The organism is Streptomyces sp. NPDC058308 (assembly GCF_042880275.1).
Taxonomy (GTDB): Bacteria; Actinomycetota; Actinomycetes; order Streptomycetales; family Streptomycetaceae; genus Streptomyces.
This window is the reverse complement of the sequence record NZ_JBHVZA010000028.1, coordinates 1-57,671: the sequence shown is the minus strand read 5'-3', so window position 1 is coordinate 57,671 and position 57,671 is coordinate 1. Positions and strand designations below refer to the sequence as shown.

38 protein-coding genes and 1 pseudogene (1 of these 39 running past the window's edge) are annotated in these 57,671 nt (G+C 71.4%); 28 read left to right on the top strand and 11 right to left on the bottom strand.

The window, feature by feature from the left end; translation table 11 throughout:
• Nucleotides 1–218, bottom strand: partial view of a TerD family protein gene (locus tag ACFVYL_RS30530; RefSeq protein WP_389721627.1) — the 5' portion only. Its footprint begins 310 nt before the window's first position; the window shows 218 of its 528 coding nt (coding positions 1–218); its start codon is at nucleotides 216–218; its stop codon lies off the left edge, out of view.
• A gap of 193 nt (nucleotides 219–411) precedes the next feature.
• Here ACFVYL_RS30530 and ACFVYL_RS30525 point away from each other — a divergent pair, with 193 nt between their 5' ends.
• Nucleotides 412–1,233: an arylamine N-acetyltransferase gene (locus tag ACFVYL_RS30525; protein ID WP_389721625.1), complete on the top strand. Its 822-nt coding sequence runs from the start codon at nucleotides 412–414 to the stop codon at nucleotides 1,231–1,233.
• A 33-nt stretch (nucleotides 1,234–1,266) separates the two neighbouring features.
• Nucleotides 1,267–1,872 (top strand): YdbC family protein, encoded by a 606-nt coding sequence (locus ACFVYL_RS30520; RefSeq protein WP_389721623.1) that lies wholly within the window; start codon nucleotides 1,267–1,269, stop codon nucleotides 1,870–1,872.
• 155 nt (nucleotides 1,873–2,027) lie between these two features.
• Here ACFVYL_RS30520 and ACFVYL_RS30515 read toward each other — a convergent pair whose 3' ends face one another.
• A complete protein-coding gene (locus ACFVYL_RS30515) occupies nucleotides 2,028–2,738 on the bottom strand; it encodes a TetR/AcrR family transcriptional regulator C-terminal ligand-binding domain-containing protein (protein WP_389721621.1) in 711 nt (236 codons plus the stop codon).
• 197 nt (nucleotides 2,739–2,935) lie between these two features.
• Here ACFVYL_RS30515 and ACFVYL_RS30510 point away from each other — a divergent pair, with 197 nt between their 5' ends.
• The 4 genes and pseudogenes from ACFVYL_RS30510 to ACFVYL_RS30495 all read left to right on the top strand — a co-directional run.
• Nucleotides 2,936–4,495 (top strand): ABC-F family ATP-binding cassette domain-containing protein, encoded by a 1,560-nt coding sequence (locus ACFVYL_RS30510; RefSeq protein ID WP_389721678.1) that lies wholly within the window; start codon nucleotides 2,936–2,938, stop codon nucleotides 4,493–4,495.
• A gap of 34 nt (nucleotides 4,496–4,529) precedes the next feature.
• The gene (locus ACFVYL_RS30505) at nucleotides 4,530–5,189 is read left to right on the top strand and encodes a histidine phosphatase family protein (RefSeq protein ID WP_389721619.1); all 660 of its coding nucleotides are present in this window, start codon (nucleotides 4,530–4,532) and stop codon (nucleotides 5,187–5,189) included.
• Nucleotides 5,190–5,201: 12 nt separating this feature from the next.
• Nucleotides 5,202–6,110 carry an ADP-ribosylglycohydrolase family protein gene (locus ACFVYL_RS30500; RefSeq protein WP_389721617.1) on the top strand — a complete coding sequence of 303 codons (909 nt, stop codon included), beginning with the start codon at nucleotides 5,202–5,204 and terminating at the stop codon, nucleotides 6,108–6,110.
• Nucleotides 6,111–6,415: 305 nt separating this feature from the next.
• Nucleotides 6,416–6,616, top strand: a pseudogene (locus ACFVYL_RS30495) (DUF4153 domain-containing protein); the annotation flags it as partial.
• Between the two features lie 263 nt (nucleotides 6,617–6,879).
• On the opposite strand, the gene ACFVYL_RS30490 reads toward ACFVYL_RS30495, so the two are convergent.
• Nucleotides 6,880–8,439 carry an MFS transporter gene (locus ACFVYL_RS30490; RefSeq protein WP_389721615.1) on the bottom strand — a complete coding sequence of 520 codons (1,560 nt, stop codon included), beginning with the start codon at nucleotides 8,437–8,439 and terminating at the stop codon, nucleotides 6,880–6,882.
• Nucleotides 8,440–8,573: 134 nt separating this feature from the next.
• Between ACFVYL_RS30490 and ACFVYL_RS30485 the strand changes: the two genes are divergently transcribed.
• The 3 genes from ACFVYL_RS30485 to ACFVYL_RS30475 all read left to right on the top strand — a co-directional run bounded on the left by ACFVYL_RS30485 (nucleotide 8,574) and on the right by ACFVYL_RS30475 (nucleotide 10,746).
• On the top strand, nucleotides 8,574–9,188 hold the full coding sequence (locus ACFVYL_RS30485; protein ID WP_389721613.1) for a TetR/AcrR family transcriptional regulator: 615 nt from the start codon (nucleotides 8,574–8,576) through the stop codon (nucleotides 9,186–9,188).
• Nucleotides 9,189–9,281: 93 nt separating this feature from the next.
• Entirely contained in the window at nucleotides 9,282–9,983 is a 702-nt protein-coding gene (locus tag ACFVYL_RS30480) for a ribonuclease HII (protein WP_389721611.1), read from the top strand.
• 79 nt (nucleotides 9,984–10,062) lie between these two features.
• The gene (locus ACFVYL_RS30475) at nucleotides 10,063–10,746 is read left to right on the top strand and encodes a hypothetical protein (RefSeq protein WP_389721609.1); all 684 of its coding nucleotides are present in this window, start codon (nucleotides 10,063–10,065) and stop codon (nucleotides 10,744–10,746) included.
• Between the two features lie 211 nt (nucleotides 10,747–10,957).
• Here the strand turns inward: ACFVYL_RS30475 and ACFVYL_RS30470 are convergent, their stop codons facing one another.
• The gene (locus ACFVYL_RS30470) at nucleotides 10,958–11,596 is read right to left on the bottom strand and encodes a hypothetical protein (protein WP_389721607.1); all 639 of its coding nucleotides are present in this window, start codon (nucleotides 11,594–11,596) and stop codon (nucleotides 10,958–10,960) included.
• A 289-nt stretch (nucleotides 11,597–11,885) separates the two neighbouring features.
• Between ACFVYL_RS30470 and ACFVYL_RS30465 the strand changes: the two genes are divergently transcribed.
• On the top strand, nucleotides 11,886–14,045 hold the full coding sequence (locus ACFVYL_RS30465; RefSeq protein ID WP_389721605.1) for a RecQ family ATP-dependent DNA helicase: 2,160 nt from the start codon (nucleotides 11,886–11,888) through the stop codon (nucleotides 14,043–14,045).
• A 99-nt stretch (nucleotides 14,046–14,144) separates the two neighbouring features.
• Here ACFVYL_RS30465 and ACFVYL_RS30460 read toward each other — a convergent pair whose 3' ends face one another.
• Nucleotides 14,145–15,092, bottom strand: a complete 948-nt coding sequence (locus tag ACFVYL_RS30460; RefSeq protein WP_389721603.1) for a methionyl-tRNA formyltransferase — start codon at nucleotides 15,090–15,092, stop codon at nucleotides 14,145–14,147.
• Nucleotides 15,093–15,326: 234 nt separating this feature from the next.
• Between ACFVYL_RS30460 and ACFVYL_RS30455 the strand changes: the two genes are divergently transcribed.
• The 8 genes from ACFVYL_RS30455 to ACFVYL_RS30420 all read left to right on the top strand — a co-directional run bounded on the left by ACFVYL_RS30455 (nucleotide 15,327) and on the right by ACFVYL_RS30420 (nucleotide 35,522).
• Nucleotides 15,327–16,682 carry a lysine N(6)-hydroxylase/L-ornithine N(5)-oxygenase family protein gene (locus ACFVYL_RS30455; protein ID WP_389721601.1) on the top strand — a complete coding sequence of 452 codons (1,356 nt, stop codon included), beginning with the start codon at nucleotides 15,327–15,329 and terminating at the stop codon, nucleotides 16,680–16,682.
• A gap of 71 nt (nucleotides 16,683–16,753) precedes the next feature.
• Nucleotides 16,754–17,812, top strand: coding sequence for a FecCD family ABC transporter permease (locus ACFVYL_RS30450; protein WP_389721599.1), 1,059 nt, complete (start codon nucleotides 16,754–16,756; stop codon nucleotides 17,810–17,812).
• On the top strand, nucleotides 17,809–18,870 hold the full coding sequence (locus tag ACFVYL_RS30445) for a FecCD family ABC transporter permease (protein WP_389721597.1): 1,062 nt from the start codon (nucleotides 17,809–17,811) through the stop codon (nucleotides 18,868–18,870). Before ACFVYL_RS30450 ends, ACFVYL_RS30445 begins: the two co-directional genes overlap by 4 nt.
• Nucleotides 18,871–18,928: 58 nt before the next feature.
• Nucleotides 18,929–19,768, top strand: coding sequence for an ABC transporter ATP-binding protein (locus ACFVYL_RS30440; protein WP_389721596.1), 840 nt, complete (start codon nucleotides 18,929–18,931; stop codon nucleotides 19,766–19,768).
• A gap of 111 nt (nucleotides 19,769–19,879) precedes the next feature.
• Complete coding sequence (locus ACFVYL_RS30435; RefSeq protein ID WP_389721594.1) at nucleotides 19,880–20,929, top strand: ABC transporter substrate-binding protein; 1,050 nt, start codon at nucleotides 19,880–19,882, stop codon at nucleotides 20,927–20,929.
• A 46-nt stretch (nucleotides 20,930–20,975) separates the two neighbouring features.
• Nucleotides 20,976–22,778 (top strand): ABC transporter ATP-binding protein, encoded by a 1,803-nt coding sequence (locus ACFVYL_RS30430; protein ID WP_389721592.1) that lies wholly within the window; start codon nucleotides 20,976–20,978, stop codon nucleotides 22,776–22,778.
• Between the two features lie 56 nt (nucleotides 22,779–22,834).
• Entirely contained in the window at nucleotides 22,835–33,820 is a 10,986-nt protein-coding gene (locus tag ACFVYL_RS30425; protein ID WP_389721590.1) for an amino acid adenylation domain-containing protein, read from the top strand.
• Nucleotides 33,807–35,522, top strand: a complete 1,716-nt coding sequence (locus tag ACFVYL_RS30420; protein ID WP_389721588.1) for an ABC transporter ATP-binding protein — start codon at nucleotides 33,807–33,809, stop codon at nucleotides 35,520–35,522. Before ACFVYL_RS30425 ends, ACFVYL_RS30420 begins: the two co-directional genes overlap by 14 nt.
• A gap of 54 nt (nucleotides 35,523–35,576) precedes the next feature.
• On the opposite strand, the gene ACFVYL_RS30415 is transcribed toward ACFVYL_RS30420, so the two are convergent.
• Nucleotides 35,577–36,683, bottom strand: coding sequence for an alpha/beta hydrolase-fold protein (locus ACFVYL_RS30415; protein WP_389721586.1), 1,107 nt, complete (start codon nucleotides 36,681–36,683; stop codon nucleotides 35,577–35,579).
• 170 nt (nucleotides 36,684–36,853) lie between these two features.
• On the opposite strand from ACFVYL_RS30415, the gene ACFVYL_RS30410 reads away from it, so the two are divergent.
• The gene (locus ACFVYL_RS30410; RefSeq protein ID WP_389721584.1) at nucleotides 36,854–37,066 is read left to right on the top strand and encodes an MbtH family protein; all 213 of its coding nucleotides are present in this window, start codon (nucleotides 36,854–36,856) and stop codon (nucleotides 37,064–37,066) included.
• Nucleotides 37,067–37,176: 110 nt separating this feature from the next.
• On the opposite strand, the gene helR is transcribed toward ACFVYL_RS30410, so the two are convergent.
• Nucleotides 37,177–39,360: an RNA polymerase recycling motor ATPase HelR gene (gene helR, locus ACFVYL_RS30405; protein WP_389721582.1), complete on the bottom strand. Its 2,184-nt coding sequence runs from the start codon at nucleotides 39,358–39,360 to the stop codon at nucleotides 37,177–37,179.
• A gap of 381 nt (nucleotides 39,361–39,741) precedes the next feature.
• Between helR and ACFVYL_RS30400 the strand changes: the two genes are divergently transcribed.
• The gene (locus tag ACFVYL_RS30400; RefSeq protein WP_389721580.1) at nucleotides 39,742–40,311 is read left to right on the top strand and encodes an amino acid acetyltransferase; all 570 of its coding nucleotides are present in this window, start codon (nucleotides 39,742–39,744) and stop codon (nucleotides 40,309–40,311) included.
• Between the two features lie 66 nt (nucleotides 40,312–40,377).
• Here ACFVYL_RS30400 and ACFVYL_RS30395 read toward each other — a convergent pair whose 3' ends face one another.
• From ACFVYL_RS30395 to argC, 4 genes are all read right to left on the bottom strand, one after another.
• On the bottom strand, nucleotides 40,378–41,868 hold the full coding sequence (locus tag ACFVYL_RS30395; RefSeq protein WP_389721578.1) for a helix-turn-helix domain-containing protein: 1,491 nt from the start codon (nucleotides 41,866–41,868) through the stop codon (nucleotides 40,378–40,380).
• A 173-nt stretch (nucleotides 41,869–42,041) separates the two neighbouring features.
• Nucleotides 42,042–43,043 (bottom strand): acetylglutamate kinase, encoded by a 1,002-nt coding sequence (argB, locus tag ACFVYL_RS30390; protein WP_389721676.1) that lies wholly within the window; start codon nucleotides 43,041–43,043, stop codon nucleotides 42,042–42,044.
• Between the two features lie 134 nt (nucleotides 43,044–43,177).
• On the bottom strand, nucleotides 43,178–44,329 hold the full coding sequence (gene argJ / locus ACFVYL_RS30385) for a bifunctional glutamate N-acetyltransferase/amino-acid acetyltransferase ArgJ (protein ID WP_389721576.1): 1,152 nt from the start codon (nucleotides 44,327–44,329) through the stop codon (nucleotides 43,178–43,180).
• Complete coding sequence (argC, locus tag ACFVYL_RS30380; protein WP_389721574.1) at nucleotides 44,326–45,366, bottom strand: N-acetyl-gamma-glutamyl-phosphate reductase; 1,041 nt, start codon at nucleotides 45,364–45,366, stop codon at nucleotides 44,326–44,328. The genes argJ and argC overlap by 4 nt, the downstream gene beginning before the upstream one ends.
• Here argC and ACFVYL_RS30375 point away from each other — a divergent pair.
• From ACFVYL_RS30375 to ACFVYL_RS30340, 8 genes are all read left to right on the top strand, one after another.
• Nucleotides 45,365–45,784, top strand: coding sequence for a hypothetical protein (locus ACFVYL_RS30375; protein WP_389721572.1), 420 nt, complete (start codon nucleotides 45,365–45,367; stop codon nucleotides 45,782–45,784). The genes argC and ACFVYL_RS30375 overlap by 2 nt on opposite strands.
• A 337-nt stretch (nucleotides 45,785–46,121) precedes the next feature.
• The gene (locus ACFVYL_RS30370; protein WP_389721570.1) at nucleotides 46,122–47,741 is read left to right on the top strand and encodes a DUF4192 domain-containing protein; all 1,620 of its coding nucleotides are present in this window, start codon (nucleotides 46,122–46,124) and stop codon (nucleotides 47,739–47,741) included.
• 240 nt (nucleotides 47,742–47,981) lie between these two features.
• Nucleotides 47,982–50,129: a glycogen debranching N-terminal domain-containing protein gene (locus tag ACFVYL_RS30365; RefSeq protein ID WP_389721568.1), complete on the top strand. Its 2,148-nt coding sequence runs from the start codon at nucleotides 47,982–47,984 to the stop codon at nucleotides 50,127–50,129.
• Between the two features lie 221 nt (nucleotides 50,130–50,350).
• A complete protein-coding gene (locus ACFVYL_RS30360; protein ID WP_389721566.1) occupies nucleotides 50,351–51,112 on the top strand; it encodes an NUDIX domain-containing protein in 762 nt (253 codons plus the stop codon).
• 205 nt (nucleotides 51,113–51,317) lie between these two features.
• Nucleotides 51,318–53,444, top strand: coding sequence for an ATP-binding cassette domain-containing protein (locus ACFVYL_RS30355; protein ID WP_389721564.1), 2,127 nt, complete (start codon nucleotides 51,318–51,320; stop codon nucleotides 53,442–53,444).
• Between the two features lie 162 nt (nucleotides 53,445–53,606).
• A complete protein-coding gene (locus tag ACFVYL_RS30350) occupies nucleotides 53,607–54,494 on the top strand; it encodes a FadR/GntR family transcriptional regulator (RefSeq protein WP_389721562.1) in 888 nt (295 codons plus the stop codon).
• 479 nt (nucleotides 54,495–54,973) lie between these two features.
• Complete coding sequence (locus tag ACFVYL_RS30345; RefSeq protein WP_389721560.1) at nucleotides 54,974–56,518, top strand: RNA polymerase sigma factor; 1,545 nt, start codon at nucleotides 54,974–54,976, stop codon at nucleotides 56,516–56,518.
• A gap of 143 nt (nucleotides 56,519–56,661) precedes the next feature.
• Nucleotides 56,662–57,489: a S1 family peptidase gene (locus ACFVYL_RS30340; protein WP_389721558.1), complete on the top strand. Its 828-nt coding sequence runs from the start codon at nucleotides 56,662–56,664 to the stop codon at nucleotides 57,487–57,489.
• Nucleotides 57,490–57,671 lie beyond the last annotated feature (182 nt).

The following is a 57,671-nucleotide window of genomic DNA, read 5'->3' as shown; positions in this document are numbered from 1 at the left end:
CCGAACCCCTGGCCCGTCCTGCTGTCCCGGTTGAGGTTGATCGTGCCGTCGGGGGACCGGCTGTCGAAGTGCACGAGGTACACGGGGCTGCCGTACGGAGCGTCCGCCGCATACGTCGCGGCGATGATGTCGAGGTCGTTGGGCGGCTCCCCGGCCGGGCTCGGATCCCACTTGAGCCCCACTTCGACCTTCTCGATTCCCTTGCTGACACTGCCCATTGGTCCCTTGCTGACACTGCCCACTGGACTTCCCCCTCCTCGTGACCTGGCCACTGCTGATTCACCAGGCATGTCCGACACCCACGCTACGGCGTACCCCTGACAACGCCGTGGCACCCCTGCTCAGGGCGGAGACAAGGGGCCGTATGCGCCGCGGGTTGGCGCGTCGCGCGGCCGAGGGGATCATGGACTCATGACATGGAGCGGGGAAGAACTCGATCTCAAGGCCTACTTGGCGAGACTCGGGCACACGGGCGCGACGAAGCCGGATCTGGACACTCTGCGCACGCTCCACAGGGAGCATGTGGCGGCGATCCCCTTCGAGAACCTCGAGATGATGCTCGGCCGCCCCGTCCCGCTGGACCTGCCCGCACTGCGGGAGAAGATGCTGCACAAGCGGAGGGGCGGGTACTGCTACGAACAGAACCTGCTCTTCGCCGCCGCCCTCGAGCGCCTCGGCTTCGCCGTCACCGGACTCGGGGCCCGCGTCAGGGGCGGGGCGTCCGTCACGCGCGCGGTGACGCACATGCTCCTGAAGGTCGAGGTGGACGGCGAGGCCTTCCACTGCGACGCGGGCTTCGGCGCCGACGGGCTGCTCGAGCCCATCCCGCTGCGTGCCGGGGCGGAAACGCAACAAGGAGAGTGGCGTTACCGGATCCAGCAGGAGGCCGATGGGGTTCTGGTGCTGCAGACGGAGGGCTCCGACGGATGGTTCGACCTCTACGCGTACACCCTGGAGCGGCGCCTTCCCGTCGACTACGTAGTGATGAACCACTACACCTCGACCCACCCCAGATCGTCGTTCATCCGGCGCCCGGTGGTGCAGAAGGCGGCTCCTGAGGTGCGCCGCAGGTTGGTGGGCGATCAGTTGACGGTGGCCCGCCCGGGCCGGGCGGCGGACGAACGAAGCGTTCCTGTGGGCGAATTGATGGACGTTCTCGACCGGGAGTTCGGTATTGAACTCGATGCCGATGACTCGGCCGAGCTGATCCGGGTGCACTACGCCGGAGCGTGACCCGGGCCGCGCTCCGCGCCGTACGATGGCGCGGTGCTGGTCAAGTGGATTCGCTGCACCGTGGTGGACCGTCGGGGGTTCGAACGGGGACAGCGAAAGTGGGCGGGGCTTTTGGGGGAGCCGGGGTTCCGGGGACAGGGCGGGGGGTGGAGCCGGGGCCGGCAGGGCGTCGCTCATGTCTTCGCCTTCTGGGAGAGCCGTGCCTTCTACGACTCCTTCATGGCCCGCTCGCACGACCGCCTCGCGACAGCGCAGTCCGGCACCTTCAAGAACCTCCAGGCCAAGCTCTTCGACCACCGGTTCGACGTGAAGACGGGGTTCGAGCCACGCTTCACGGACGCGGACGTGCTGCGCGTCGCGCACTGCCGGGTCCGGGAGGCGCGGGTCGAGCACTTCGCTCTCATGCAGGAGAAGGTCTGGAACCCCGCGATGGCAGGATCGCCGGGAATGGTGCGCGGACTCTTCGGCGAAGCGCCCGGACACGAGTTCATGGTGCTGTCCATGTGGCAGTCGGCAGCCGAACACGGCAAGTACCGCGCCGAGCGGGTGGAGCGGCTGTCCCTCCGGGCCCAGACGGAGGCCGATGTCTCGGCGCTCGCAGGAGACATCGTGCAGTTGGAGCCTTCATGGACGGTGTGATCCGGTATGGCCCTTTTCCGGTTCGGGCTGCTCGGAGCCTCGCGGCTGTGGCTGCGATGACCGTGAGCTGTTGATCGCCCCGGTCAGCCTCTCGAACGCGGATGGAGTGAGCCTCTGCTCATCGCGCTCGCTGTGTACGGCCGCGGCGGGCACCGTCATGGCCGGGTGAACGCGCCCTCGCGGGTGGCGGCGATGGCGGCCGCCGCGGACTGGTCGGCGAGCGCCACGTCGATCGGCTCGCGTGTGATGAACACGCGGAACAGCAGCGGAGCGGAAACGGCGCGGACGAGCGCGGGGGCGTCGGTGTCCGGGGGCGCTTCACCGCGCGCCATGGCACGGGTCACGACCGCCTCGCAGCGGGCGAACCGCTCGGCGTAGAAGCTGTGCAGGGCATCGGCGGCCCGCTTCGACTGGAAGGCGGCCGCGACGAAGGCGGTCGGCGCCGCGGACGCCGCGTCGTCGGAGAAGGAGGCGACCACCTCGCGAGCGAGCTCGCGCAGGTCACCCTCCAGGCTGCCGGTGTCCGGCGGCGTCCACGTGTCCTCGCCCGCCATGTCCAGAGCGTCGGCGACCATCCCTTCGAGACCGCCCCATCGGCGGTACAACGTGGTCTTGTGCACGCCCGAGTGGTCGGCTACGTACTCGACGGTGAGCCCGGGGTAGCCGTGGTCGGCCAGGCCGCTCAGCACGGCGTCCCGGACGGCGGCGCGGGTGCGGGCGGTGCGGCCGCCGGGGCGGCGGGTGCCGGGGGCGGGGGGCGTCGAGTCGGCTGCTGCGGGCTGCGGGGGTGTGCGCCGCTCCGATCCCGCTCGGCGCTGCTGATGACCAGCGTCCCCGCCTGGAGTCGCAACGCCCTTGTTCACCATCGCTTTGTCCCTTCTCGATCCTTCTCGGCAATCCGCGCCTCAGCAATTTACCGCAACTCGTGTTGCATTAGCTCGAGGGGCGTGCCACACTCGTCGTAACGCGACAACAGTTGCGTTTGATTGTGGGCGTGAAACCGGGGGTGACTGTGCCTACTCAGATTTCTCTGCATGGCGTGACCAAGACTCGTGGGGACCGGATGCTCTTCGACGGGGTGTCTCTGGCGATCCGTCCGGGCGAACGCATAGGGGTCGTGGGGGAGAACGGCGCGGGCAAGTCCACGCTGCTGCGCTTGATGTCCGGCGACGAGCGGCCCGATGAGGGCGAGGTGGTGACCGTCGCCGAGCAGGGGGCAGGGCTCCTTGCGCAGACGCCCCAACTGCCGGCGGACCGTCTCGTCGCGGACGCGATCGACGCCGCACTGGCCGAGCTGCGCGCGATGGAGAGGCAGTTGCGCAACCTCGAAGCGGGCCTCGGTTCCGCGACCGAGCGGGAGCTGAGCGCTTACGGCGACCTGCTCACGGCGTTCGAACTGCGGGGCGGCTACGAGGCGGACGCGCGTGTGGACAAAGCGATGCACGGACTGGGACTCGGTCACATCGGCCGGGACAGGGTCCTCGGCAGCCTGTCCGGAGGTGAACAGGCCCGGCTCGGCCTTGCCTGTCTCATCGCGGCAGCACCCGAGGTGATGCTTCTGGACGAGCCGACCAATCACCTGGACGAGAGCGCGCTGGACTGGCTGGAGAGTGTCCTGCCGACGCATCGCGGGACCGTGGTCGCGGTCTCTCATGACCGTACGTTCCTGGAGCGGGTCGCCACCGCCATTCTGGAAGTGGACGCCGATCGCCGGTCGGTGGTGCGGCACGGCGGTGGGTACCAAGGACTCATCGCGGAGCGGGCGGCCGCCCGGCAGCGCTGGGAGCAGGAGTACGCGCAGTGGTGCGAGGAGGCGAACCGTCTCCAGGAGTTCATGGAGACGACCGCTCACTCCGTCGCCGGTGGCCGCGGAATGAAGGACAACAACAAAATGGCTTACGACCGGGCCGGCGGACGCGTCCAGGCCTCGGTCTCGGGACGCGTGCGCAACGCGCAGGAGCGACTCCGCAGGCTGCGGGAACAACCCGTGCCGAAGCCTCCTGAACCGCTGGGCTTCGCGGCACGCCCCGTGGCGGGGGCGACCGAAGGGGCGCTGGTGACCCTGCGGGACGTGCGGGTGGGGGAGCGACTCGCCGTGGACGCGCTCACCGTCTCGGCCGGCGAACGCCTGCTGATCCACGGAGGCAACGGCGCGGGGAAGTCCACTCTGCTGCGGACCATGGCGGGCGTGCTCGAACCCGATGCGGGCACGGTCGTCCGCAGAGGCCGGATCGGCTACCTCGCCCAGGAAATACCGGTACGGCGTCCCGCCGAGCGTGTCCTCGAAGTGTTCGGCAAGGGCCTGGGGCTCGCCGAGGACGAGCAGCGGGAACTGCTCCTTTCGTACGGGCTGTTCCGACCCCGTGATCTGCACGTGCCGGTGGGGTCCCTGTCCGCGGGGCAGCACCGGAGGCTGGCTCTCGCGCGGTTGCTCGCCAGACCCGCAGACCTGCTCCTGCTCGATGAGCCCGCCAACCACTTGGCGCTCGGCCTGGTCGAGGAACTGGAAGCGGCCCTTGACCAGTGGACAGGTGCCCTGGTCGTGGTCTCGCACGACCGGTTGCTGCGCCGGCGCTTCACGGGCCGAATACGCCGGATGGAGGCCGGACGGCTACCCGACTGAGCGGCCCGCCGGAGACCCGATCTAGGGTTTCGGTATGGCACGCCCGCGGCGCATCCTCCTGGTCCGGCACGGCGAGTCGGCCGGCAACGCCGACGACACCGTGTACGAGCGCGAACCCGATCACGCGCTCGCGCTCACCGAGGCGGGGTGGTCGCAGGCGGCGGACAGGGGCAAGAACCTGAGAGAGCTGCTCGGCCGTGAACGGGTGAGCGTGTACGTCTCGCCGTACCGCCGTACCCACGAGACCCTCCAGGCCTTCCGGCTCGACCCTGAGCTGGTGCGCGTGCGCGAGGAACCGAGGCTGCGGGAGCAGGACTGGGGGAACTGGCAGGACAGGGACGACGTGCGCCTGCAGAAGGCATACCGCGACGCGTACGGACATTTCTTCTACCGCTTCGCGCAAGGGGAGTCGGGGGCCGACGTCTACGACCGGGTGGGGTCCTTCCTGGAAAGCCTCTACCGGAGCTTCGAGGCGCCGGACCATCCGCCGAACGTCCTGCTGGTGACCCACGGACTGACCATGCGGTTGTTCTGTATGCGCTGGTTCCACTGGTCGGTGGCCGAGTTCGAGTCGCTGTCCAATCCGGGCAACGGCGAGATGAGGATGCTGGTGCTCGGCGAGGACGGCAAGTACACGCTGGACCGGCCGTTCGAACGCTGGCGGGAACCCGAGCCGTACGGTGTCACCGGATAGAGTGGCAGGGCGATGACCGCTGACTCCTCTCCCGACCGGCGCCTCGAGCGCGCCCTGGCCAGCCTGCGCGGGCTGGCGGTGGGGGATGCGCTGGGCTCCCAGTTCTTCGTGCCCGCGCACTACCCACTGCTCAAGCGCCGACAGCTGCCCGACGCCCCCTGGCAGTGGACCGACGACACGGAAATGGCCTGCTCCGTGCTGGCCGTCCTCACCAAGCACCGCAGGATCGACCAGGACGCACTCGCCCGGTCGTTCGCCGAGCACCATGACTTCGACCGTGGCTACGGGCCTGCTGTGAACCGGCTGCTCAGGCAGGTTCGGGAGGGCGACGACTGGCGAGAGCTGGCCTCCGCGCTCTTCAAGGGGCAGGGGTCCTGGGGGAACGGCGCCGCCATGCGGATCGCTCCCCTCGGGGCTTGGTACGCGGACGACCCGGAGCAGGCGACGCACCAGGCGGAGATCTCCGCGTACCCCACCCATCAGCACCGTGAGGCAGTGGTGGGGGCCATGGCGGTGGCGGCGGCCGCAGCGCTCGTGGCCGATCCCGCGGGGCCGCCGACGCCACAGAAGCTGCTCGACGGCGTCATCGAGCTGGTGCCGCGCAGCGCGGTGGGCGCGGGCCTGCGCCGGGCGCGGGACATGCTCGACTACGGCGACCCCGGGACGGTCGCGGCGGTTCTGGGATGCGGTCGGCGTACGACGGCTCATGACACGGTGCCGTTCGCGTTGTGGTCCGCGGCTCGTGGGCTCGGGGCGTACGAGCGGGCCATATGGGATACCGCGCAGGTAGGCGGGGACATGGACACGACCTGCGCCATCGTGGGCGGCGTGGTGGCGTCCGGCGAGGGAGGTGCGCCTCCCGCGGAGTGGCTCGAGCGCACGGAGGCGTTGCCCGACTGGGTGCCTTGCGGCGTGGTCTGAAGCGCGAGCTGTTTCGGAGGGCTCGCGGAGGGCCGCGCGGCTCGCGGGGCCCTAAAGCTCCGTGTCCCGGACTCCCGACGTACCGGGCGCGTGATGCCTCGGGCCCTCAGCACCCCGGGTTCTCGGCACTATCTCGGGCTCCCGCCCCGGGTCCCCCAATACCCGGAGGTGCCCACCGCCCGAGGAGGCTCACTGTGCCGGAGGAGGTCCACTGCCATGGTCATGACACAAGCCGATGTCGGCCGGGGCTGAGAGTGAGGGGTCCGGCTACGCTGGGACGGGCTGGTGGTGAAGCCGGGCCGGGCCTCACATTGCTGGTCATCGTGTTCGCCCAGCGCTGGGCTCCTCCGCGACGGGGCCCGGGATCGCACGCTGGTGCGCGGGGTGCTCGGCACTTTCTGTGCGATGACTCTCGTTGTGGTGGGTCGGCGGTGCGGTGCATGGACCTGTACGTGAAGGTGTACGGACTGACCGGGCTGCGGGTCTCGGTTGGCGCCGTGGAGCTCGGCACCGAGCGCGGTCCGTGGTACGCGACCAGCCTGGGGGAGTCGCGGGCGCGGCGGATCTTCGCGGTGCGCCCGCTCTCGCCACAACCCGTGGGGGCCACGGTCCGTGGCGAGAGCGGAGTCGACCCGTACTCCTCGTGCCGATGACACGACACCTCGTACCGACGACGCCGGACCTCGTGGCGAGGGCGCCAGGCCTCGTACGGACGGCACCGGCACCGGCTGCCCTGCATGATGCAGCGGGTGTGCGGGGCGTCGGCCGGTCAGCCGGCCGAAGGGCCCGCCGCGCTCGCCGTGCCGGCCAGCGCGTCCAGGTCGCTCTTGCGTACGCGGATCACCAGCGCGGCGGTGGCCAGGGCGAGGACGGCCATGGCGACGGCCGGTATGAAGGCGGTCGAGATGCCCTCGGACAGCACCTCGTGGCTCCAGGGCGCGGGGAGCTGGTGGGTCTTGGCGAACTCGGCCTTCTGTTCCGGTGTGGCGTGGGCCATGAAGTCCGTCATCTGTTCCTTGCCCTCCTCGCGGCTGGCCGTGCCGAAGACCGTGGTGAGGATGGAGAGGCCGAGCGAACCGCCCACCTGCTGCGTGGTGTTGAGCAGGCCGGATGCCGCGCCCGCTTCGTGGAGGGCCACTCCGGAGACCGCCGTCAGCGTCAGCGTCACGAAGTTCAGCCCCATGCCGAAGCCGAAGAGGAGCATCGGGCCGAGCACTCCGCCGAGGTACGAACTGTCCGGGCCGAGCAGCGTCTGCCAGCCGAGGCCGAGGGCGACGATGACCGAGCCCGTCACCATGAACGGCTTGGGGCCGAGCACGGGGAGGAACTTCTGCGACAGCCCCGCGCCGACCGCGATGACGACGGTGACCGGCAGGAAGGCCAGGCCGGCCTCGATCGGCGTGTAGTTCAGGATGTTCTGGACGAAGAGAACGATGAAGAAGAACATGCCGAACATCGCGGCGGCCAGGCTGAGCATGATCACGTACGTGCCCGAGCGGTTGCGGTCGGCGAACATCCGCAGTGGAGTGATCGGTTCCTTTGCCCGCTTCTCCACGAACACGAAGGCTGCAAGCAGGACGACCGCAGCGCCGAAGGACCCCAGCGTGATGCCGTCGCGCCAGCCCTCCTCGGCGGAGCGGATGAAGCCGTAGACCAGGGAGGCCATGCCGAGGGTGGACGTCAGTGCGCCCATGATGTCGAAGCGGCCGGGGTGGCGTTCGGATTCGTTGATGTAGAGCGGGGTCAGGACGGCGATCAGGACGCCGATCGGCACGTTCACGAAGAGGACCCAGCGCCAGTCGAGCCACTCGGTGAGCATGCCGCCCGCCAGCAGGCCGATGGCGCCGCCACCTGCGGAGACGGCGGCGAAAACACCGAAGGCACGGTTCCGTGCGGGGCCTTCGGGGAAGGTCGTCGTGATGAGTGCCAGCGAGGTCGGCGAGGCTATCGCGCCGCCGACGCCCTGCAGGGCCCTCGCGGCCAGCAACTGCCAGGGTTCCTGGGCGAATCCGCCGAGGAGCGAGGCGAGGGTGAAGAGGAGGATGCCGGTCAGGAAGACGCGACGGCGTCCCAGGATGTCCCCGGCGCGGCCGCCGAGGAGCAGCAGTCCGCCGAAGGTGAGGGTGTACGCGCTGACGACCCAAGTGAGGTCGGTCGTCGAGAAGTTCAGGGCCCCCTGGATGTGCGGAAGCGCGATGTTCACAATCGTCGCGTCGAGGACCACCATGAGTTGGCAGGCTGCGATGACGCTGAGTGCCAGGCCGGGGTGTCCCTCTCGGCGGGCGGCCCCGGGCTTGTGGTTTTTGGTCAGCTGAGAGGTCGTCGTCATGATCCCCCGCAAGTTCCTTAGTGAACGGTCCCGTTCACTGTTCACTACGACGGTAGTGACTCCACTTGAGTGAACGCAAGCGTTCACTCACCTTTGTTCCCGGACCCGCCTGCACGCCCAACGGAGAGAAACAGATGGCTACTTCGCGCTGGACGGCCGTTCCCGCCCGGACGTTTTCCCCGCGTCGCCGGGGGCCGGTCCTGGAGCGGGCGATCCTCGATGCCGCCCTTGATCAGCTCAGCACGGTCGGCTGGAGCGGGCTGACGATGGAGGGGGTGGCCGCGGGCGCGCAGACCGGCAAGGCCGCCGTGTACCGCCGCTGGCCGTCCAAGGAGGACCTCGTCGTGCAGGCGCTGCGGGACGGCCTGCCGCGCCTGGACGGCGTCCCGGATCTCGGCGGCGTCCGGGAGGATCTGTTGCAGCTGTGCAGACAGATGCGGGTGACGATGTTCTCGCGCCCCGGGTTCGCCCTGCGCGCGGTGCTTCACGAGTGCGACGCGACGACGGCCGAGCGCTTCCACGAGGTGATCTTCGAGGGCGTCATCGAGCCGAGCGTGAAACTGATCAAGGAGGTCCTGCGCCGCGGGATCGAGCGCGGAGAGGTCCGTTCCGGTGGGACGGAGGCCTTTGTGTGCGATGTGATTCCGGCGATGTTCATGTACCGCACGAAGGTGTGCGGGAGCGAATGGCGGGACGAGGAATTCGAGGCGCTCATCGACCAGGTGATGGTCCCGCTGCTGCGTCCGTGAGGGGCAGCGCCGGGTCGGTATCCGGGCCGGTGAGCCGTCACGGGGTGCCTGGGTGTCGCGGGCCGTCCCGGGCGGCGTAGGCTGATGAGCGCCATGCCGTACGAAGCACCCACCCACACCGTCGAGCGCTCCCTGCGCGCCACCACCGGAGCGAAGATCGTCGCCGGTGTCGACGAGGTCGGGCGCGGCGCGTGGGCGGGACCGGTCACCGTATGCGCGGCGATCACGGGACTGCGCAGGCCGCCCGAAGGGCTCACCGACTCCAAGCTGATCAGCCCCAAGCGGCGCACCGCGCTCGCGCTGGAGCTGGAGGGCTGGGTCACGGCACACGCCCTCGGCCACTCCTCGCACGAGGAGATCGACGAACTGGGGATGACGGCCGCGCTGCGGCTCGCCGCGGTGCGTGCTCTGGAGGGGCTGCCGGTCCGTCCGGACGCGGTCATCCTCGACGGGAAGCACAACTACCTCGGCGCTCCCTGGCAGGTTCGTACGGTGATCAAGGGGGACCAGTCCTGTGTGGCCGTCGCCGCGGCTTCCGTGATCGCGAAAGTGCGGCGCGACAAAATGATGGCCGAACTGGGCATCGAACATGCAGACTTCGGTTTTGCGGCCAACGCCGGTTATCCGTCGCCGGTGCACAAGGCCGCGCTGGCGGAGCGGGGGCCCACCCCGTACCACCGGCTCACGTGGGCGTATCTTGATGCGCTGCCCCAGTGGCGGCACCTCAAGAAGGCCCGCAGCTGGGCGGACGGAAATGTTCCGGAAATCGAGGGTCAGCTCGGCTTTGAGTTCTGACGCTTTTCCGGCACTTCCGATCGCACTCATGTGCCACCCGCCGACGCGCGTCGCATCGGCGTTTGATAGACAACACTTCATGCCTCTCATTCCCGAGGAGCCTCAGATTCACGAGAGTGCCCAGGGTCCCCGCGCCACGCAGGCCAGTGGCCGCACCGCGCCGACCCCCCGCCCCGTACCCGGCCCGCGTCCCGCGGCTCCGCCGCGCCCCGGCCGTCCGGGTCCTGCCCGGCCGATGCCGCCCGCGCAGCGAACGCCGCACGATGCGGCAGCCAAGCCCGGGCCGTCCGCCCCGGCTGCCCCCGGCCCCTCCGCCGCGGCCCCCGCTCCTTCCGGAGCGGCCGTCGGTGGAGCCACCGCCACGGTGGCCCCGGTTCCGCAGATCCAGCTCATCCCGGCTTCGGCCGAGGGCGCGCTGGACGCGGCCGAGGAGGCCGTCGACCTCCTTCTCGACACCGGGCGTGCCCCGGGTGACGTCCTGGTGATCACCACCGGCGACCCCCACCCGTGGGCCACGCACGAGCTGTCCTTCGGTGAGACCGCCTACTGGGCCCAGCACGACGCGGGCGACGACGTCTTCTATGCCGACGCCGCCGCGCTGACCCGTGCCTCGGCCCGGCCCGTGGTCGTCGTCGCCGTCAACGGCGGCGACGAAGCGACCGCGGTCGCGGCCCTGCCGACGGCGCTCACCCGCGCGAGCACCCTGCTGATCGTCTGCGGTGACCCGCAGCGCATCAACTCGATGCTGGGCGCGGGCGTCTGACACCGTCAGTCCGGCAGTCGGCGGCGTCCGGCGCCGACCGTGCGGTGGTGCCGTGAGGCATCGACCGTGCGGTGGTGCCGCGCGGCCCGGGCCGTGCGGTAGTGCCCTGAGGCACCCGGCTGCGCGGAAGCACGGTGCGGGGGCCGGCGGCGTGTGCCGTGCGCGTACCGTGTGTGCGCGTACGGCCCCGTACGAGCAGCTGTAGCGGCGATCAGCGTGCCGCCGCGCGGCGCAGTACGTCGGAGGCGGCGCCTCCGGTGCGGGGCGCCGGAGGATCGGTCCCGGCGAAGGCCTCGGGCGATGCGCCGGCGTTCGGCCGACGGCCGCCGCGGCCCTCGCCGAGCACGTGCCAGCCGTCGCGCGTCAGTGTGATGTACGCGCCGCAGCGCAACCCGTGCAGGGTGCAGGCGTCCCGCAGGCCCCACATCCAGGCCCCGTCCTCCTGCGTCCAACGGGCGTCCCCGGCACGGCAGTAGAGCAGTACGGCGGTGCGCACCGGAGTGCGGCGGCGCAGGTCGTGCGGGATGATCCGGCGCAACTGCGCGAGCAGCGCGTTGCGCAGGACCCAGCCGTCCGTCGGGGTCGTCCGCCCGCTGAACGAGGCGCTCGCCCGCAGCCGTCCGTCCGGATCCAGCACGGCCACGACCGCCGTCGCGGGGGCCGGCCGGTGGCGCGTGTGCAGGTCGCTGACGACCTCACGAGGGTTGCGCAGCAGGGGAATTCCCGCGGCCGACCACTCGGCGGGCTCCAGCGTCCGGGCCAGCCGGTGGGCGGAGTCGGCGGACAGCTCGACGGATGCCGGGGGCTCCGGCACCGGCGCCGCGGCGGACGTGGCGGATCCGAAGGTCACGGTCCTCCCTTCGGCTGTACGCCCCTGGAGGGCGTGGTCGGACTGGGGGAGCGCACCGCGGCAGGGCCCTGCCGGTTCACGGGGAGCCCACGGGCCGGAGTCAATTCTTCCCGTCGTGGTCGCTCGCGGCAATGCGCCGGGGGCGATGCGCACCGCGGTCCCGGAGTAAACGATGCACTGTCCATATTCCTGCCCCGGCCGTTGACCTCCGACGCTTGCGTCCGGCCGTGGCGGATTGGCGGCCGTGGCGGATTGGGCGATTGTCAGTGGCATCGGGTTGCATGGGGGCATGGACAACCTGGAGCTCCGCACCGAAGCCGACGCCATCCTCGCCGAGCTCGTCGGTGACCCGGGGGGTTCGGCGCGGCTGCGCGAGGACCAGTGGCAGGCGGTGGCGGCGCTGGTCGAGGAGCGGCGGCGCGCCCTGGTGGTGCAGCGCACCGGCTGGGGCAAGTCGGCGGTGTACTTCGTGGCCACCGCCCTGCTGCGGCGGCGCGGCGCGGGGCCCACGGTGATCATCTCCCCGCTGCTGGCCCTGATGCGCAACCAGGTCGAGTCGGCGGCCCGCGCCGGAATCCAGGCCCGCACCATCAACTCGGCCAACCCGGAGGAGTGGGACGCCATCTACGGCGAGGTCGAGCGCGGCGAGACCGACGTCCTCCTCGTCAGCCCCGAGCGGCTCAATTCCGTGGACTTCCGCGATCAGGTGCTGCCCAAGCTCGCGGCCACGACCGGACTCCTCGTGGTGGACGAGGCGCACTGCATCTCCGACTGGGGGCACGACTTCCGGCCGGACTACCGGCGGTTGCGGGCGATGCTGACCGAGCTTCCGGCCGGTGTGCCGGTCCTCGCCACCACCGCGACGGCGAACGCACGGGTCACCGCGGACGTCGCCGAGCAGCTGGGCACCGGCGCGGGCGAGGCCCTCGTGCTGCGCGGCCCCCTGGACAGGGAGAGCCTGCGGCTCGGCGCGGTCCGGCTGCCGGACGCCGCGCACCGGCTGGCCTGGCTCGCCGAGCACCTGGACGAGCTCCAGGGTTCCGGCATCATCTACGCCCTGACCGTCGCCGCGGCCGAGGAGGCCACCGCCTTCCTGCGGCAGCGCGGTTTCACGGTGGCCTCCTACACGGGGCGCACGGAGAACGCCGACCGGCTGCAGGCCGAGACCGATCTGCAGGAGAACCGCGTCAAGGCGCTGGTCGCCACGTCGGCGCTCGGCATGGGCTTCGACAAGCCGGACCTGGGCTTCGTGGTCCACCTCGGTTCGCCGTCCTCGCCGATCGCGTACTACCAGCAGGTGGGCCGTGCGGGCCGCGGCGTGGAGCACGCCGACGTGCTGCTGCTTCCGGGCAAGGAGGACGAGGCGATCTGGCGGTACTTCGCGGACACCGCGTTCCCGCCCGAGGCGCTGGTCCGCCAGACGCTCACGGCCCTCGCCGACGCGGGCCGGCCGCTCTCCGTACCGGCCCTTGAGGCCCTCGTCGAGCTCCGCCGCACCCGCCTTGAGACCATGCTCAAGGTGCTCGACGTGGACGGCGCGGTCAAGCGGGTCAAGGGCGGCTGGATCTCCACCGGCCGGCCGTGGGAGTACGACGCCGAGCGGTACGCCTGGGTGGCCAAGCAGCGGCAGGCGGAGCAGCAGGCCATGCGGGACTACGTGAGCACCACCCAGTGCCGGATGGAGTTCCTGCGGCGGCAACTGGACGACGAGGGTGCGGTCCCGTGCGGCCGCTGCGACAACTGCGCGGGTGCCTGGACCGATTCCACCGTCTCCACGGAGGCGCTCACGGGCGCGACGAAGGAACTGGACCGTCCCGGGGCGGAGATCGAGCCGCGCCGCATGTGGCCCACCGGCATGCCCGCGCTCGGCGTGGACCTCAAAGGCCGCATCCCGGCCAAGGAGCAGTGCTCCACCGGGCGCGCCCTGGGGCGTCTCTCGGACATCGGCTGGGGCAACCGGCTCCGTCCGCTCCTTGCGGAGAACGCGCCGGACGGGCCGGTCCCCGACGACGTGCTGCGGGCCGCGGTGGCGGTCCTCGCCGACTGGGCGCGCTCGCCGGGGGGCTGGGCGCCGGGCGTCCCGGACGCCTCGGCCCGTCCGGTGGGAGTCGTCGCCCTGCCGTCGCAGACCCGCCCGCAGCTGGTGGGCTCCCTCGCCGAGGGGATCGCGACCGTCGGCCGCCTCCCGTTGCTCGGCACCCTGGCGTACACCGGGCCGGACGGCGCGCACGCGGCGCGCCGCAGCAACTCCGCCCAGCGCCTTCGGGCGTTGTCGGGTGCCTTCGCCGTCCCCGACGATCTGGCCGCGGCGCTGGCCGGGTCGCCGGGTCCCGTCCTGCTCGTGGACGACTTCACCGACTCGGGGTGGACCCTCGCGGTCGCCGCCCGGCTGCTGCGCAGGGCGGGCAGCGATCAGGTCCTGCCCCTGGTCCTCGCCGCGGCGGGCTGAGAGCCTGTCTTTGAACCCCCGTCGTTCGCGCGCTGCGCAGGCGGGGGTTCAAAGACAGGCTCTGAGGGCCTGTGTCACGTCCCCGGTCGGCGTCGGCGGTCAGGGGCGGCTGGTCAGGTAGCCGCCCATGGAGGTGAAGTACTCCGTGGCGGGCAACTCCCGGCCGTCCTCGGTCCGTACGCGTGTGATGGCCAGGCCGTGGTTGCGGCCGGTGCGGGCGTCGGCGCCCGCGACGATCACCACGCCCTCGCCCTCGCGGTAGAAGATGCGGCCGGGCGTGCCGCCGTAGCGCCCCTCGGACACGAACGCGGTGACGACCTCCAGACGCTTGCCCTTGTGGAAGCAGAACGCGCTGGGGTACGGCGCGGACTGGGCGCGGACCAGGCGTTCGAGGTCCTCCGCCGGCCAGGTCCAGTCGATGCGGATGTCCTCGGCGGAGCGCTTGTGGAAGAAGCTCGCCTGAGAGCGGTCCTGCTTGGTGAACTCCGTCTGGCCGGCGGCGATGAGGTCGAGCGCGCCGATGGTGACCGGGGCGATGAGGTCCACGGTCTTGTGGAAGAGGTCGGTGGCGGTGTCCTTCGGACCGACCGCGACCGCCTCCTGCCGGACGATGTCGCCGGCGTCGAGCTCGCCGTCCATCATGTGCGCGGTGACGCCCACTTCGGACTCGCCGTTGATCATCGCCCAGATGATGGGGGAGAAGCCCGCGTACTTCGGCAGCAGCGAGTCGTGGACGTTCAGGGTGCCGTGGCGCGGCAGGTCGAAGATGCGCGGGGGGATCCACGTACGCCAGTTGTTGGCCACGATGATGTCCGCGTCGGCCGCCTTGAGGCGCTCGAACAGCTCCTCGTCGTCAGGGCGGTTGCGGATCAGCACGGGGACGCCGTGCTCCTCGGCGAGGTCGGCGACGGAGTCGCTCCAGATCTTCTCGTACGCGTGCTCGCTCTTGGGGTGCGTCACGACCATCACCACGTCGTGCTCGGAGTCCAGGAGGGCTTGCAGGGTGCGGTGCCCCCAGGTCTGGTAACCGAACATGACGACCCGCATGGGGTTCCTCCTCAGAGCAGGGAATAGCCGACGACAAGTAAAGCAAGCCTTACCTTATTAGGCAACGCGTTGTCTTTATGCCCCAGTTGAAAGGCGGCTCCACCCCGGCGGGTCGACAGCTCCGCCGGATTAGCTTAGGCTCACCTAAGTTCGGTGCGCTGCTGTGTCGACGTGCCCACTATCTGTACCTTCCCCCACGCCTGACAGGCGGCTTCCCCGCACGATGGGAGTGACATGTCACAGGTTCTTCCTGGCGACGCACCACTGGTCCACGACCTCATTGGCATCGGCTTCGGCCCGTCCAATGTGGCGATGGCGATCGCGCTCAGCGAGCACAACGCAAGCGTCGGCAGGCAGGAGACGGTCACCGCTCACTTCTTCGAGCAGCAGCCGCGCTTCGGCTGGCACCGCGGCATGCTGATCGACGACGCGACCATGCAGGTGTCCTTCCTCAAGGACCTGGTGACACAGCGGAACCCCACCAGTGAGTTCAGCTTCCTCTGCTACCTGAAGAGCAAGGGGCGCCTGACCGACTTCATCAACCACAAGAACCTCTTCCCGCTGCGGGTCGAGTTCCACGAGTACCTCGAGTGGGCCGCGGCCAAGGTCGACGACCAGGTCTCCTACGGCCACGAGGTCGTGGGCGTCACGCCGTTCGTACGCGACGGGATCGTGGAGTACCTGGACGTGACGGTCCGGTCGGCAGAGGGACTCGCGGTCCACCGCGCCCGCAACCTCGTCGTCGGCACCGGTCTGCGCCCCCTCTTGCCGGAGGGCGTCGAGCGAGGCGACCGCGTCTGGCACAACTCCGAACTGCTGACGAAGGTGGACGGGTTGGAGGGCACATCGCCCTCCCGGTTCGTCGTCGTGGGCGCCGGGCAGAGCGCCGCGGAGAACGTCGCGTACCTGCACCGCCGCTTCCCCGAGGCCGAGGTCTGCGCCGTCTTCTCCCGCTACGGCTACAGCCCCGCCGACGACAGCAGCTTCGCCAACCGGATCTTCGATCCCGAGGCGGTCGACGAGTACTTCGACGCGCCCGAGGACGTCAAGCGGCGGCTGATGGGCTACCACGGCAACACCAATTACTCCGTGGTGGACATCGACCTGATCGACGACCTCTACCGCGAGATGTACCGGGAGAAGGTCCTCGGCACCGAGCGGCTGCGCTTCCTCAACGTCTCCCGCCTCACCGGCGTCAAGGAGACGGACGACGGCGTGCGCGCCACCGTGAAGTCCCTCGTCACGGGGGAGGACGCCGATCTGGACGCCGACATCGTGGTGTTCGCCACCGGCTACAGCCCCGCCGACCCCGTCGGCCTCCTCGGCGACGTCGCCGACCGCTGCCTGCGCGACGACGAGGGCCGCGTGCGGGTCGAGCGCGACTACCGCATAGCGACCGACCCCGACCTGCGCTGCGGCATATACCTGCAGGGCGGCACGGAGCACACGCACGGCATCACGTCGTCGCTGCTTTCCAACATCGCGATCCGGGTCGGCGAGATCCTGGACTCGCTGCGCGCCCGCAGCACCGGGTCCGCCTCCGGCGAGGCACGGCCGGTGGCCGACGAGACCGGCAGCGCCGCCCGCTAGTACCTGTCCGGCGGTTCGGCCCGCCCACCGCCCGTGCGTTCCGGTCCGATCAAAGGGATAACGTACGTCGAATGAGCACGACTGCAGTTGAGCGCCCCATAGCGAGGGGCACAACGGAGGCCCGCAGGCGGCGGATCGTGGGTCTGGCAGTGCTTGCCGCGATCCTGGTGGTCGCGGCGGCGCTCTCGCTGGCCGTCGGCGCGCGCTCGCTGAGTCCCACCGAGGTGTGGCACGGGCTGTTCGCGGCGCCGGACTCCGACCAGCGGCTCACCGAGATCCGGCTCATCGTGCACACCGTGCGGCTGCCCAGGACGGTGCTCGCCGTGGTGGCGGGCATCGCCCTGGGCGTCGGCGGCGCGCTGATCCAGGGGTACACGCGCAATCCGGTCGCGGACACCGGCCTGCTGGGGGTGAACGCCGGCGCGTCGTTCGCCGTGGTGTCGGCGATCGCCCTGTTCGGCCTCTCCAACCCGTTCCAGTACGTCTGGTTCGCCTTCGTCGGGGCGGCGGTCGCCGGAGTCGTCGTGTTCGGTCTCGCGAGCATCGGCCGCGGGGCCGGCAACCCCCTGACGCTCGCGCTGGCCGGGCAGGGGATCACCGTGTTCCTGGCGGCGATGACCACGGCCGTCTCGCTCTCTGACCAGAAGTCGCTGAACGCGCTGCGGTTCTGGAACGCGGGCTCCGTGGCGGGCGTCGGCTTCGACGTCATCTGGCCGGTGACCGCGTTCATCGGCGTCGGCCTCGTCCTCGCGCTGACCACGCTGCCCGCCCTCAACCTGCTCAACCTCGGCGAGGACGTGGCGCGGGGGCTCGGGGTGAACATCGCGCTGAGCCGGACCGTCGGCATCCTCGCGATCACCCTCCTCGCGGGCGCGGCGACGGCGGCGTGCGGCCCCATCGCGTTCCTCGGACTCATGGTGGCGCACGTGGCCAGATACCTGACAGGCCCCGACTACCGCTGGCTGGTGCCGTACGCGGGGCTGCTCGGCGCCGTCGTCCTGCTGGTCTGCGACATCGTGGGGCGGCTGGTCGTAAGGCCCGGCGAGTTGGAGGCGGGCGTGGTGGTGGCGCTGCTCGGGGCGCCCTTCTTCGCGTTCCTGGTGTGGCGAGGAAAGTTCAAGAACGCATGAACGGGACAGACGTGAAGCCCTCGGTGGCGCCGGGCGTGCGCCTCGGCGGGATGTCTTTCGTATGGCGGCCCTGGCTGGTCCTCGTCACGCTGCTGCTGCTTGCGGCGACCTTCCTGGTGTTCTGCCTCTCCATCAGCATCGGTGACTTCCCCATCGGCATGTCCCGGGTGATCGCCACGCTCGTCGGCCGGGGCGAACGGGTCGACCAGTTCGTCATCATGGACCTGCGGATGCCGCGGGCGCTTGCCGGGCTCGTCGTGGGGGTCGCCCTCGGGGTGTCCGGGGCGATCACGCAGTCGATCGCGCGCAACCCGCTGGCCAGCCCGGACATGCTGGGGATCACATGGGGCGCGAGCGCCGTCTCGGTGTTCCTGGTGACGGTCTCGGGCGGCGCCGCCGCGGCGATCGCCGACGCCGTGGGCCTGTCCGCGGCGGCGCTCGGCGGCGGTCTCGCCACGGGCCTCCTCGTCTACTTCCTGGCGTGGCGGCGCGGTGTCGACGGCTTCCGCCTGATCCTCATCGGGATCTCGGTGAGCGCCGTGATGCAGGCGATCACGACCTGGCTGCTTGTCTCGGCCGACATCAGGGACGTGGCCAGGGCCCAGGTGTGGCTGGTCGGTTCGCTGGACAACCGGTCGTGGGACGAGGTGTGGGTCGCGCTCTGGTGCTCGCTCGCCCTGCTGGTCGTCGTGGCCGCCGCCTCCTTCCAGTTCAAGCCGCTGCAGCTCGGCGACGACGTCGCCGCGGGACTCGGCGTCCGGTACTCGCGCGTGCGGGCGGTCCTGCTGCTGTGCGCGGTGCTGCTCGCCGCCGTCGCCGTGAGCGCCGCGGGCCCGGTCCCGTTCGTCGCGCTGGTGGCGCCGCAGGTGGCGATGCGGCTGACGCGGCGTCCGACACCGCCGCTCGCGGCCTCCGGTCTGACCGGCGCGCTGCTCCTGATCGGCTCGGACCTGACCGCGCGTGCGGCGCTGCCCGACAGTCTGCCGGTCGGCGTGGTCACCGCCGCGATCGGCGGGCCCTTCCTCGTCTACCTGTTGGTGCGGGCGAACCTCAAATAGCCGGTCCGGCACCGATAGCTGGTACAAAGGTGAGGCAAACCTAATATTAGGGGGGCTTGTGGTCGCTCAGTTCATCACCGAGATCGAGTCCGGGGTCGAGGACGCCGTACGGCTCGCCGCCCGGGGCGTCTCCGTCGGCTACGGCGGCCGGACGGTCATCGACGACCTCGACGTGGCCATCCCATCCGGGGTGATCACCACGATCATCGGGCCCAACGGCTGCGGGAAATCGACCCTGTTGCGCACCCTGACGCGGCTGCTCAAGCCGGTCAAGGGCTCGGTCGTGCTCGACGGCGAGGACATCGACAAACTCAAGACCCGGGACGTGGCGAAGAAACTGGGCCTGCTGCCGCAGGCGCCGGTCGCGCCGGAGGGGCTCACGGTGGCCGACCTGGTCGCCAGGGGGCGTCACCCGCACCAGAGCTGGCTTCGCCAGTGGTCGTCGGACGACGCCGGTGTCGTGGAGCGCGCGCTGGCCATGACCGGCGTCTCCGACCTCGCCGACCGGCCCGTCGACTCGCTCTCCGGCGGGCAGCGCCAGCGGGTCTGGATCTCGATGACGCTGGCTCAGGGCACCGATCTGCTGCTCCTCGACGAGCCCACCACCTACCTCGACCTGGCGCACGCGATCGACGTGCTCGACCTGGTGGACGACCTGCACGAGTCGGGGAACACCGTGGTCATGGTGTTGCACGACCTCAACCTGGCCACGCGCTACAGCGACAACCTCATCGTGATGAAGGCGGGTTCGATCCTGGCGCAGGGGCACCCGCGCGACGTGATCACCGCGGATCTGCTGTACGAGGCGTTCGGGCTGCGCGCCAAGGTGGTCGACGATCCGGTGGGCGACCGGCCGCTGATCGTGCCGATCGGCCGTACCCACGTCCAACTCGGCTGACCCCGGGGAGCGACGCACCAGTAAGGCTAGGCTAACCTCACCTTCACAGGTTAAGGTTTGGCTGCCCTGAATCAGGGGCGCAGCGGACAGCGCGAAAGCAAGGGAATCCGGATGCTCCTCCATCGAACGATGCTCACCAAGCCCTGGCGGCGGCTCGCGACGGTACTGACCGCCGCGACGCTGGGCGTCGGCCTCCTCGCCGGGTGCGGCTCCGACTCGGAGGACAAGGCGGGTGACGACACGCAGGCCGCCGCCGGCGGTTCGTTCCCGGTCACCGTGGAGCACGCGTTCGGATCCACCAAGGTCGAGAAGGCCCCCAAGCGGGTCGTCACCGTCGGCTACACCGACGACCAGGCCGCCCTGGCGCTCGGCACCAAGCCGGTCGGCATGGTCGACCAGTACCCGAACCCGTCGGGCAAGTCCCCCGACATCAACACCCAGTGGCCCTGGGTGAAGGACAAGTGGGGCGACACCAAGCCCGACGTCGTCATGAAGAACGGCGACTCCGGCCCCAACTACGAGAAGATCGCCGCCCTGCGGCCGGATCTGATCATCGCGGTCTACTCCGAGATCGACAAGGCGGGCTACGACAAGCTCTCCCAGATCGCCCCGACGGTGGGCCGCACCAAGGGCGAGAAGGAGTTGTTCAGCGCTTCGTGGCAGGACAACACCGTGCACATCGCCAAGGCGCTCGGCAAGGAGAACGAGGGCAAGAAGCTCGTCGCCGGCATCGAGGACAAGCTCGCCACGGCCAAGAAGGCGCACCCGAAGTTCGCGAACCAGACCTCGGTCGCACTGTCCTGGTACAAGGACTCCATCAACCCGTTCACCTCCACCGACGTGCGCGGGCGGCTCCTGACGGGCATCGGCTACAAGTACCAGACGAAGATCGACAAGATCGCGGGCGGCAAGTTCTCCACCGAACTCTCCCCCGAGCGCACGGACCTGGTCGACGTCGACCGCATCGTCGTCATCAACGACAAGGCCGACACGGCGTCGTTGAAGAAGTTCGAGCTGTTCAAGAACCTGAAGGCAGTGAAGAAGGGCAACGTGTCCTACCTGCTCGACAGTGAGGGTCCCGCGGTCGGCGCGGCGATGTCCCAGGGCACCGCGCTCTCTCTCCCGTACGCGATCGACGAGCTCGTCAAGTCGGTCGAATAGAGATGCCGTTCCACCCGTCCCGTCCCCGCTTCGACTTGGCCAACGTGTGAGCACCACCGAGACCCGCACCACCGAAACCCCCGCCGCCCCGGCGACCCTGCGCACGGCGACCGGACGTGAGGCCACCCGGTGGGTCTCGACGCACTGCCGCGAAGTGCCCTGGCTGACGACCGCCACCGTGCTCAGCACGGTGGCGGGTGCCGCGCTCCAAGTGCTCCCTGTGCTGCTGCTCGGCCGGGTGGTCGACGGGGTGCAAGCGGGCGACTCCCGCTCGGTCCTCGTCACGGTCGGCGTGCTGATGGGGGCTGCCGCGCTGCTCGGCGCGGTGGCCACCGCGCTGTCGACCTATCTGATCGGCAGGCTGGGCGCGGATCTGCTCGCCCGGCTGCGGGAAGGCGCCGTGCGGGCGGTGCTCGGGATGCCGAGCGCACGGATCGAACAGGTCGGCAGGGGGGACGTGCTCTCCCGGGTCGGCGACGACGTGGCCGTGCTGTCCAAGGGCATCCGCACGGCCATCCCCACGGTGTTCTCGGCGGGCGTGCTGGTCTTCATCGCCACGGTCGGGATGTTCGGCCTCGACTGGCGGCTCGGCCTCGCGGGCGCCGGCGCGCTGCCCGCGTACGCGCTGGCCCTGCGCTGGTACCTCCCCAGGTCCGCGCCGCTCTACCGGCAGCAGCGGATGGCCCAGGCCGACCGCGCGCAGGCGTTGATCAGCGGCCTGGACGGGATCGACACGGTCCGGGCGTACCGCCTGGAGGACAGCGTCCGCGAGAAGGTCACCCGTGAGTCCTGGCGGGTGCGCGACCTCGGGGTCGACGTGTTCCGGTTCTTCGGCCGCTTCGTCGGCCGGGAGAACCGCGCCGAGTTCATCGGGCTCGTCCTGATCCTCGTGGTGGGATACGCCTTGCTGGAGGCCGACGCCGCCACCCTGGGCGAGGTGTCGGCGGCCCCGCTGATGTTCCACCGGCTCTTCACTCCGCTCGGCGCCATCATGTTCACCTTCGACGAGGCGCAGAAGTCGGGCGCGAGCCTGACCCGTCTCGTCGGCGTGCTGGGGGAGTCCGCGCAGGAACGCCTGGTGGGCGACGCCTCCGTCGAGGCGGCGGACGCCGGACCGCATCCGGTGACAGTGACGGGCCTGACGTTCACCTATCCGGGGACCGACGACCCGGTCCTCAGGGACGTCGACCTGGCGATCCCGGCCGGCGGTTCGCTCGCCCTGGTGGGCGCGACGGGCGCGGGCAAGTCCACGCTGGCCGCGCTGATCGCGGGCATCGGGACCCCGCAGGCCGGGTCGGTGCGCGTCGGGTCGCAGGATCTGGGCGATCTGGACGAGGCGGGGGCGCGCGCCCTGGTGAGCATCCTGACGCAGGAGACACATGTGTTCTCCGGTCCGCTCGCCGAGGATCTGCGGCTCGCCGCGCCGTCGGCGACCGATGCCGAACTGATGGACGCGCTGCGCACGGTCGGCGCCCACGGCTGGGTCGAGGCGCTGCCCGACGGCCTGGACACCAGGGTCGGCGAGGGCGGAGAGCGCCTGGACGGCACCAAGGTCGCGCAGGTCGCCCTGGCCCGCCTCGTGCTGGGCCGGGCGCCGGTGGTGGTGCTCGACGAGTCGACGGCGGAGGCGGGCAGTGAGGGCGCCGCCGAGCTGGAGCGCGCCGTACTGGCGGCGTGCGCCGGCCGCACCACGCTCTTCGTGGCCCACCGGCTGACGCAGGCGATGGCGGCGGACCGGATCGCCGTGCTGGACGCGGGACGCGTGGTGGAGCAGGGCACCCACGACGAGCTGGTGGCCCTGGGCGGTCGGTACGCGCGTCTGTGGCGGGCCTGGCGAGAGGGTAGTTAGGCAACCCTTATTTAGGTTAGCCTAACTGCGATGACCTGGAAGGGACGCTGTCTTCGATGATGGAACCGAGCGCTCGCCTCGTACTGCTTTCTCCCGCGCGCCTGGCCGACGTACGTCGGCGGGCCGGTGACTACTCCGACCGGACGATCGCCGAGGCGTGCGCCATCGGCCTGGCGTACTGGGCGACGGGCGAAAGCCCCGAAGGTATCGAGCTCGCCCCCGGCACGCTGTTCGCCGATGTCCTCGGCTGGGTCGACAACGGCGGTGCCGGGCCCGGCAGTCGGGACGCCGGTGCGGACGGCTGGAGCATCCCCGTCCCCGACGGGGTCGAGCGGGCAGCGGCCCAGCTCGCCCTCGACGACCTCGCCGACTTCCCGGACCGGCCGCTCGGCACCATCGCCCCGTCCAGTGCGGCGGAGCGGCTGCGGACCCTGGCCGAGTGGAACGACACCGACGCCGACCGGATCCGCCCCACCATCGTCGAGATGTTCCGCGAACAGGCGAGGGCCAGGCCCGACGCCGTCGCGATCGTCGACGAACACCGCTCGCTGACCTACCGTCAGGCGGCCGAGCAGTCAGCCCAGTTGGCGCACCACCTCATCGGACGCGGGCTCACCGCCGAGCAGGTCGTCGGCATCTCGCTCGGCCGCTCCGCCGACATGGTCGTCGGCCTGCTCGGCGTCCTCCAGGCGGGCTGCGCGTTCGTCCCCCTCGACCCCCAGTGGCCCGCCGCGCGCCGCGCCGTCGTCATCGAGGACGCCCGCGTCGTGCTGCAGCTGAACGACTCGGGCGTGCACGACCCGGACGAACCGGAAGCCGTCGCCGTCGACCTCGGCGACTGGCGGTTCGGCTCGCTCCCCGCCGAGGCACCCGAAGTCCCCCTCGACGGCGAGGCCCTCGCGTACGTGATCTTCACGTCCGGCTCGACCGGACGGCCCAAGGGCGCGATGATCCGGCACGCGGCGATCAGTGAGCGGCTGCTCTGGCAGGCCCACGAGATCCTGGGCTTCGGCCACGACGACGCCTCGCTGTTCAAGGCACCGCTGTCCTTCGACATCTCCATCAACGAGATCTTCCTGCCGCTGGTGACCGGCGGCCGCCTCGTGGTCCTGCGGACCGGCGGCGAGCGCGACCCGCACCACCTGCTGAGCGTGATCGCCGAACAGCGCGTCACCTTCACGTACTTGGTGTCGTCCATGATGGACGTGCTCCTGGAGATAGCGGGCGACTCCGGCCGCCTCGACAGCCTGCGGCACGTCTGGTGCGGCGGCGAGGTGCTGACCCCCGAGCTCTACGAGCGGTTCCGCACCCGGCTCGACATCCCCCTGTACCACGGCTACGGCCCGGCCGAGACGACGATCGGCGTCTCGCACGTCATCTACCGGGGCGCCGCCGAACGCCTGTCGACGTCGATCGGCAGGGCCAACCCCAACACCCAGCTGTACGTCCTCGACGACGAACTGCGCCCGGTCCCGGTCGGCGTCGGCGGCGAGCTGTACGCGGGCGGCTTCCTCCTGGGCCGCGGCTACGTCAACGCGCCCGGCCTGACGGCCTCCCGCTTCGTGGCGAACCCCTTTGCCTGTGACGGCTCCCGGCTCTACCGCACCGGCGACCTCGCGCGGTTCGCCCCGGACGGGTCCCTCGACTTCCTCGGCCGTGCCGACAACCAGATCAAGATCCGCGGCATGCGCCTGGAGATCGAGGACGTCGAGGTCGGCCTCGCGGAACACCCCGGGGTCCGGCACACCTGTGTCGTGGCGAAGAAGAACACGGCGGGCGGCACCTACCTGGTGGGATACGTGATCCCGGCCGCCGGGGCCGAGGACCTGCGGGCGGACGACGTCAAGGCGTGGGCCACCCGCCACATGGTCGAGTACATGGTGCCCGCCCACATCGTCGTGATGGACGCGTTCCCGCTCACCGCCAACGGCAAGCTCGACCGCAACGCGCTGCCGGAACCCACCGCGGGCACGGGCGCGGTCGTCGCCCCCGTCACCGAGAACGAGCGCGTGGTCTGCGCGGCGGTCGCCGAGCTCCTGCAGCTCGACGAAGTCGGCGTGGACCAGGACTTCTTCCAGCTCGGCGGCGACAGCATCCTGACCATCTCGCTGCTCAGCGCACTGCGCGACGCGGGCCTCTACGTCACGGTGCGCCAGATCTTCACCCACAGCGTCGTCGGAGCGCTGGCCGCGGTGGCGAGCCGCGAGGACGTCTCCGCCGTGGACCACGGCGATGTCGCGACCGGCGCCGTCGAGGGCTCGCCCATCGTGCAGTGGCTCGGCGAGACCACCGGCGCGATCGACGGCTTCGTGCAGTCCGTGGTGCTCAACACCCCCGAGGACCTGACCGCCGACGCGCTCGACGAGATCCTCCCCGCGCTCCTCGCGCACCACGACATGCTCCGCGCCCGCCTTGTGCGCGGCGACCGCTGGAGCTTCGACATCCCGGCGGCGGTCCCGGCCGCGCCGGTCTGGCAGGAGAGCGACCTGCCGCTGGACGCGTGCGTCGCGCTCGCCACCGAAGGGCTCGCCCCGGACGACGGCGTGATGCTGCGGGCCGTCTGGCGCCGGGCGGCACGCCAGCTGGTCGTCGTCGTCCACCACGTGGTGATCGACGGCGTCTCCTGGCGGGTCCTGATGGAGGACCTGGCCACCGCCTGGCGGCAGACCGCCTCGGGCGCGCCGGTCGAACTGCCCCCGGTGGGCACCTCGTTCCGGCGCTGGACCCAGCTCCTTGGCCGGGCGGACTTCGCAGCGGACCGCGCGTACTTCCGGCGGGCCCTGCCGGGAACGGACCAGCCGGTGGGCAGGCGCGCGCCGACCGCCGCCGACACCGTCGCCCGGGAGCGGCTGCAGACCGTCACGGTCGGCCCCGAGGTCACGGCCGCGCTGCTCGGCGACATCCCCGCCAAGTTCCACGCGGGCGTCAACGACGTGCTGCTGACCGCCCTCGCCGTCGCCCTCGCCCGGTGGCGCCGCGACCTCGGCCAGGACCAGACGTTCGCGCACATCGAGCTGGAGGGGCACGGCCGCGAGGGGCGGTACGTGGCGCGGAGCGCGGGCTTCGAGCCGGAACTGTCGCGCACGGTGGGCTGGTTCACCACGCTGTTCCCGGTGACCGTGGACCCCGGCGCCGCGGCCGACCTCACCGCCCCCGCGTACCTCGCCGCCGCGCTCAAGGCGGTCAAGGAAGACCTCGCACGGGTGCCGAGCAACGGCCTCTCCTACGGCGCCCTGCGCTACCTGGGCGACGCCGAATTCGACGCACCCGCCCCGCAGGTGCTCTTCAACTACCTGGGCCGCTTCGACGCGGGAGCCTCCGGCGACTGGCAACTGTCCGGAGCCACCGGCCAGTTGGGCGAGAAGCGCGATCCGGACATGCGCCTGCCGCGGGCCCTGGAGTTCAACGCCATCGCCGAACCGGCCGCGGCCGGCGGTGAGTACGAGCTGGTCACCACCGTCTCCTGGCCCGACGGCGTGTTCACCGACGAGGACATCGCCACCCTCGGCGGCTATTTCCGGGCCGCCCTCGCCGGTCTCGCCGCGCTCGACCAGGGCGGCCACTCGCCCAGCGACTTCCCGCTGGTCGCGCTCGACCAGGCCGACGTCGACGCGCTCGACGGCCCCGCGTTGCGCGACATCCTGCCGCTGACCCCGCTGCAGGAGGGCCTGTACTTCCACTCGGTCTTCGACGACGACTCGGCGGGCGCCTACGTCGAGCAGCAACTCCTCACCCTGGACGGCGAGGTGGACGCCGCCCGGCTCGCGGCCGCCGCCACCCGGCTCCTCACCCTCTACCCGAACCTGGCGGCCCGCTTCACGGCCCTCGCCGACGGCCGCGTCGTCTCCGTCCTGGAGAGCGGCGTCCAGGCGCCCTTCACCACGCTGGACCGCCCCGGCATCACCGACGCCGAGATACGCGAGATCGCGGAGCGGGACCGCCGCGCCGGGTTCGACCTCGCCACCGGACCGCTGATGCGGTACACGCTGATCCGCACCGGAGCCGACCGCGCCGTCCTCGTGCAGACCGTGCACCACATCATCGCCGACGGCTGGTCGGTGCCGCCGATGCTGCGCGCGCTGCTCGCCGAGTACCACACGCCGGGCACCGTGTACCCAGTCGGCGGCTTCGCCGACTACGTGGGCTGGCTCGCCGGACGCGACGACGACGAGAGCGACCGCGTGTGGCGCGAGGAGCTCGCCGAGCTGCCCGGTGCCTCGCTGGTCGCCGAGGGGCACACCCCCTCCGACCGGTTCGCCGACACCGCCCTGGAGCCCGCCGAGGACATCGACGCGGCCGTCCGTGCGGCCGGTGTGCCGCTGAGCGTGGCTGTGCACAGTGCCTGGGCGGTGACGCTGGGCGGCATCCTGCACGGCAGCGACGTCGTCTTCGGCTCCACGGTCTCCGGGCGTGACGCCGATGTGCCCGGCATCGGGGACATGGTGGGCCTGTTCATCAACACCATCCCCGTGCGCGCCCGCTGGACCGGTACGACCACGGCGCGCGACCTGCTCGCCTCGGTGCGGGAGCACCAGAGCGCCGTACTGCCGCACCAGCACGTCTCGCTGGCGCGGATCGGGCGCCAGGCGGGCGCCGGATCGCTGTTCGACACCCTGGTGGTGTTCGACGTCGCGACCGACGTGGACAGCCTGCGCGCCCCCGGCGCCGAGTTCGCCGTCACCGACATCGTGAACGAGGGCGCCCCGCACTACCCGTTGACGCTCGTGGTGGAGCGCGCGCTCGACGGGCGCCCCCGCTTCAACCTCATCTACGACGGCCGGCTGCTGCGCGAGGAGAGCGCCCAGGACATCCTGCGCTCCTTCTCCCGCGCCCTCGACGGCCTGCTCACGCGCCCGGACGCCCTGGTCGACGACCTCGGCACCGAGGGCGACCGGCTCCCCGCCCCGACCGGGCCGGCGACCCTGGGCGGCCTCTTCGACGCCGCCGTGCGCCGCGATTCGACGGCCGTCGCCGTCACCCAGTGCGCGCTCGACGGCGGCAGCCGTTCCCTCACGTACGGCGAACTGGCCGAGGCCAAGGACGAGTTGGCCCGCACGCTGCGCGCGGCGGGGGTCGGCCCCGGCAAGCGGGTCGCCGTCGCCGTGCCCCGCTCCGTCGAGCAGGTCGTCGCCCTGGTCGCGATCGTCACGGCGGGCGGCGCGTACGTACCGCTGGACCTGGCCTATCCGGACGAGCGCCTGGAGTACATCCTCGCCGACGCCGCGCCGCAGGTCGTCCTCGTCGACCGCGAGCAGCGTGACCGCTTCGCCGCACTCCTGGAGCGGACCGGCACGTCCGCCCGCGTCCTGGTCCAGGGCGAGGAGCTCCCGCAGGACGCTGCCGAGGCCCCGGCGTCCGAGGCGGACCGGCACGACCCCGCGTACGTGATCTACACCTCCGGCTCGACCGGCCGCCCCAAGGGCGTCGTCGTCCCGCACTCCAGCGTGGTGACGCTGCTCGCCAACACCCGGCCCGACATGGGCTTCGGACCGCACGACGTGTGGGTCCAGTTCCACTCCTTCTCCTTCGACTTCGCGGTCTGGGAGCTCTGGGGGGCGCTGGCGCACGGCGGTGAGCTGCTGGTGCCGGAGTACGCCCTGACCCGCTCGCCGGTCGACTTCCACCGCCTGGTCCGTGAGCGCGGCGTGAGTGTGCTCAACCAGACCCCGTCGGCCTTCTACCAGTTCATCGAGGCCGACCGGCACGTCGGCGAGCCGCTCCCCGCGCTGCGGAAGATCATCTTCGGCGGCGAGGCGCTGGACCTCGGGCGGCTGCGCGGCTGGGTCGACCGGCACGGCACAGGATCGCCCGAGCTGGTCAACATGTACGGCATCACCGAGACCACCGTCCACGTCACGCACCGGGTCCTGACCGACGGGGACTTCGGCTCCGGCGACGACGTCAGCCCGATCGGCGGTCCGCTCCCCGGCCTGGTCACCTACCTGCTCGACGACCGGCTCCGGCCGGTGCCGCCGGGCCGGGTGGGCGCCATCTACGTCGCGGGCGACCAGGTGTCGCTCGGCTACCTGGGCAGGACCGGACTGACCGCGGGCCGCTTCGTGGCGAACCCGTTCACGGACGACGGCTCCCGGATGTACCACACGGGCGACCTCGCCCGCCGCACGCTCGACGGGGAGCTGGAGTTCGCGGGGCGCGCCGACGACCAGGTGCAGCTCAAGGGGTTCCGCATCGAGCTCGGCGAGGTCGAGTCCGCGGTCCGCGCGCTCGACGGCGTGGCCGACGTGGCCGTCACCGTCGCCGACAGCGGCGACCACCTGGTCGCGCACGTCGTGGGCCGGGTGCCCGAGGACCTTCCTGGCCTGCTGGCCGCCACGCTGCCCGTGCACATGGTGCCGGGCAGGGTGCTGCCGGTCGACGCCCTGCCGCTGACCGTCAACGGCAAGCTGGACCGCGGGGCTCTGGCCGAGCGGGCGAAGCAGTCCACGGCGGGTACCGACGCGGCCGCGCTCACGGCTGCGGGTGGTTCGTGGTCGGCCGCGCAGTTCCCCGCGCCCCTGACGGGGCCCGGTAGCGACTCCGTACTCGCCTCCCTGGTCGGCATCTTCGAGGGAGCCCTGCCCGGTTCCGCCGTCGACGCCGACACCGACTTCTTCGCCGCCGGGGGCGACAGCATCGTCGCCATCACCGTGATCAACCGCGCCCGGGCGCTCGGCCTGCCGATCGCACCCCGGGACGTGTTCCTGTGCAGGACGCCGCGCGCCCTCGCCGAACACCTGGCGGCCGGCGCACCGCGGAGCACGGCGCCCGCACCCGACCGGCGCGCGGACGGCCCGCTGCCGCCCACGCCGATCGTTCTGCGCCAGCGTGAACTGGGCGGCTCCCTCGCCCGGTTCGCGCAGGCCAGGACGGTGGAAGTACCCGAGGGCGCCGGGTTCGCCGACATCGGGCGCGCCGCCAACGCCGTCGTGGCCGCACACCCGGCCCTCCGGCTGCGGCTGCGCGTCGAGCACGGCGTGTGGGCCCTGAGCACCGAGCCCGCCCGTGACGTCACCGTCGTCCGCACCGGCGCCGCCGACGCGACGGCGGCGGCGAACGAGGCCGCGGGACGGCTCGACCCCGAAGCCGGGGACGTCATCGCGTTCTCGTGGCTCGAAGCGAGCCGCACCCTCGTCGTCACCGTGCACCACCTCGCCGTCGACGCGGTGTCCTGGCTGGTCCTCATCGACGACCTGGCCACCGCCCTGAGCGGCGCGGACCTGGCGCCGCCGACCACGTCCTACGCCGAGTACGCCGAGGCGCTGACGCTCCGGTCCGCCGACGCGATCGACGACCTGGGGCACTGGATCACCACGCTCCAGGCGCCCGCGCTGCTGCCGGACTCCGCCGGCGCGGGCCTGCGCGAGAGCACCGTCGTGCTGCCGCCCGACGTGAGCGACCGCGTGACCCGCACCGCGCCCGCCGCACTCGGCGTCGGCCTCACCGAGCTGCTCTGCGGCGTGCTGCGCACCGCGCTGACCCACGTACAGGCCGAGCCCACCGACCTCGCGGTCGAGCTGGAGCGGCACGGCCGGGTCCCGGCCCTCAAGCAGCACGACTACACCCGTACCGTCGGCTGGTTCACCTCCATCGCGCCGGTGCGCCTCACGGCCCACACCGACCCCGTCGCCGCGGCGCGCGAGGTCGCCGAGCGCCAGCCGGACGAGCGCGGCCACGTCGCGTACGGGCAGCTCAGGTACCTCAACCCGCAGACGGCCCCGCTGCTTACCGGCCGCCCGCAGGTCCTGTTCAACTACCTCGGCCGGGGCAGCGAGTCCCAGGCGTTGCAGCTCACCGGCGGCGACCAGGGCAGCCCCTACGCCGTCGAGGTCAACGCCTGGACCGACGACGCCACCGGCAGTCTGCACGCCGCCTTCACCCTCGCCGATGGCGTCCCCGACGAGATCACCGAGCACTGGCACGGCGCACTGCGGCGGATCGCGGACGCCTCCGCGACCGCCGAGCGCACCGCGCCGGTCACCCCGCTGCAGCGCGGCCTGTACTTCCAGGCCCAACTGGCGGGCACCGCGGGGCACTACGTCGCACAGAGCTGGTTCACCTTCGACCGGCGCCTGGACGCCGACGCGCTCGCCGAGGCGATGGCCCACGTCATCGCACGGCACCCGGTCGTCGGCGCGGGCTTCACCACCGACGACGACGGGAACCCGGTCCAGGTCCTCAAGGCGGGCCGCCGGGTCGACGTCCGCACCGTCGAGCTGACGAGCGACGCGGACGTCGAGGCCCTGCGCACCCGGGACCGCGACACCGGCTTCGACCCGGCCGAACCGCCGCTGATCCGGCTGACCGTGGTCCGCCTGCCCGACGGCCACGACGGACTGCTGCTCAGCTACCACCTGCTGCTGTGGGACGGCTGGTCGCGCGAGATCGTGCTGCGCGACCTGTTCGACGCCTACGAGGCCGTCGTCGCGGGCGAGACGTTCGACGCGACGCCCGCCTCGCCGAGCTTCGAGGACCACGCCCGGGCGCTCGACGCCAAGGACTCCGCCGTCTCGGAGCGCTTCTGGGCGGAGCACCTGGCGCAGCTCCCGGGTCCGACCCTGCTCGCCGGACCGGCCCCGGCCCTCTCGGACGAGTTGCCGCCCGCGCTCGTGCACACGCTCTCCGCCGACCAGTCGGAGCTGCTGCGGGTCGCCGCCAAGGAGCACGGCGTCACGCTGAACTCGGTCCTCACCGGCGCGTTCGGCCTGCTGCTCGGCGCGCACACGGGCCGTAGCGACGCCGTGTTCGGCGTGACCGTCTCCGGCCGTGACGGCGAGGGCCTTTCCGACATCGTCGGCGTGCTGCTCAACACCGTGCCCATGTGGACGCGGGCCCGGCCCGAGGACACCGTCGGCGCCTACCTGTCGGCCGTCCAGGCGTCCCGGGTCGAGGCGATGGAGCACGAGCACCTCGGACTCGGCGAGATCCAGCGGGCCAGCGGGCACGACACGCTCTTCGACAACCTGTTCGTGCTCCAGAACTTCCTGGACATGGACGCCTTCGCCGAGATGAACTCCCGGCACGGCATCACCTCGGTGAAGGCCGACGACTCCACGCACTACCCGTTCACCTGGGTCGTCACGCCCGGCGACCGGCTCACCGTCAAGCTGGAGCACCGCCACGGCGACACCGAGGACGCCCGTCGCCTCCTCGACGACTACGTACGCGTCCTGGAGGACCTGGCCCGCTCGACAGGACCGGTCGGCGCGCTGCCCGGCCTCGGCGAGCGGCCCGCGCCCGCCGAACGCACCGACGTCGGCACCGACACCGTCGTCGACCGGTTCGACCGGGCGGCCGACCGCGACCCGGAGCGGACCGCTCTCGTCGCCCACGGCTCGGCCATGACCTTCGCCGGACTCCGGGACCGCAGCCGCGCGGTGGCGGGTGTGCTCGCCGCGCGCGGCATCGGCCCCGAGACCACCGTGGGCCTCGCGATCCCGCGCTCCCTCGACTCGATCGTGGCGCTGTTCGCCGTGCTGCGCGTCGGCGCCGCCTATGTGCCGCTGGAGCTGGACCACCCGGACGAGCGGATCGCGGCGATCGTCGCGGACGCCCGCCCCGAGGTGATCCTCACCGTCAGCGACGTGTCGCCCCGGCTCACCGGCGGCCCGGCCGGCTCCGGCGATCTGATCGAGCTGGACCGTCCGCTGCCGGCGGCCGAGCCGTACGTGACGTTCGCGCCGGACGACCCGGACCGCCTGCGCCACCCCGCGTACACGATCTACACCTCCGGATCGACCGGCAAGCCCAAGGGCGTGGTGACCGAGTACGCCGGGCTCACCAACATGCTGATCAACCACCAGCGCCGGATCTTCGAGCCGGTCCTGGCCGAGCACGGACACCGGACCTTCAAGATCGCGCACACCGTCTCGTTCGCCTTCGACATGTCGTGGGAGGAGCTGTTGTGGCTCGCCGACGGCCATGAGGTGCACATCTGCGACGAGGAGCTGCGCCGCGACGCGCCCGGCCTGGTCGCGTACTGCCTGGAGCACGGGATCGACGTCATCAACGTGACGCCGACGTACGCCCAGCAGCTGGTGGCCGAGGGCCTGCTCGCGGACCCGGAGCGGCGGCCCGCGCTGGTCCTGCTCGGCGGCGAGGCCGTCACGCCGACGCTCTGGCAGCGGCTCGCCGAGACCGACGGCACGGTCGGCTACAACCTCTACGGACCCACCGAATACACCATCAACACCCTCGGTGTCGGCACCTTCGAATGCCAGGACCCGGTGGTGGGCGTCGCGATCGACAACACCGACGTGTACGTCCTCGACCCCTGGCTGCGGCCCCTGCCGGACGGCGTCCCCGGCGAGCTGTACGTGGCGGGCGTCGGCATCGCCCGCGGCTACCTCGGGCAGTCAGGACAGACCGCGCACCGCTTCGTCGCGTGCCCCTTCGGCGGCCCCGGCGAGCGCATGTACCGCACCGGGGACCTGGTCGTCCGCAGGCCCGACGGGAACCTGACGTACCTGGGCCGCACCGACCAGCAGGTCAAGATCCGCGGGCACCGGGTCGAATTGGGCGAGGTCGAGGCCGCGTTCGCCGCGCACCCCGCGGTGCGGTTCGCCGCCGCGGTCGCCCAGCCCGACCCGCAGGTCGACGGCGCGTACCGCCTTGCCGCCTACCTGGTGCTCGACGGCGCCGACCTGACCGAGGTCGCCGCCGACGTGGGCACGGGTCTGCCGGACTTCCTGCGCCCCACGCACTACGCCGAGGTCGACAGCATCCCGCTCACCGTGAACGGGAAGGCTGACACCAAGGCGCTGCCGGAGGCCAAGCCCCTCGGCGCGCTGACCACGGCGGGGGAGCGCGGCCCGGAGACCGAGACCGAGAGCGTGGTCTGCGAGTTCTTCGCCGAAGCCCTGGACCTCGACGACGACGAGGTGAGCGCGGTGAGCGATTTCGTGTCCCTCGGCGGACACTCCATGCTGGCGGTGCGCCTCATCGGGCTGCTCCGCCGCGAGTACGGCCCCGTGGTCACCATCCGTGACCTGTTCACCCTGCGAACCCCGGAAGCGATTGCCCGCCATCTCGATGACAACTCCTGACACGACCCCCGACCCGCAGCGGCCCCGCCAGGGGTCCGGCATCCTCAAGGCCGCCCTGCGCCGCAACGTCGGCGCCATGGCCTGGGGCACCCTGCTCATGGGCCTCTACCAGGCGGGTGAGACGGCCTTCCCCATCGCGCTCGGCCTGATCGTCGAGCACACGATGCAAGACGACCGGACCCTCGGCGCGCTCGGCCTGTCGATCGGCGCCCTCGCGGTGATCATCACGACCGTCTCGCTGTCGTGGCGGTTCGGGATGCGCATCCTGCAGAAGGCCAACACGACCGAGGCACACCGCTGGCGGGTGAGGGTCGCCGCCTGCGGGCTCCAGCCGGTGGCCAGGGACGTCGACCTGAAGTCCGGCGAGGTCCTGACCATCGCCACCGAGGACGCCGACCAGACCGCCGACATCATCGAGGTGGTGCCGCTGCTGATCAGTTCGCTGGTCGCGGTGGTGGTCGCGGCGGTCGCTCTGGGCCTCGCCGACCTCCGGCTCGGCCTCCTGGTGATCGTGGGAACGGTCGCGATCCTGTCGATCCTGAGTGTGATGTCCAAGCGCATCGGTTCGAGCACCCGCGAACAGCAGGCCCGGGTGGCCCGGGCCGGCGCGAAGGTCGCCGACCTGATCAGCGGCCTGCGCCCGCTGCACGGCTTCGGCGGCAACCACGCGGCGTTCCGGTCCTACCGCACGGTCAGCGCGGAGGCGAAGCACCAGTCGATCACGGTCGCCAAGGTGAACGGCGTCTACGCGGGCACGGCCCAGGCCCTCAACGCGGTCCTCGCGGCCGCGGTGACGCTGACCGCGGGCTGGCTCGCCTTCGAGGGCCGGATCACCATCGGCGAGCTCGTCATGGCCGTCGGCCTCGCGCAGTTCATCATGGAACCGCTCAAGATGTTCTCGGAGATGCCCAAGTACGTGATGATCGCGCGGGCGTCGGCCGAGCGCATGGCGCTGGTCCTCTCGGCGCCGCCGGTCACGGACCCGGGCCCGGAGCGCCCCGCCGCGGGCGGCGACCTGGAGGTCGACTGCGTCCGGTACGGCTCCCTGCGCGAGCTCAAGTTCACGGTGGCCGCGGGCGAGTTCGTGGCGATCGCCGGCTACCAGCCGCGCGCGGTGGCCGACCTCGCGTCGGTCCTGGCCGCGAACGTCCCGCCCGAGGCGTACGAGGGGGTGGTGCGGCTCAGCGGGCGGGAGATCGCCGGCCTGTCGGTCGAGGCGGTCCGCGAGCACATGCTGGTGAACCCGTACGACGGGGAGATCTTCGCGGGCACCCTGCGCACCAACATCGACCCGTCGGGCACCAGCCGTACGGTCCCCGAGGCCGTCGAGGCGTCCATGCTGACCGACGTCGTCGCCCTGCACCGCGAGGGCCTCGACTACGCCGTCCGCGACCGCGGCGCGAACCTCTCCGGAGGGCAGCGCCAACGCCTTTCGCTGGCCCGCGCCCTGGCCGCCGACACCGACGTCCTCGTCCTGCACAACCCGACGACGGCCGTCGACGCGGTCACCGAACAGCTCATCGCCCGCAACATCGCGAAGCTGCGCCGCGGCCGGACCACTGTCGTGCTCACCAGCAGCCCGGCCCTCCTGGACGCCGCCGACCGCGTCCTCGTCCTGGACGACGGCGTCATCACCGCCGAGGACAGCCACCGGAATCTGCTCGCCCACGACGAGGACTACTGCTTGGCGGTGGCGCGGTGACGGCGGTCCGGTGACGGCGGTTCGCTGAGCGCTACGCCTCCGGCGCCCTGAGCGCTACGCCTCCGGCGCTCCGAGCGCCCAGGCGACGTCTCTGAGGAGAGGGCCCCGCCAGCCCGCCCGGTCGTGGCCCGCCGCCGACCGCGAGACCCGTACGGTCGCCCCGGCCTGCCGCGTCAGCTCCTCGGTCAGCTCGCAGTGCGGCAGCATCCGCGTCTCGTGCTCCCCGACGTCGAACGCGATCCGCAGCCCGGACAGGTCGGGGCGTTCCCGCAGAAGCGCCGCGACCGTGCCGCCGACGGGGCCGCCCAGCGGGTCCGTCCCGCCCATGGCGTCGGGCGTCCACCAGAACGACGGGGACTGGCAGGCGACGCGGGAGACCAGGCCGGGGAAGTGCAGCGCCGCGTACATGGCGCTCAGCCCGCCGAGGCTCTGCCCGGCGACCACAAGGCGGCCCGCGTCGGCCGGAACGCCGCACTCCGCCACCAGCGGCAGCAGTTCGTCCCGGACGGCCTCCCACAGCTCGGGCCTGCACCCGAACTCGGCCGCCCGGTCCTTGGACGGGAGGAAGACGAGGGTGACCGCGGGCATCTCGCCACTGGCGAAGGCCGCGTCGAACGCGGTCACGGCAGGGTGCAGGTACAGCCAGTCGTCGCCGTCGAGCAGCAGGACCAACGGCCCGCCGCCGCCCACCGGGTGGACCCGCACGGTGCGCCGGCCGCCGAGCCGTTCGCTCGCCCAGCGGATCCGGGTGCGCGGGACGGGCAGGATGTCGTCGGCGCCGAGGAGGGGCCAGTGCGGCTGGGCCGGGGCGTCGGGCGTCGCGGCGATGGACCGGTCGCCGCCCGCGCCGGCCGGGTTGAGCAGATCGGCGCAGGGCTCGCCGTCCACGAGGAACTGGTAGGTCACGCGCAGCCGCGCGGGCATGGGCACCTCGGCGTACCAGCAGTCCGAGTCGCCCCACCGGCGCAGGGGGACCGGCTCCGACCAGCTCTCGAAGCCGATGCTCGCCGGAGACCCGCGCCACAGGAACAGGGTCGTCCAGCCGCCGCCGGCGGCGGGTACGGAGGCGGGGGTACGGGCCGCCGCCCAGAACGCGTCGGTGCCGGGTTCGCCGGTCAGTCCGTACGCGGTGAAGGCGTCGGAGGCGTTCTCCGTGCGCATGAACGTCTCCTTGTGAGAGGGGAGGGAGAGAGGCTAAGCTCGCATTAATTTAGGGGAGCCTAACCTAATTCGGCTCTTCTGTTCCATCCCGTTCCACCGCCTGAACGGGCCCTGACGCGGCCCGTGTTCAGCGTCTGTCGCGCCCGGCGCGGCCAAGGAGGCATCGACACATGAGCACCAACCCGTTCGACGACCCCGAAGGCCGGTTCCTGGTCCTGGTGAACGACGAGGGGCAGCACTCCCTCTGGCCGTCCTTCGCCGGGGTGCCCGGGGGCTGGACGACCGCCTTCGCGGAGAACACCCGGGAGGCCTGCCTGGAGTACATCGAGACCAACTGGACCGACCTGCGCCCCCGGTCCCTCGCCACGTCCATGGACGGCTGACCCACCCGCGGAAACCGGGCGTCGCCCGCCCCGGACGTGTTCCACACCGCGGAGGGACACCGCCGAGAGACGACCCCGGGGCGTCGGTGTGAGGCCCCTTCGGTGTGGCGTCAGCGACTTGTGAGTACGACGAGCCGCTGGGTCGCCCTGGTCATCGCGACATAGCGGTCCACCGCACCCTCGATGCCCTCGCCGAACCTCTCCGGGTCGACGAGGACGACCAGGTCGAACTCGAGCCCCTTCGACAGCTCCGGGGTCAGCGACCGCACCCGGGGCCTCGCCCGGAACGTGGGGTCGCCGATGACGCAGGCGACCCCTTCGGCGTGCTCGTCGAGCCACGTGTCGAGGACCGCGTCCAGATCCGTCACCGGCCCGTGGACGACGGGAATGCCGCTGCTGCGGATGGACGTCGGCACGTTGGCGTCGGGGAGCTCGGCCCGGATGACCGGCTCGGCCTGCGCCATGACCTCTTCCGGCGTGCGGTAGTTGATGCTCAGGGAGGCCATCTTGATCCGGTCGACGCCGGCCCGCCGCAGACGTTCCTCCCACGATTCGGCGAACCCGTGCCGCGCCTGGGCGCGGTCCCCGACGATGGTGAAACTCCGGGACGGGCAGCGCACCAGCAGCATCTGCCATTCGGCGTCGGTCAGTTCCTGGGCCTCGTCCACGACGACGTGCGCGAACGGCCCCGCCAGCCGGTCCGGATCGGCGGTGGGCAGCGCGCTCTCGTCGATCAGGCTGTCCTGCAGGTCCTTTCCGCGCAGCATCCGCACCGCGCCCTCGCTGTCATCACCGGCGGAGTTGAAGTCGGCCGCCGAGATGATGTCGTCGATGACGAGAGCCATGCGCTCGCGTTCGGCGGCGACGGCGGCGGCCTGGCGGCGCCTCAGCCGCGCCGCCTCCGGGTCGCCGAGCCGCTGCCGCGCCGCGTCGAGCAGCGGCAGGTCGGAGACCGTCCAGGCCTGCGGAGCGTCCTTGCGCTGCAGCTTCGCCACGTCGTCCCGGTCGAGCCAGGGCGCGCACATCCGCAGGTAGGCGGGGACCGTCCACAGGTCGGAGACCACGTCGGCGGCTTCGAGCAGCGGCCACGCGCGGTGCAGGGCCGTGACCAGCTCCCTGTCCTGGCGCAGCGACCGGAGGAACATGTCCGCCGAGACGCCGTCCTCCTCCTCGTCCATGCCCAGCTTGTCCATCAGGATCGTGGCCAGTTCCTCCCAGATCACTTCGCGCGCCTCGTTGTGCGCGGTGCCGGGGCCCGGCGCCCGGAACGCCTCGGCCCAGTCCTCGGCGCTCACCCGGACGTCGGACCAGGCGGTCGTCGCCGTCATGGCCGCGGTGGGCGGCTCCTCGTAGAACAGGACGGCCTTCTCGATCGCCTTCACCATGTCCGCGGACGACTTCAGGCGGGCCACGTCCGGGTCGGTCTCGGGCGCCGCCGCCGCGCCCTCGGTGACGAGGTCCCGCAGGGTGCAGGTCTGCACGCCCTCCTCCCCGAGGCTGGGCAGGACGTCGGCGACGTAGCCCAGGTAGGGCTCGTGCGGGCCGACGAAGAGCACGCCGCCGCGCCGGTGGCCGAGGCGCGGGTCGGAGTAGAGGAGGTAGGCGGAACGGTGCAGCGCGACCACGGTCTTGCCCGTGCCAGGGCCGCCGTCGACGACGAGGGCGCCGCGCGAGCCCGCGCGGATGATGGCGTCCTGGTCGGCCTGGATCGTGCCGAGCACATCGCGCATCCGGGCCGACCGGTTGCTGCCGAGGCTGGCGATGAACGCGGACTGGTCGTCGAGCGCGGCGTGCTGCTCAAGGCCGTGGGCGGTGAACACCTCGTCCCAGTAGTCGCTGATCCGGCCGCCGGTCCAGCGGTACCTCCGGCGGCTCACCAACCCCATCGGGTTGGCATGGGTCGCTGCGAAGAACGGCTCGGCGGCGGGGGAGCGCCAGTCGACCAGGAGCCGGCGGCCCTCGCTGTCGGTCAGGCCCAGGCGTCCGATGTACAGGGGCTCGGTGCCGTCCGTGGCGACGACGCGTCCCAGGCACAGGTCGAGCCCGAAGCGGCGCAGCGCACGCAGGCGGCCGCTCACCCGGTGGATCTCCGAGTCCCGGTCCATCGCCTCGCGGCCGATGCCGCCGGGCGCCTTGCGCAAGTCGTCGAGACGGCCGGAGAGTTCGGCGATGGTCTGGTCGAGGCTCTCCGCGATGGCCGCGAAGTGCCGGTCGTCCGCGTCGATCAGCGCGGTGTCGGCCTTGGCCGAGAGGTTGGCGGGAAGGTTGAAAGCACTGGTGGCCTGGGGGTTCACGTCATCAGCTCCGATCCGAGGCGAGTGATTCTGCGGTACGACCGGGGCCTTGCCGCAAGCCCCCCAGTGAGCTATAAGTTGAGAGTGGCAAGAGGTGAGTACAGCCCTCTTGCCTTTCTCTTTGTCGCGAATGTCTTTGCGTATCTCCTTGTGTCTCTCTTTGCTTGTCTATCTCTCTGCGACGTATCCCTTCACGCGCGTAGCCCCTCTGCGGCGGATGCCTGCCTTGTCTGGGCCTGGCCTGGCCCCTGTCGCCCCTCGGTGCACCCTGAGCCAACTGGACTCACCGATTAGGTAAGGCTAGCCTTACTTTGCTTGGTCGTCGGGGAACTGGCACGGCGACGAGCCGCCCTTCGACCGTGGAACCGAGGAAGGTAAGCCTTGATCACGGCTACGCCGCGCCCTGCCCCGCTGCTGCCCGCACTCCCCGGGCGGACGCCCACCGTGCGCTCCGCCCGCGAGGAGGACGCCGCCGCACTCGTCGCCCTCTCCGCGCCGTTCGTACGCTCGGGCGCGCTGCGGAAACGGCCGGCCTCGCTGTACGCCGCCCAGGCTGCCGATTTCCTCGTGGCGGACGCCCCCGGGGGCCCACTCGAAGGCTGCGTGGGCCTGCGGGTGCACCCGGCCGAACCGGTGTATCCGGCCGAATCGGGGCACCCGGCCGAATCGGGGCACCCGGCCGAACCGGGGCGCGGGCCCGTGGGCGTTCTGTACAACTTCTGCGTGGCCGGACACCGGCAGGGGCGCGGCGTGGGAGGCGGACTCCTGCGCGCCGTCCTTGCCGTCGCCCACGCCCAGTCGCTCGACGCGCTGTTCACGGCGACGACCGGCGGCGGCGACCTGTTCCTCCGCTACGGGTTCATGCCCACCACCGCGCGTCTGGCGCCCGCGTCCTGGGCGGATTCCCTCGATCCGCGGCGCGGCGCACGGATTCTGACGTTCGCTCTGTGAGGAACGGTCGCTACGGAGTCCTGGTCCTCGTTCGTGCGGAGGACCAGCCGTCGTTCGTACGCAAGTTCACCCGTCGTACGGCCCCTTCAGCCACCCGTCCGAGCCCTCCCACCGGTAGGCGGGGCGCCCCGCAGAGCCGCTGGTGCGGAACGGCCTGCCCTGGTCGTCGATGCGGAGCGTCCCGTGCCGATCACCGCTGGACCAGCGCAGTTCCAGATACCAGCGGACGTCGCGCTCCTCGGCCCGGGCGCTGACGTAGAAGACCAGGGGGTCGCTCTCGCTGACCTTGTACGGAAAGCCCTTCTGGCCCGCGACGGGCGTGACCCGCGGCGCCGCGGCATCGAGGTCGACCGTGAAGGACTCGGTCTCCACCGGTTCGCCGCATGAGGTCCTCATGTGGAAGGTGTTCCAGGGTGGCGGCGCACCGCGGCTCCGCACGTGGACGTTCATCTCCTCCAGGACGACGGGGGCCTTGCCCGTGCCCTGCAGGGTGACCTGGATGTACTGGTCGCGGGCCGACACGGCCCCGAGTTCGCCCACCCAGGCAGGCGTGTCCTGCGGCGCGGGCGGCTCCGGCACCTCGTCGGCGTCGCGGTTCACCAGGAAGCTCCGCACACAGTCGTCATCGAATTCGTCGGCGTACGGCCTGGTGCGTGCCGTCAGCGCCGCGCCGGGGCTCTTGTGCCGCCCACCACCGGACGCGGGCCCTTTGCCGCCACCCCACGAGGTGCCGGGCGCCGAGTCCCCTTTCCCGGACTTCCCGGACTCCCAGGAGTTCTCGGAACTGCCGGAATCGCCGGAATCGCCGGAACTCCGGGTGGAGGGCGCGCCGTTCATGCCCTGGTCGCCGCCCGCCGCCCCCGTCCTGGGAGGCATCTCTTCGCCGTGGGACGTTCCCTTTCCCTCGGGCTTGTCGCTGCCGCCGCTCTTGCCCGGCTGGTCGGACGACGGGGTACTCGGGTCCGACGAGGCGGCGGGCCCGGCGCTCCGGTTGTGCTTGTCCTTGTCGCCGTTGCCTCTGGCGTGCACGGCGAGGGCGATGGAGCCGACCGCGATGACCGTGGCGGCGAGGACGGCTGCCAGGACGAGGACGAGGGTGCGTCGCTGGCGGGGCGGAGGGAGCGGCTGTGTCTCAGGTCCTTGGTCCGGTTCCGGTTCCGGCTCAGGTTCCGGTTCCGGCTCCGGGTCCGGTTCGAACTTTGGCTCGGGGGCGGGGTCGGGGCCATGCTCCGGTTCGGGCTCCGGCCCCAACTCCGGGTCGGGGGTGGGGTGGGATGTCAGGGGAGTGAAGGCGGCGGACTCCGCCTCTGTCTCCGCTTTCCGTCCGCGGGCCGCGTCGGCCAGGACCCACTGCCGGTGGACCTCCACCAGCTCCTCCCGCGTCGCCCCGCAGACCCGTGCGAACCGTTCCGCCAACGCGAACCGAGAGGGCACCGCATCCCCGCTGCAGTACCGGTGCAACGCGGACGTACTCATGTGCAGTCGCTCGCCCAGCACTCCATAGCTGAGACCTGACCGCTCCTTGAGCTCCCCGAGCAGCTCTGCGAGCGACGCCACCCCCACCGTCCCTACCCCACTCATGTGCTCCAGTTCCGGAACATGTCATGAAGGATCAGCCATGCTCCGACCCCGAGACGCCGCGAGGCGCAGCCGCGGTTCCGGAAAACAGACCAGACGCATCAGATTCCGACGCATCAGACGCATCAGACGCTTCAGGCGCAGCAGACGCATCAGACGGTGCACTCGTCGTGTTCCGCGCGACTACGCGAAACCACGGGAACGACGCCCTGACCAACCGGCGCCGCAACGGTCTCCGGACCCACGCCGGTCTCGGGACCCACGCCGGTGTCAGGGCCCACTTCGGTCGCGGGGGCCACAGTCACGCGCGCATCGGCCTCGCCGCCGGAAGGAACCACCGTCGTGCCAGGGCCGCTCTCGTCCAGGAGCCCCCGCAACACCGCATGCGGAACGCGCCCGTCGACCACGTGAGCCCTGCGCACGCCACCCCGGACAGCCCGCAGGCAGCCCTCCATCTTGGGCAGCATCCCGCTCGCCAGCCCCGGCAGCATTCCGTCCAGCGCGTCGGCCGTCAGGCGCTCGATCACCTCGGTGCTGTGCGGCCAGTCCGCGTACAGCCCCTCCACATCGGTCAGCATCACGAGACGTTCGGCGTCCAGAGCCACGGCCAGGGCCGAGGCCGCGAGGTCGGCGTTGACGTTGTAGACCTCGCCCTCCTTGCCGCGGGCCACGGGGGAGACCACCGGTATGTGCCCCTGCTCCAGAAGGCTGCGCATCATGCTCGGGTTCACGTCCACGACGTCCCCGACGAGGCCGATGTCCACCGGTCTGCCGTCCACCCAGGCAGGCCGCCGCACGGCCGTCATCGTGTGCGCGTCCTCGCCCGTCATCCCCACGGCGAAGGGCCCGTGCGCGTTGATGTGGCCGACCAATTCCCGCTGGACACGGCCGGTCAGCACCATCCGGACCACTTCCATCGTCTCCGGGGTGGTCACCCGCAGGCCCGCCTCGAAACGGGTCTCCAGGGCGAGGCGGTCGAGCATCGCGCTGATCTGCGGCCCGCCCCCGTGTACGACGACCGGGCGCAGGCCCGCGTGCCACAGTTCCACGACGTCCCGGGCGAACGTCCGCTGCAGGCTCGCGTCCACCATGGCGTTGCCACCGAACTTGACGACGACGACGCTGCCCCGCAGCTCCTCCGGTATCTCCGCCATCTCCTCGTACCGCTGCGTTCCCTCGTGCGTCTCCGTCTCCTCCGTGTGGGGAACCGCCCCGGTGGAAGGATCCGCGTCCGTATCCGCGCGTCCGTGCTCGACGACGACCGTTCGCATGTCTGCCTCTACCCCGTTCACGAGCTGTACGCGCTGTTCTCGTGGACGTACGCAGCGGTGAGATCGTTCGTCCAGATCGTCGCCGCCGCCGTCCCGGAGCGCAGATCGACGGTGACCGTCACCTGACGCCCCGACAGGTCCACCGTGTCCCGGGGCTCCCCGGCCGCCCCGTCCCGGCACACCAGGACGCCGTTCATCGCCACGTCCAGGTGGCCCGGATCGAAGACGGCAGATGTCGTGCCGATCGCCGACAGCACCCGCCCCCAGTTCGGATCCTCGCCGTGCAGGGCACACTTGAGCAGGTTGTTCCGGGCCACCGACCTGCCCACCTCCACGGCATCCCGCTCCGAAGCCGCGCCGACCACCCGCACCTCGATCTCCTTCGAAGCGCCCTCCGCGTCCGCGATGAGCCGCTGCGCCAGATCGAGACACACGCCGTGCACGGCCTCCGCGAACGCGACCGGGTCCGGCCGGACCCCTGAGGCCCCCGACGCGAGCAGCAGCACGGTGTCGTTGGTCGACATGCAGCCGTCCGAGTCGACGCGGTCGAAGGTCGTACGCACCGCCTCCCTGAGCGCGGAGTCGAGCTCGGGCGCGCGTACGTCGGCGTCCGTGGTGAGCACCACCAGCATGGTCGCGAGACCGGGGGCGAGCATGCCCGCCCCCTTCGCCATACCGCCAACGGTCCAGCCGGGACCGGACGCCACCGCCGTCTTGTGCACCGAGTCGGTCGTCTTGATCGCCACGGCCGCGTCCTCACCGCCATCGCCCGACAGCCGTGCCGCGGCGGCGTCGATACCCGCCGTCACCCGGTCCATGGGCAGCGGAACGCCGATGAGCCCGGTCGAGCACACCGCGACCCCTCCGGCCTCGGCACCGACCGCCCGCGCCGTACGCTCAGCCATCGTCCGGGCGTCGGCCTCGCCTGCGGGGCCCGTACAGGCGTTGGCCCCGCCGGAGTTGAGAACGACCGCGGACAACGCGCCGTCGGCCACCGCGCTCCGGGACCAGCGCACGGGCGCGGCCTGCACCCGGTTCGAGGTGAACACGGCGGCCGCCGCGTCCGACGGTCCGCGGTTCACCACCAGCGCCAGGTCCGGGTCACCGGACTCCTTGATCCCGGCGGACAGTCCGCTCGCGAGGAACCCCCGGGCAGCGGTCACGCTCACGGAGCCACTCCATTCATGGGCAGGCCCATGCCTTCCGGCAGGCCGAGGGCGATGTTCATGCTCTGCACCGCGCCACCGGCGGTGCCCTTGGTCAGGTTGTCGATCGCGCTGACACAGACGAGCCGGCGGGCGTCGGCGTCCACGGCCACCTGTATCCGGGCGGTGTTGGACCCGAGGACGGCGGCCGTGGACGGCCAGGTACCGGGCGGCAACAGGTCTACGAACGGCTCGTCGGCGTAAGCCGTCTCGTACGCGGCCCGTGCGTCGTCCTCCGCCGCTTGTGCCGTCAGGCCGGGGCGCAAGCGTGCCGAACAGGTGGCGAGGATGCCCCGCGGCATGGGCGCCAGCGTCGGCGTGAAGGAGACGGTCACGCGCTCGCCCGCGACCTGGGAGAGGTTCTGGGTCAGCTCCGGCGTGTGCCGGTGGCCGCCCCCGACCCCGTACGGCGACATCGACCCCATCACCTCGGCGCCGACCAGATGAGGCTTGGCCACTCGGCCCGCCCCCGACGTACCGCTGGCAGCGACGACGACGGCCTCCGGTTCCACCAGCTGCGCCAGGAAGGCCGGGTACAGCGCCAGGGTCACGGCTGTCGGGTAACAACCCGGTACGGCAATGCGGCGAGCCCCTCTCAACGCGGCCCTCGCACCCGGCAGTTCGGGCAACCCGTAGGGCCAGGTCCCGGCATGCGGGGTGCCGTAGAACCGCTCCCAGTCGGCCGGCTCGCCCAACCGGAAGTCCGCCCCGCAGTCCACGACGAGGGTGTCGTCCGGCAACTGCCGTGCCAGCTCGGCGGACTGGCCGTGCGGCAGCGCGAGGAATACGACGTCATGGCCTCCCAGGGACGCCGCCGACGTCTCCACCAGGACCCGGTCCGCGACGGCGGCCAGGTGTGGCTGCACTTCCCCGAGGCGCCGCCCCGCACTGCTGTGCGCGGTCACCGCGCCGATTTCGACCTCCGGATGTGACGACAACAGGCGGAGGATCTCCCCACCGGCATAGCCACTCGCTCCGGCCACCGCGGCCCGTACTGTCATGATCTCCGTCTCTCGTGATGTCCGTATCTCTACTGCGGCGCGCGACATGCCGTATGCCGCGCACCGCATACCGCTTCTGCCGACCGGGCAGGCGAATGGTCAGGCGGGACTGTCAGGCGGGAACGGTCAGGCGTTGTTCGGCTCTCTGTGCAGGATCAGCCCGGAGCATCGCGATGTTGTCGACGAGTTCCACCACGGGGGAGCGTTCTGTTGGGAACGCGCCGACGAAGTGGTTCTGCATGTCGTGCACGAGCAGCGCGCACGCATCGGATCGATCCTCCAGGAGACGTGCGACCGGGGGAGGGCTGTGCGGTCCGGAATCGGATACGAGCCGATGGCGGGAAAGCCCATGGGTGATGTCCCCTCCCCTGAAACGCGCGCGCCGATGGGTCCGACCGCCAAGATGACCTTAGCTTAGCCTAACCTAATTAACGTTGTCGGTCGTTGGGTGTCGGGTCTGGATGGTGCGTCGATATGGCCTGCCTCTCGGGTCTGCTGGCGCGAGGGTTGGCGAACGGGGCGGGGTGATGAGTGGGCGAACGCCGTGAGCGCGGCGAACGCGGTGGATGCGGTGAGCGAGGCGGTTATGCGACGGGGCGGCGGATGCGGTGACGGCTGCTTGAGACCAACTGTGCGCTCGGGAGGGGCGGAAGGGCCAGCTGCCGCCTCTCGCTGTGGATAACTCTTGGCGTGCCCCTGATCGGGGTTATCCACAGGGCTAACCGGAATCCGGTGATCCGCGGGAAAGTCGTCGCATGACGAAGAACCACAGCGAAGCAGCAGGCCCGATCGGCCCCAAGGGCTCGGCCCGGCCGAGGGATTCGTTCGACGAGCCGACGGTCACCCTGCGCACCCCGGCCGAACTGGCCGACGCCTTGCCGTACTTGCTCGGGTTCAAGCCCGAGGAGAGCATCGTGCTCATCGCCTTGCACGGCGCGCGGGGACGGTTCGGCGGCCGTGTGCGCCTCGGAGTTCCCGAGCGCGCGGAGGACTGGCCGTGCGTCGCGGAACAACTGGCCCAATGCCTGGTGGGTGGTTGCGAGAGGAGGGGAGAGCGGCCGGATGGCGTCATGGCCTTCCTGTGCCAGGAGCCTGCCGGGGTGGAGTCCGCGCGACAAGTGACGGAACGTCTGCGCCCGCTGGCCCAGGCGCTGCGCACGGCGTGCGGTCGTCTCGACGTTCCGGTGTTCGAGGTCGTGTGCATTTCGGAGGGCCGCTTCTGGACCTATTGCTGCCCGGACACCCGGTGCTGCCCGCCGGAAGGCATGCCCCTGCTCAGGCCGGGCACCTCGGTCCTGGCCGCCGCGGCGACCTACATGGGGGTCCAAGCCGGCACCACGCAAAGCGAGATCAGGGGGCGACTGGCCCCTTGGCAGACCGCCGCGGCGGCGGACCAGGAGCGCGCGCTCGACGCGGCCGGTCTCACCCTCATCCCGAGGATGCTGAACGACATGGACTGGCGTGACGAGGGCAGTGGCGCGGGCGACCTGCCCGTCGAGAACCGGCACGGTGAGGACGAGGGCGTCGCGGCCGAGACGCTCGACCTGGCCCGTCGGATCATGGCACGCCTGGCGGCCGTACCCCCGGTCGTCGACGCGCTCGATGCGGACCGCAGGGACGACGAGCTGATCGCGCACGACGAGGCAGCCGCGCTGATCCTCGGCCTCCAGGTCCGGACGACCCGTGACCGTGCGGCGGAGTGGATGGAGGGCGCCGAGGCGCCGCCCGCGCTGCGTCTCTGGAGGGCCCTGGCCCGGCGCTGCGTCGGCGCGTACACGGAGCACGCGGCGGCGCCGCTGTCCCTCGCGGGGTGGGTCGCCTGGTCGCTCGGCAGCGTAGCGGAGGGCCAGGAGGCCCTGGAAATGGCGCTGTCCGCCGACCCCGGATACGCCTTCGCCCTGCTCCTCAACCAGGCCTGCAACGAAGACGTGGACCCGGAGTCGATCCGCCGTTGCCTGCGAAGGGAGCGCGACGGCCGTGAGGAGGAGGGGCGACGCGAAGAAGAAGGAGGAGCGGCTGAAGCAAAGGTCGTAGACAAGGCGGAAGAGACGGGCGCGACAGCAGAGTCAGGCGGAGGAGCAGGAGAGCCAGGCGCCGAAGGAGAGCCGGACACAGCCGGAGACTCAGTCGCAGCAGGAGAGCCAGGTGAAGCAGAAGGCTCAGGCGTCTCCTCCGGCTCTCTTGAGGTATCGCCAGACGTCGTTCCCCGTCGGCGCCGCCGCCGACTCCCGCGTACGTTCGGCGACGACGGCCGTCGTTCCCAGGCCTCCGGTGGCCCCCGAACCTTCGAAAGCACGCGAACCTCAGGCAGTTCGGGCACAGGGCCGCGGAATCGCCGCCGCACCATCCGGCGCAGCGCCCGGGACGACCGATGAGCGCGCGCCTCTGGTGGTGGGCAGATCGGAGAGGGTGGGCGTCATGGCTACAGTCGGCACAGTCGGCCCTGACACGCCCGAGAGGCCGGGGCCGGGGCCACATGGGCGGCTTCCGGACGTGCGGGCGTGACTTGGAGCGGGGTCGGCCCGTTCACCTGAGTGGCGGTACCCGCAGCAGGGTCGCGCCGTCGCACCTCCTGCGACTTTCCGTAGCGCAGACAACGCAGAAGAAGCTGCCTCATGTCTCTTCCCGTTCCGTCTTCCGGCTTCGACAGAGAGGGGCCCCAGCGGGCCGTGCGGGCCCGCTCGCCCCTGCCCGGCGGCCCGGCCCGGACGCCGGCCCCGGTTCCGCGCCGCCCCGCCGAACTCCCGCCCGCACACGCCGTGCTGACCTGCGTCGCCCTGCCGGCCCTCGCGATCTCGACGGACCAGGGGCAGCTGACCGGCCGAGGCCTGGAAGGCTTCTACCGCGCGGGACGTCGTACCCTGTCCCGCTGCGAGGTGCGCGTGGCGGGGAGGGAACCCGTCGCGGTACAGGCCCGCATGCTGTCGGCGGACAGCGCCCGGTTCGTGGCGACGCTGCGCCTCCCGACGGACAGTGGCCCCGACCCGGAAGTCGTCGTCGAAAGGATCCGCTACGCGGACGGCACGGAGCGGATCACCCTGCACAGCGCGTCCGGCCGCCCTCTTCGGCTGCCCGTCGAGATCTCGCTCGGCACGGATCTCGCCGAGGTGGGCGCGGTAGCCGCGGGCAGGGCCGGTCCCGAACTGCCTGCCAGTGTGTACGACTCCGGCATGCGGTGGGCCTCGGCCACGGCTCACTGCGTGGTCACGGCCAACCCCCCACCCCACGACGCCATGGCCTCCGCGGGTCTGCTGCGCTGGGAGATGGATCTGCCGCCGGGCGGCTCCCGGAGCGTGGAGCTGCGAGTGCGGCCCGATGGCGCCGGGCCGGTCCGCGCGGCGAGCCACGGCGGGACGCGGTCCCTCGCCGGGGCTCGGGCGGTCGGCGACGACCCCAGGGTCCGGCCGCTCCTCGACCGGTCGGTCGAGGACCTGCAGGCGCTGCTGCTGCGCGACACCGAGCATCCGGCCGACATGTATCCGGCCGCGGGGGCGCCGTGGCGCTGCGGCCTCGCACCTGCCGAGGCGCTGGCCGCCGCCCGGATGGCACTGCCGTTGGGCACGCGGCTCGCCGCGGGAACGCTGCGCACTCTTGCCCGCAGCCAACTCGCGGGCCCTGGACGCCGGTCGGGCATGATCCCGGGCCCGTTGCGGGACGCGGGCCCCCACTTGCCACCCGGCTGCACGGGCACCGAGGCGACCCTGCTCTTCCCGGTGGTCCTCGCAGAAGCGTGGCGCTGGGGACTTCCCGCACAGGAGGTTGAGGAACTGCTGCCTGCGGCGGAACGGTGCCTGCGGTGGCTGCGGACCACGGTCGGCGACGGCGTGTACCTGTCCGACATCCACCCCGGCGCGCACCAGCCAGGACCCACAAATCAGACCAGACCTGTACCCCAAGGCGGCCTCGCACCCCACGACACCGCCACCGGCGGCAGCCTCGCGCGCAGCGAGATCCAGGCGCACGCGCATAGAGCCGCCCTGCTCGGCGCCGACCTGCTCGACGCGCACGGCCGGGCGGACGCCGCCGGTCTGCGGCAGTGGGCGGCGCGGCTGCGGACCGCGTTCGGGGAGGAGTTCTGGGTGGACGACAGGGCGGGCGGCAGACCGGCTGCCGCCCGCCTGGCCGACGGGCGTCACGTTTCGCACCTCAGCGGGGGAGCCGCCCACCTCCTGGACACCGGCCTGCTGGGGTCGGGCGTGCTCGCCCCCGGGCTGCTCGGCAAAGTGCGGACCGAACAGCTCGCGCGGCTGCTCGGGGGCCCCGCCATGGACTCCGGCTGGGGGCTGCGCAGCCTCGGCGCGAAGGAGCCCATGTACAACCCCTTCGGGCACCGGGGCGGGGCGGTCCGGGTGCAAGAGACCGCGGTCGCTGTCGCGGGACTGGTCGCGGCGGGCTACGAGAAGGAGGCGAGTTCGCTGCTGCGCGGCATGCTGTCGGCGGCTGAGTCCTTCGGCCACCGCCTGCCAGAGATGTATGCGGGGGAGCAGCGCACCGAGGGCGGAACCCCGGTGCCGCACCCGGCAGCCTGCCGCCCTGCGGCCACCGCCGCGGCCGCCGGGGTGCACGTGCTCGTGGCGCTCGCCGGAATCCGGCCCGACGTGCCGAGCGGCACGGTCACCCTGAGCCCGGTCCGTAGCGCCCCGCTGGGGGAACTGGGGCTGAGCGCACTGAACGTCGCGGGCGCCCCCTTCTCCGTACGCCTGAGCCGACTCGGCCTCGCCATGGTCGAGGAGGCAGCCGACGGGCTGCAGTTGGGAGTATGACCCCGCCGCCCCACTTCCCGCGCCGCACCACGTACTGCTCCCCGCAGAGCCCAGCGCAACCCCTGCCCGACTCCCGAACGGCGCCGCTGCTCATGATCGCCGGGGTTGCTTGGACAGGGCCTGCGATCACGCGGGGACGCCCACGGAACCGCGGTTCCTCGAACTGGGAAGCAATGGGCGAAGGAGATGTTTATCGTCAGGCAGACGACTATGATCGCGGCATGTCGCCCTACGACCCGTCGGCCTTCCCGCCCTTCGCAGTCACCGTCGACCTGGTCGTGCTGACCGTGCGCCGTCACGCGCTCTGTGCGCTGGCCGTGCGGCGTGGCGAGCAGCCGTTCCAGGGGCGTTGGGCGCTCCCCGGAGGTTTCGTACGAGCAGATGAGGATCTCTCGGCGGCGGCCGCGCGCGAGCTGATCGAGGAGACGGGTCTGTGCGCCCACGACCCCGACGCTCCGGCCCAGGCCAACGGAGCGCACCTCGAGCAGCTCGCGACCTACGGCGACCCGAAGCGCGATCCGCGCATGCGGGTCGTCAGCGTCGCCCACCTCGCGCTCGCCCCGGACCTCCCCGCACCCCGACCCGGCGGCGACGCACACAGTGCGCGTTGGGCACCGATCGAGGCCCTGCTCAAGCAGGGGGGGTACGGCCGCGAGGAGGAGCAGGCGGCGCCGCTCGCCTTCGATCACGCCCAGATCCTCGCCGACGGCGTGGAGCGTGCCCGTTCCAAGATCGAGTACTCCTCGCTCGCGACCGCTTTCTGCCCGCCCGAGTTCACCGTCGGTGAGCTGCGACGGGTGTACGAGGCCGTCTGGGGCGTCGTCCTCGATCCGCGCAACTTCCACCGCAAAGTCACGGGCACCCCGGGCTTCCTCGTGCCCACCGGCGGAACGACCACCCGGCAGGGTGGCCGCCCTGCCCAGCTCTTCCGCGCGGGCGGCGCGACGCTTCTCAACCCGCCGATGCTGCGCCCCGAGGTCTGACGGTCGCGCGCACTGCCGCCCTGTGGTCCAGCCGGGGGTGAGCTGCCCCTCGGGTTCAGCAGAGGGGCGGGCCGCCGCGCCCGCACCCTGACCGAAAAGCCGTAAATGTCGCGTTATCTTGCTGCAGTACCCACGGGGTCCGTCCGTCCCCGACCGGTGGACGGGCCCCGGCCGCCGCGCGGTCGCACATCCTGCGAGAGAAGCGATGATCCAGGCCATCGGACTGACCAGCAATCCCCGCCAGGAGCTCCCGCCCGTCGTGGACGACGTGTCCTTCGAGGCGCGCACCGGGCGGGTCACGGCGCTGCTCGGCGCCGACACCGCCGAGACGACCACGGCGTTGCGGCTGATGCTCGAACTCCAACAGGGCCGCGGAATCACCTACTTCAGAGGTCGCCCCCTGCACCGCATCGCGCACCCGGGGCGTGAGGTGGGCGCTCTCCTGGGCGAGGTCCCGGGGCACCCGGCGCGCTCGGTCCGTGGACATCTGCGCATGCTGTGCGCGGCTGCGGGAGTGCCCGTCCAGCGCGCCGACGACGTGCTGGAAGTCGTCGGCCTCGTCAGCCTCCGGGACCAGCGCCTGGGCACCCTCTCGCGCGGCATGGACCGCCGTCTGGGGCTGGCCTGCGCGCTACTCGCCGACCCGCACACGCTCATCCTGGACGGGCCGGGCGACGGCCTCTCGGTCCGGGAAGGCGCGTGGCTGCACGGAATCCTGCGTGCCCACGCCAGTCAGGGCGGCACGGTCCTGTTCACCACGGACGACCCCAAGGAAGCCGCTCGATCCGCCGACCGTGTCGTCACGCTTGAGGCAGGACGACTCGTCGCCGACCAGGAGGCCACGGACTTCGCGCGGACAAGGCTTCGCCCTCGCGTCGCCGTTCAAAGCCCGTACGCCGCCCGCCTCGCCGCGCTCCTCACCAAAGAGGCCCGCGCGAGGCAGCGCTCCATCGAGGTGGTCAGGGAGGGCGGCAACAGGCTGTCCGTGTACGGAAGCAACTGCGCCGACGTGGGGGAGACCGCGTACCGGCACGGCATCCTCGTCCACCAACTCGCCGACGAGGTCGGAGATACGGGGCCGCTGAAGCAGTCGCTGTCCATGGCGTCACCGGGGCCCACCGACAGCCCCGAGACGCGGACCGAACCCCACCCACGCGACGCCCCTGCCTCCACCCCCGCCCCTACCTCCACCCCGACCGCTGCCCCCGCCGCAACCACGCCCGACGACCCGACCGAGGTCACCCAACGGCTGGCCGCGACCTCCGCCGTAGACCCCGCCGAGTCCCCTGCTGTAGACCCAGCCGAGCTCTCTGTGGGACCCACTGCCGATGCTCAACCCCATGGCCATGCCCATGCCGAAGCCCACCCTCAAGCCCAACCCCAACCCCAAGCGGAAGATCTGACGCCCCCCTCCACTGGGGCAGCCCCTTTGCTCCCACTCGAAGTCGACGACACTGTTCCACTCAAGAGCGGCGCCACGCACCCCACCGCTCTCCCTCCGAGCGCATCCGCTCCCCGCGACGCGCTGTCCTCCCTGCCGCCGCCCATCACCGTCCGCCCCAGCCGCAGTCCGCTGCGCCCCCTGCGCTACGAGGTGCGCCGTCTGACGGGCGTCGGCACCGGATATCTCACCCTTGCCTTCGTTCTCGCCACCTCCGCTTTGATCTGCGTCTTTCTGGCGCGGGCCGGGCACACGTCGCAGCAGCGCCTCCTTGCCGCCTGGCCCGGCGAACTTCCTCTGCCGCCCGCGGCTCTTGGCGCAGGGCTGCTGGGGGCCCTTGCCTTCGGCGACGAGTTCCGCCACCCCGCACTCGCCGCGGACAGGGGCACCGTGCCGCGCCGCCTCGGGATGCTCGGCGCCAAACTGCTTGTCGCGGCCGCCACGGCGCTGCTCCTGGGCACCCTCGCGGTGGCCTCCGACGCCGTGCTGCTCCACCTTGTATACGGAGAGGAGCTGACGAAAGTTCCCGCGGACTGGCTTTCTGTGAGCTTCAGTTGGGTAGCTCTGGTGACGGGATGCGCCTGGGCCGGAGTGCTGGCCGCAGGTGTCTTCCGGTCCACGACTGCGGGGCTCGCTGCCGTGCTGGCCGTGCCGATCGTTGTCGTACCGCTCGTACAGAAGGCCGTCGCGGGGCCGTCCGTGCGATCGGCTGCCGGGCTTCCGGGGCGGCTTCGGGATCTCGCTCTGGTGCAGTGGCCGTTCGGTGCCGAGCGGTTTCTGGCGGCGGGCGTACGCATGATCGCTCAACCTGTGGGCACTGCACTGATGTTGTCCTTGACCGCTCTGCTCTGCGCATATCTGCTCACGGCGATGCGCACCAGGATCCGATGACGACCGTCCGCCGTCTTCCGGCGCCGGGCTGCGCGCTACTCCCCGGATGACGTCCATTTCTTTCCGATAAGGCGTCAATTGCGGCGGGGTAAGCGATCACCCTTTCGTGTGCTTTTCACCAAAGACCTCAAGGGAGTTGGAGGCGGCGCCGACAACTGATCCGTGAGTACCCTTGCGCACACCATGATGACCACCGCCCGCTCCGCCGACTCCGGTCTCGCCGGCCCGGGCGACCTCGACCGATACCCGTTCGCCGAGTCCTCGGGCGCCGAGCGTGTCGCCCCGCCCGTGTGGGACGGCGCCGACCAGGACCTGGGGCGGGTGGGCCGACGCGCCGCCGGAAATCGCGGCCGCGGGCTGCACGGCCAACTCGTCCAGCAGCTTGGCCAGATGATCGTCTCCGGTGACCTCGGCGCCGACCGCCCACTCGTCCCCGAAGAGATCGGCCAGCGCTTCGAGGTCTCCCGCACCGTCGTCCGCGAGTCCCTGCGCGTGCTCGAGGCCAAGGGCCTCGTCAGCGCCCGGCCCAACGTCGGCACGCGCGTGCGGCCCGTCAGCGACTGGAACCTGCTCGACCCAGACATCATCGAATGGCGGGCCTTCGGGCCACAGCGCGACCACCAGCGGCGCGAACTCGGCGAGCTGCGGTGGATGATCGAGCCCCTCGCCGCCCGCCTGGCCGCCGGGCACGGCCGCGAGGAGGTGCAGCAGCGTCTCGCCGACATGGTGGAGATCATGGGGCACGCGCTGGCCCAGGGAGATGTGATCACCTTCTCCCGCGCCGACGCGGAGTTCCACTCGCTGCTCATCCAGGTTGCGGGCAACCGCATGCTGGAGCACCTCTCCGGCATCGTCTCGGCCGCACTGCAGGTCTCGGGCGGGCCGACCACCGGCTGCGACCGCCCCACTGAGGCGTCCCTGGTGCACCACTCCCGCGTCGTCGACGCCCTCGCCGCGGGCGACGGGGCCGGCGCCGAGGCCGCCATGAGGCAGCTGCTCACCGTCCACCCCGAGGTGGAGCGCGTCGTGCCCGCGCCGCGCGAGCACTGACCGCGCGGCCTCGCCGACGCCGCGGTCGTGCGCGCGCCTCGCGGCGGCGCTGAGCCATCGCGTACGTCGAACCGACGTCGATCCGTACGCCGTCGACGGCTCCGCCACCGCCTCCCTGTGTCGCCGGATCTCCGCGGGCTCCTCGAGAGCCCGGCGGGGTCCGGCGACACGATTGTGGGGGGTTTCTTTGCAGGGCATCGGGGGATCATTCGTGCATGCGTATAGGTCGCTTATGTCAGTGTCTGGATGTTTTTGAGCGCTTACGGGGTGTGACTCGGGCCACGTAGATTGGGCGTAACGCTCCAAGGAACAGCGCGATGACCTAAGAGGTGATAGCCGAGGAGGGAATACAGACGTCGTTCGCGGCGCTGTCCAGCTCCCAGGCCCGCCCGCGCCGTCGGCCCAATCCCCTGCCGCCGGTCGTCGGCTCCGGTCCACAATGGACGGGGCCGGAAGCCGTTTTCCAACGTTCCGAGAGGTTGTTCGTGTCGGCCAGCACATCCCGTACGCTCCCGCCGGAGATCGCCGAATCCGTCTCTGTCATGGCGCTCATCGAGCGGGGAAAGGCTGATGGGCAGATCGCCGGCGATGACGTGCGTCGTGCCTTCGAAGCTGACCAGATTCCGGCCACTCAGTGGAAGAACGTTCTGCGCAGCCTCAACCAGATCCTCGAGGAAGAGGGTGTGACGCTGATGGTCAGTGCCGCGGAGCCGAAGCGCCCCCGCAAGAGCGTCGCAGCGAAGAGCCCGGCCAAGCGCACCGCGACCAGGACGGTCGCGGCCAAGGCCGCCACGGCGAAGCCCACCGCCACCGCCGCCACTGAGGCGCCGACCGCGGATGGCTCCGCCGAGGACACGCCCGCGAAGAAGGTCGCAGCCAAGAAGACGACGGCCAAGAAGGCCGTTGCGAAGAAGACCGCCGTCAAGAAGACGGCGGCCAAGAAGTCCGCCTCCAAGAAGGACGCCGACGAGCTCCTGGACGAAGAGGCCACCGAGGAGGCACCCGCCGCCGGCAAGCCCGGCGAGGGTGAGCCGGCCGAGGAGGGCGCTCAGGGCTTCGTGCTGTCCGACGAGGACGAGGACGACGCTCCGGCCCAGCAGGTCGCCGCGGCCGGCGCCACCGCCGACCCCGTCAAGGACTACCTGAAGCAGATCGGCAAGGTCCCGCTGCTCAACGCCGAGCAGGAGGTCGAGCTCGCCAAGCGCATCGAGGCCGGCCTGTTCGCCGAGGACAAGCTGGCCAACGCCGACAAGCTCGCGCCGAAGCTCAAGCGCGAGCTGGAGATCATCGCCGAGGACGGCCGCCGCGCCAAGAACCACCTCCTGGAGGCCAACCTCCGCCTGGTGGTCTCCCTGGCCAAGCGCTACACCGGCCGCGGCATGCTCTTCCTGGACCTCATCCAGGAGGGCAACCTCGGTCTGATCCGCGCGGTCGAGAAGTTCGACTACACCAAGGGCTACAAGTTCTCCACGTACGCCACCTGGTGGATCCGTCAGGCGATCACCCGCGCCATGGCCGACCAGGCCCGCACCATCCGTATCCCGGTCCACATGGTCGAGGTCATCAACAAGCTGGCCCGTGTCCAGCGCCAGATGCTCCAAGACCTGGGCCGTGAGCCCACTCCGGAGGAGCTGGCCAAGGAACTCGACATGACCCCGGAGAAGGTCATCGAGGTCCAGAAGTACGGCCGTGAGCCGATCTCCCTCCACACCCCTCTGGGTGAGGACGGCGACAGCGAGTTCGGTGACCTCATCGAGGACTCCGAAGCGGTCGTGCCGGCCGACGCGGTGAGCTTCACGCTCCTCCAGGAGCAGTTGCACTCCGTCCTGGACACCCTGTCCGAGCGCGAGGCGGGCGTGGTCTCCATGCGCTTCGGCCTCACGGACGGCCAGCCCAAGACCCTCGACGAGATCGGCAAGGTCTACGGAGTGACGCGTGAGCGCATCCGTCAGATCGAGTCGAAGACGATGTCGAAGCTGCGTCACCCGTCGCGTTCGCAGGTCCTGCGCGACTACCTCGACTAGGCGCCGGCAGTCACGAGGTCACTCCACGAAAGGCCCGAAGTCCGCAACGACGCGGCTTCGGGCCTTTCGCGTGCGTGGGGTGCGCGGCGGGCGAGATTGGATCACTCTGGGTACCCGATGGCAACCCATAGTGAGGAGCTCGCATGCATCTTCCCTTCGCCCGAGCGTGGACGGGAGCACTGGCCCTGGCGGTCGGCGCCGTTCTGCCGATGGTCTCCCCCGTACCAGCGGCGGCCGACAGTGTGGTCGTCGGAGGCCACCCGGTGAATGTGTCCGACAGTCCGTGGGCGGTGGCGATCTCCAGCCGCGCCCGGTTCGGAAGTGCACGCGCGGGGCAGTTCTGCGGCGGCGTGGCCGTCGGGCGCTCGACGGTCCTGACGGCGGCCCACTGCATGAGCAAGGAGGTGCTCGGGGTGTCCGTGGGCAATATGTCAGACCTGAAGGTCATCGCCGGCCGTGCGGACCTCCGTTCGGCGGAGGGGGTGGAGATCCCGGTCCGCGACGTCTGGGTGAATCCGAAGTACGACAGCTACACGAACTCCGGCGACGTGGCGGCGCTGACGCTGGCGGAACCCCTGCCACAGGGCTACACGATCCCCATGGCGGCAGCGGGTGACCCGGCATACGAGACGGGCGCGGACGCCGCCGTGTACGGCTGGGGAGACACCACGGGGTCGGGCAGCTACGCCCGCACCCTGCACTCGGCACGGGTGGGTGTGCTGGCCGATGCGGTGTGTGAGAAGGCGTACCCAGGCAATGCCGACGGGAAGTACATCGCCCGGACCATGCTCTGCGCCGGCGAGATGCAAGGCGGGCGTGACGCCTGCCAGGGGGACAGCGGCGGCCCGCTGGTCGCCCGGGGGCGGCTCATCGGGCTCGTGTCCTGGGGGAGCGGCTGTGGGCGCGCTGGGAGCCCTGGGGTCTACACGCGGATCTCCGCTGTCTCCGGAGTCGTGCGCGGCCTCCACTGAGGTGACCAGCCGTCCAGGGTCGGCCGTGCGGACCGCCCAAGAGGCCCGAGAAGGGACGTGGACGGCTCTGTGACGAGAGCGGGCGGTCGTGCCCGGCGGGGGGCCGGGGGGGCCCCCCCGTGACCCGCCGGGGGTGGCGGCGCGGGGGGGTAGTGGGTTGGAGGGGTGAGCGGTGCGCTTAA

Excerpts from the sequence above, each read along its gene's own strand:
- ACFVYL_RS30525 (WP_389721625.1), top strand. The coding sequence starts at position 412 with ATGACATGGAGCGGGGAAGAACTCGATCTCAAGGCCTACTTGGCGAGA.
- ACFVYL_RS30515 (WP_389721621.1), bottom strand. The coding sequence starts at position 2,738 with ATGGTGAACAAGGGCGTTGCGACTCCAGGCGGGGACGCTGGTCATCAG.
- ACFVYL_RS30510 (WP_389721678.1), top strand. The coding sequence starts at position 2,936 with ATGCTCTTCGACGGGGTGTCTCTGGCGATCCGTCCGGGCGAACGCATA.
- ACFVYL_RS30505 (WP_389721619.1), top strand. The coding sequence starts at position 4,530 with ATGGCACGCCCGCGGCGCATCCTCCTGGTCCGGCACGGCGAGTCGGCC.
- ACFVYL_RS30500 (WP_389721617.1), top strand. The coding sequence starts at position 5,202 with ATGACCGCTGACTCCTCTCCCGACCGGCGCCTCGAGCGCGCCCTGGCC.
- ACFVYL_RS30490 (WP_389721615.1), bottom strand. The coding sequence starts at position 8,439 with ATGACGACGACCTCTCAGCTGACCAAAAACCACAAGCCCGGGGCCGCC.
- ACFVYL_RS30485 (WP_389721613.1), top strand. The coding sequence starts at position 8,574 with ATGGCTACTTCGCGCTGGACGGCCGTTCCCGCCCGGACGTTTTCCCCG.
- ACFVYL_RS30480 (WP_389721611.1), top strand. The coding sequence starts at position 9,282 with ATGCCGTACGAAGCACCCACCCACACCGTCGAGCGCTCCCTGCGCGCC.
- ACFVYL_RS30475 (WP_389721609.1), top strand. The coding sequence starts at position 10,063 with ATGCCTCTCATTCCCGAGGAGCCTCAGATTCACGAGAGTGCCCAGGGT.
- ACFVYL_RS30465 (WP_389721605.1), top strand. The coding sequence starts at position 11,886 with ATGGACAACCTGGAGCTCCGCACCGAAGCCGACGCCATCCTCGCCGAG.
- ACFVYL_RS30460 (WP_389721603.1), bottom strand. The coding sequence starts at position 15,092 with ATGCGGGTCGTCATGTTCGGTTACCAGACCTGGGGGCACCGCACCCTG.
- ACFVYL_RS30455 (WP_389721601.1), top strand. The coding sequence starts at position 15,327 with ATGTCACAGGTTCTTCCTGGCGACGCACCACTGGTCCACGACCTCATT.
- ACFVYL_RS30450 (WP_389721599.1), top strand. The coding sequence starts at position 16,754 with ATGAGCACGACTGCAGTTGAGCGCCCCATAGCGAGGGGCACAACGGAG.
- ACFVYL_RS30445 (WP_389721597.1), top strand. The coding sequence starts at position 17,809 with ATGAACGGGACAGACGTGAAGCCCTCGGTGGCGCCGGGCGTGCGCCTC.
- ACFVYL_RS30435 (WP_389721594.1), top strand. The coding sequence starts at position 19,880 with ATGCTCCTCCATCGAACGATGCTCACCAAGCCCTGGCGGCGGCTCGCG.
- ACFVYL_RS30425 (WP_389721590.1), top strand. The coding sequence starts at position 22,835 with ATGATGGAACCGAGCGCTCGCCTCGTACTGCTTTCTCCCGCGCGCCTG.
- ACFVYL_RS30420 (WP_389721588.1), top strand. The coding sequence starts at position 33,807 with ATGACAACTCCTGACACGACCCCCGACCCGCAGCGGCCCCGCCAGGGG.
- ACFVYL_RS30415 (WP_389721586.1), bottom strand. The coding sequence starts at position 36,683 with ATGCGCACGGAGAACGCCTCCGACGCCTTCACCGCGTACGGACTGACC.
- ACFVYL_RS30410 (WP_389721584.1), top strand. The coding sequence starts at position 36,854 with ATGAGCACCAACCCGTTCGACGACCCCGAAGGCCGGTTCCTGGTCCTG.
- argB (WP_389721676.1), bottom strand. The coding sequence starts at position 43,043 with ATGGCGGAGATACCGGAGGAGCTGCGGGGCAGCGTCGTCGTCGTCAAG.
- ACFVYL_RS30375 (WP_389721572.1), top strand. The coding sequence starts at position 45,365 with ATGATCTCCGTCTCTCGTGATGTCCGTATCTCTACTGCGGCGCGCGAC.
- argC (WP_389721574.1), bottom strand. The coding sequence starts at position 45,366 with ATGACAGTACGGGCCGCGGTGGCCGGAGCGAGTGGCTATGCCGGTGGG.
- ACFVYL_RS30370 (WP_389721570.1), top strand. The coding sequence starts at position 46,122 with ATGACGAAGAACCACAGCGAAGCAGCAGGCCCGATCGGCCCCAAGGGC.
- ACFVYL_RS30365 (WP_389721568.1), top strand. The coding sequence starts at position 47,982 with ATGTCTCTTCCCGTTCCGTCTTCCGGCTTCGACAGAGAGGGGCCCCAG.
- ACFVYL_RS30360 (WP_389721566.1), top strand. The coding sequence starts at position 50,351 with ATGTCGCCCTACGACCCGTCGGCCTTCCCGCCCTTCGCAGTCACCGTC.
- ACFVYL_RS30355 (WP_389721564.1), top strand. The coding sequence starts at position 51,318 with ATGATCCAGGCCATCGGACTGACCAGCAATCCCCGCCAGGAGCTCCCG.
- ACFVYL_RS30340 (WP_389721558.1), top strand. The coding sequence starts at position 56,662 with ATGCATCTTCCCTTCGCCCGAGCGTGGACGGGAGCACTGGCCCTGGCG.